This window comes from Rhodoferax sp. GW821-FHT07F03, assembly GCF_059418745.1.
Genome location: NZ_JBWKQM010000002.1, coordinates 226,249 through 281,046 on the forward strand (window position 1 = coordinate 226,249; position 54,798 = coordinate 281,046).

Sequence of the window (54,798 nt, forward strand, 5' to 3'; positions counted from 1 at the left end):
GGGCGTAGACCCTGCCGAGCCCGGAGACGGCGCATGACGCAAGCCGCTGTGCTGCTGGAGCAGGGCCGCATCATCGACGGCACGGGCGCGCCCGCCTGGGTGGGCGACGTGCTGCTGCAGGGCGACCGCATCGCCGCCATGGGCCCCAAGCTCGCCATAGATCTGCCCGGGCTGCAGCGCGTGGACTGCCGCTACCGCGTGATCGCGCCCGGCTTCATCGACGTGCACACCCACGACGACAACCTGGTGCTGCAATCGCCCGGCATGTGGCCCAAGTTGTCGCAGGGTATCACCACGGTGGTGACCGGCAACTGCGGTATTTCGCTCGCGCCCTACCAGGTACAGCAGCCGCTGCCGCCGCTAAATCTGCTGGGCCATGACGCGTTCAAATACCCGGCTTTTGAGGCCTATACCGTGGCGGTCGACCAGGCCCAGCCGGCGGTGAATGTGGCTTCGCTGATCGGCCACACCACCTTGCGCTTTGCCTGCATGGCCGACATGGACCAGCCGGCCAGCGCGGAGGAGCTGGAGCGCATGTGCGCGCTGCTGGCCGACTGCATGGCCCAGGGCGCGACGGGCTTGTCGTCCGGCCTGTTCTACGAGCCGGCGTTTGCCGCGCCCATGGAGGAGGTGGTCCGCCTGGCCCAAGTGGTGGCGCAGTTCGACGGCGTCTACGCCACCCACTTGCGCAGCGAGATGGCGGCCATCATCGAGGCCTTGCATGAGGCCGGCGACACCGCCCACATCGCCGGCGTGCCGCTGATCATCTCGCACCACAAATGCGCGGGCCCGGCCAACTGGGGCCGTACCTTGCAGACCCTGCCGCTGATCGAGAAGCTGGCCGAACGGCAGAGCGTGGCCATGGACGTCTACCCCTACCTGGCCGGCTCCACCGTGCTGCGCGAGGACCTGGTGGACGGCGTGATCGACGTGCTGCTCAGCTGGTCGACCCCGCACCCGGAGATGGTGGGCCGCCTGCTGGCCGACATCGCGGCCGAGTGGGGCGTAGACCAGCAAACCGCCTGCCAGCGCCTGCAGCCCGGCGGCGCCTGCTACTTCCAGATGCACGAGGACGATGTCAAGCGCGTGCTGGCCCATCCCTTGAGCATGATCGGCTCGGACGGCCTGCCGCACGACCAGCATCCGCATCCGCGCCTGTGGGGCGCGTTCCCGCGCGTGCTGGGCCGCTATGCGCGCGACGAGCAGCTGTTCACACTGGAGCAGGCGGTCTACAAGATGACGGGGCTGTCGGCGCGCAACTTCCGCCTGCAGCAGCGCGGCCAGCTGCAACCCGGCTGGTTTGCCGATGTGGTGGTGTTCGACCCGGCACGGGTGCAGGACATGGCCAGCTACGCGAGTCCGCTGGAGCGCTCCATCGGCATCGAACAGGTGTTCGTCAACGGCCAGCTGGCCTGCGAAGCCGGTGCCGACGGCGTGCTGCAGCGGGCTGGGCGCATGCTCACGCGTCAGTCGAAGTGATCTACCGTATCCGGGTCCGGCGCATCGCCTATGGCTTTGCGGGTCGCCAGGGCCTGTAGCTGCAGCCAAGCGCAGAAGGCCTTGATTTCGGGCCGGTCTGCGCTGCGCGGGCCGACCACCATCCAGTAGGCCACGGGTGAGTCCAGCCGCATATGCGGCAGTATTTCCACTAGATCACCACTGGCCAGGCTGTCGGCAATCAGCGGCATGCGCGCCAGCGCGATGCCTTGCCCGGTGAGCGCGGCCTGGGCGATTTGATGGGCGTAGTTGAAGAACATCCAGCGTTTGGGTTCTATATGCTCCAGCTGGTGCACCTCAAACCAGCGCCGCCAGGACAGCCATTCCAGGTGGTTCGCACGGTGTGCGTCACCAGCCTCGATCAGTGCGAAATGCGCCAGATCTTCGCCGCGCACCAGGGGCTGGCCGGTTTTCAGTAGCCAGGGGCTGGCCACGGCGGTCAGCTGTTCGCCAAACATGCGTACCGCGCCTGGCGGCACCATGTCGGCCTTGGCGTAGCGCAGGGCCAGGTCCACATCGGCGGTTTCCAGGTCGATCAGGTTGTCGGTGGCGTCGATGCGGATGTCGATGTCCGGGAATTCGTTCTGGAAGGCCTCCAGCCGGGTGATCAGCCACATGGACGCAAACGAGGCCCAGGTGCTGACGGCCACGCTTTTGCGCCCCGCGCTGCGGCGGATCATGCGCACCGTGCTGTCCAATTGCTCCAGCGCGTGCGTCACGCTGCGCATCAATTGGGAGCCCGCGCCGGTCAGCTCGACAGCCCGGGTGTGGCGCAGGAACAGCGGTACGCCGACTTCTTCCTCCAACGCCTGGATCTGTCGGCTGACGGCCGATTGGGTGAGTGCCAGCTCTTCGGAGGCGGCGCGGAAGTTCAGGTGCCGGGCCACGGCGGTGAAAGCGCGCAGCTGGCCCACGCTGATGGGGCGGGTACGTAAATGGGTTTGCGGTTGGAGCATGGGGGGAGTGTGCCATTCATGCGGTTTGGGAATCAATAACCCGGTCCGATTTCATTGGACCCCGTGAACGACAAGAACGATGATTCATTCCCAAAACGACATTATCTGGAGTACACCATGTCTACCACCCTTGCATTGCAATCCACTCTTTCTGCGGCCGCTCTGACGGAATGCTGGAAGCTGGATGCGGGGCACGCTACCACGTTGCAACCGCGTCAGCCTGGCGTGTTCCGTGTGGCGCAGGGGAAGATTTGGGCCACCATGGACGGCCCGCACACCGGCCACACCATGGTGCTAGGCGATCACATCCTCCATGCCGGCGATAGCCTGACGCTTCAAGCAGGCCAGCGCCTGGTGGTTGAATCCTGGTACCTGGGTGCCCAGGCTAGTCAGGCGGAGGCTGCCTACTTCAGCTGGGAGCCACAGACCGAGGCGGTCTGGGACGGCCGTCAGGAAGCCGCCAGTGCCGGTGCCCAATGGCGCGGCGGTGTGGTCCAGCCGGGCCGCGACCTGGCATTGGCCCTGCGTTCCGCCGCCGCGGCTGTCGGGCGTTTGGCCATGGGCCTGGTCGGCCTGGGCGACACCCTGGTGGCCGGGCGTGGCCGCACTGCCTGAGCTGGGTTGCTATTAAATATGTAGCTACTTGCGCAGGTATTTCCTGCGCTAGGGGCCGATTTCTTATAAATCCACCCTATGGGGCGCTGCCGTGATGCAGCGCCCTTTTTTATTTGGCGTAGGCCTTGCGCGAGCCGTCTTCAAACACCTCGTCGTCGTGCAAGAGCTTGCCGTCGTCGTCCCAGTCGCGTTCGCGGCTGATGCGGCCACGGCTGTCGTAAATGGCTTCGCCCACCAGCTTGCCTTGGGCGTTGAAGGACTGGTGGGTGCCTATAGGGGTCTGGTTGTAGCGGTCGGTCTGGATGTAGCGCCCGGTGCGAGATGGCTTGCCGCTGTCATAGAAGTCGGTTTCGTCCACGTAATTAGTGTTGCCGTCGCGGCTATACAGCATGCGGCTCTTGGGCTGACCGTTCAGGTAGAAGCTGGCGTCGCTCACCGCGCGGCGCTCGGCCCATTTCTGCTCGCGCACTAGGCTGCCTCTTTCAGAGAATTCGCGCTCCAGCGTCTTGCTGGAGGTTTTGCCGTCCAGCTGCCACAGGGTTTCGCGGCGCAGCACGCCGTCTTCGGCAAAGCGGCGCTCGGAGCGGTTGCCGTCCTTGGTTTCTTCCACGCGCTCCGGCTTGCCGCTGGGGTACAGGTCCTCCAGCCGCTGGCGCTGGCCGTTGGCATAGCTGGCGCGCATCTGCAGCACGCCGGTATCGTTGAACATCTCTACCTGGGCGGGTTTGCCGCCGAAGCCGCAGAGCTTGGCGTCGTCCACCAGCGGCGCCAGCAGCGGTTTGTCGCCGCAGCGCAGGGCGCGCAGCTGGCCGCGCGGCGTCAGTTCGGCATAGGCCAGTTCGCCCTGGTTACCGGTGCCGTAGTAGGTGGCGCGCATCAGAGTGCCCGTCGGGTGGTTGCGGCGCACCAGGCCGACTTCGCTGCCGTTGTCGTAGGTGGACTCGCGCAGCAGCGTGCCGTCGGGGGCGAATTCGCGCACCAGGCCGTGGTTGTTGCCGCGTTCGTTGACATGGCGTTCGCGCAGCAGCTTGCCGTTTTGGTAGAAGCGGTCCAGGCCGATGGAGCGGCCGTTCTGCAGCTCTTCTTCGCGGGTCAGCTGGCCGGTGTCGCGGTCCTTGCAGCGCATGATGCCGGTCTTGCCGGCGGTGGTGCTACCGTTGTCGGGGTTGACGGATTGGCCGTTGAGTTCGCAGTCCTGGATGGCGTGGGCCGCGCTGGCGCAGAGCAGGGCCGCGCACAGGGCGGTGAGGGAGGGGAAATGCATTTTGCTATTGAATATGTAGCTGCTTGCGCAGGTTGTATCTGCGCTAGCAGCCTGTTTAAGCCTTGGTGTCGAAGCGGAAGCTGGAGGCGGTGACGCCGCCGTACATGGCATCCTCGTGGTAGACGCAGGTGGCCGGGTCGTTGAAGGCGGCGCCCACAGCCACCATCAGCGGGATCAGATGCTCTTCGCGCGGGTGCGCCAGGCGGGCCGAAGGCGCGCCGGCCCAGGCCAGCAGGCGGGCCTCGCGCTCGGCCGGGGCGGCGGCCACGGTGTCCTGCAGCCAGTCGTCAAAAGCCTTGGACGGCGCTCTGGCCGCCGGGCCGAACATGCGCAGATTGTGGTAGCTCAGGCCGCTGCCAACGATCAGCACGCTCTCGTCGCGCAGCGGCGCCAGGGCCCGGCCCAGCGCCAGGTGGATGGCTGGGTCCAGCCCGGTCTTCAGCGACAGCTGCAGCACCGGCACATCGGCCTGCGGGTACATCACCACCAGGGGCGAAAACGTGCCGTGGTCAAAGCCGCGATGCGGGTCGAGACGCGCGGGCAGGCCGGCGGCGGCAACCAGGTCCACCACGCGCTGGGCCAGTTCCGGCGCGCCGGGCGCGGGGTAGACCACCTTATAGGTGTGGGGTGGAAAACCGCCGTAGTCGTACAACATGGGCGGCTGGGGGCTGGACATGGCGGTGAAGGCGCTTTCCTCCCAGTGGGCCGAAATGCACAGCACGGCCTTGGGGGTGACACCGATCTGCCGTGGCATGTCGGCCAGCGACTCGGCCAGCACGCGCATCATGGGGCGCATCTCTTCCATGTAGGGCCAGGGGCCACCGCCATGGGAGATGAAATAGGTGGGCAGGGTGGTGGTCATGGGGCGGGAGCTTTCTGTGGGCGAAAGGCGTTTTATAGCGCAGCTGCTCACTAATTGCAGGAAAGCCCCACGGAGGGGGCTTTCAGATTTGTGGTTGCTATTTTATTGATAGCTGATGGTGCAGGTAATACCTGCGCTGGAGGCCTCTTTGGCTTGCATCAGCCTGCCGGTGGTTCGGCCAGTACCCGCAGCGCCGGCAGGCTGGGGAACATCGTGTACAGCGTGCCGCGTGTCGTGACGAACGGTGTGAAGCCGGTCAGTGGCTTGTTGACGCCGCCGCCCATGGGAATGTCGTACTGGCCGCCGTCGCCTTCGTGGTTGCCGATCAGTGGGTCTTTGGCTGTGCCCTGGATGCCGGTGCCAAACGGGTTCTTGTTGCCCCACTCGGACACCAGGTGCTCGAACTGGTCCTCCAGGCTGGCGCAGAAGAACAGGCCTAGCAGGCCACGGTCGCTGTCGGCCCCACCACCTGCCGGGCCGTAGGGAATGCCACGGCGTAGCAGTGGACGTCGGCGGAACGGCACGACCGGATCGGCACGCGGGTTCATGCGCCGGATGTGCGCGCCGAAGGGGCAGCCCAGGCCTTGCTTGTCGGTCGAGAAGTCGAAGTCGTTCAGCTCGGCGTTTGTCTGCGGCGTGTGGTCTGGTCCGGGCTGGTTGGGTGAGCTTTCGTCTAGTACCCGGCCGTCGTGCCAGCGGCCCAGCAGCTTGGCGCGCACATAGTCGGCCGAGGGGGCATCGCCGGCTGCCTTGTCCACAAAGGACTCGAACGCCGCGGTGTCTTGCGCCATCTTGCGGAACACCGAGAAGCTGCCGTTGGCAAAGAACTGGCGCACCGGCTCGTCTTCGCTGCTGAGCAGCCAGCGGTTATAGCCCTCGTCGTTTTCATGGCCCAGCAGGAACTCGCCGGGGGCGTGGAATTGGGGCGGAATCTTCAGCTCGGCATAGTGGGCGGCATGCGGGTGCAGGCCGTTGACCAGCGGGTTGGTGATGCCGTCCAGATAGCCGAAGTGGATGCGGCGTTTTTTGCGGTCGTGGTTCAGGTGGCCGCCCTGGAAGGCGGCGGTCCAGCCTTCGGGCGCGAACGCGTCGTCGGCCAACTGCTGCAGCGTGGCCTGCGCTTGGTCCAGCTCGGCCACGGCGTCGGCATGCAGGGTTAGGAACAGGTGCGCGGTGTTGGGGCGGAAGCCGTCCTCCCACAGCTCGGCGGCGCTGGGGCCGGTGTCGGCCAGGCGGTGCGCTGCGCGCTGGTAGGCACCCTCGGCAAAGGCCGGCGCACGGTCCTGGAAGGCGCGCAGATACACCGAGGGCAGCTGCAGCTGCTGCAGGCCTTTGAAAGTGAAGCCTATGCCGACCGGGCAGCGCTGCAGGGCCTTCAGCCGCGCGGCAGTGGCACGCGAGGCGGTGGCCGAAACGACCCAGCCGCCGTCCAGCAGCGCGCGCAGAAACTGCCGCGCCGTATCGACCTGGATGATGCTCAGCACAAAGTAGCGGCTGTGGTGGAAGTCGTAGCCATTGGCCACGATGTTCTGGATGTGGGCTTTCTCAAGCCGGGCGGTGTGCGGCATTTAGCGGACCTCCGGGCTGGCGTTGATGTCGGCCACGGTGCGCATCGGGTAGGCGCTGTAGAAATAACGCCCGGCGGGCTGCTTGTTGTGCAGGCGTATCGCGTCGATGAATTCCTTGGGGAATTCGGCCACCGGCAATGGCGGAGCGTTTTCGATGTGCTCGAACAGCAGGTCAAACAGCGGCCCGATCTGCAGCGCGAAGTGTTCGATGTAGGCGTCGAAGTCGCCGTCAAAGATGGTGTGCAGCACCAGCTTGCTGTCGTTTTCCAGAAATTCGAAGAACGCGAAGTGCACATGGCGCGCCTGCTGCAGCCGCAGCTCGATGCGTGGCGCGCCGTAGACGATGATTTGCTTTAGCGCCTCGGCGTGCACGGCCAGGGGCTTCTTGAGCTCCATCACCACGTTTAGCGACTGCTGGATGACGCGCTTGTCCACGGTGAACTGCAGTGGGAAGCTGCTGCAGTTGAAACCCCAGTGCTTTTGCAGCCGGTTCGGTTCACCGGTGGTCGGGTCCAGCGTTTGCGCCAGGCCGGGTAGCAGCAGCACCTGCTGCACCACCTGAGCTACCAGTGGCATCGCGATGTACTTGCCCAGGCATTGGTGCAGGTGGTCGCCGGGGTCACCGCCGAAGATCAGCGGATCGTCCTTAGTGGCCGTGGCGCGGAACTCGTGCGGATGGGGCTGGCCGTCGTTGCGGGTGGCAGCGCCCACCGCCAGGATAACGAGGGAGCCGGCCGGGACGCGCACGCCGTCCGTGTCGCCAAATGGGTTGTCCTTCAGCACGCGGCGCGGCAAAAATGGCGCGGGTGGCTGCAGGCGCAGCGCTTCCAAAATCAGCGCGCTGAGCGCACCCGCATCGGCTGGATTTTTTGCTGCGCGCAACGCGGCGGCCTGGGCCAGTGGCATTTGGCCGAGCGTGAAGAACTGGCTGATGGCGATGCTGACGCTGGCCTGCACATTGCCGATGATGCCGGCGATGGAGCCGACCACGATGGCCGCCAGCTCGGTGCCCGAGTACTGTGCCGCCGTGCGCGCCAGCCGTGGCAGCACGGGCTCGAAATCCTTCAGCAGCAGCGCGCCCTGGGGCGGGAAGGCAAAGGTTTGCAGGTCTTTCAGCTCCTGCTGCAGGGACGCGACTTCATCCTGCTCTTTTTTGCCGATAGCTTTCTGGTACTGGTCGATCAGCTGGCCGACGCGTACCAGCAGCATGCCCATCGCGCCCGAGGCCTGGGGCACGGCGAAAGGGTTGGCGACGAAGTGGCGGGCAAACATCTGGTAGCTCATGCCGTTGTAGGCCAGGCGCATGGTCTGCTCCAGCAGGCCTATGTCGGACTGGGCAAAGCCGAACAGGAAGCCGACAAAGCGCAGCGCGGCTTGCTCGCTCAGATAGGCCAGGTCGAACTCCCGGGTTTTCAGCGGCAGTACGGCGGCGGCCTGGTAGGCCAGCGCCGATAGCGCGGCGATGGTGCGGCCGTCGTACTTGAAGGCGCTCATCGCAAACTGGCGCTGGGCCTTGTGCTCGTCGGTTGCGGGTGTGGGCTGGTCCTTGTCCAGGCCCAGCATGAAGGTACCACTGCCCAGCGCCAGGTAGGGCGAGTTGCTGAAGCATTCGGTGTTGGTCAGCGCCTGTTCGATGTGCGTGCGTTGCGACAGCAGGTAGACCTGCTGGTGGTAGACCGAGTCGCCAGCGTCGCTGGCGTGGATCTTGGTGTCGGCGCAACTGGTGAACTGCAGCACGCGCGGGGTTTGTAGTAATTCCTGGTACAGCGCGGCACGCTGTTGATCGTCATTGAGCCAGGAGAAAAGCAGGCGGTTTTGTTGGAAAGCCGAGATCTGCGCGTCGTCAAAGGCGGCGAGTAGTGGGGTCATGGGGGCTCCGTTGGTGACTGGTTGCCCATTCACCAACTGCGAGCTTCAGGCGGTGGCGAGGGGGTCGTATTCGGCTGGCAACAAAGGCTCCAGCAAAGCCCCGGCAACCTGCACGTCGCGAGTGTAGAAACCTTCCGATACGGCGTCATACTCACTTTTGAGTACGATTTTTGCCTCTGATGAGCGGCCTTGTGCTACCTGTAGTTGCGACAGGCTGGTGGCACAGCGCAGGGCTGCGGCCCGATGTTGGCGATTACGGGCAAAGTCCAGCGCGCCTTGCAGCCATTGTTCAGCTTCCTGTTGTCGGTCTTGTCCGTGCAAGGCGGCGGATTGCAGCAGCAACTCGCCCGTGAGCCGGCGGATTTCGGCCTCGTGGTAATGCTCCTGGTACTGGCAGACGATTTCGAACGCTTGGTACAGCAGGGCCAGGCCTTCATCGGGTTTGCCGGCCAGCGCTAGGCCTTCGGCCTGCATGGCAAGGTACAGCGGACGGGTGACGACGGCGCCGGTGGATACCCACATGCGGTAGGCTTGCTGCATTTCTGCTACGCCAGCCTCGGGTTCGCCCAGCTCGGCCAGCAGGCGTCCATGCAGCAAGGTGGAATACGCGAGCCAGACGGCAAATCCGCCTTCCTGGCAGATGCTTTTGGCCTGCTTGGCGCAGTGCATGGCTTCGGTGATCTCGCCCCGGAATAGGTGTATGGACGCACAAAAAGCAAATGCTTCGCCCATGCTGAATTTGTGGCCGAGTTGTTCGGCCAGGGCCACAGCCTGCCTTGCCCGCTCCAGGGCCTGGTCGGCCAGGCCGAGTTCCCACACGGCCCAGGCGGAATAGCACAGGCTCATGATGCCGGGGTCTTGCACCACGCTGGGATGGTGCTGCAGTTGTCGGTAGTCGGTGAGGCAGGCGTCCAGGTGCGCGAGGGAGGCCACAAAATCACCCTTGTGGAACAGGATGTTGCCTGCCGCCCATTGCACCTGGATTTTGCGCATGGGGTCGGCAGCCTCGCCGATCAGATTGGCAGCCTGTTGGGCAATCTCATGCGCGCGGTCAAAGTCGGCGCGCATGAAGTGGTAGCCCTCCAGCCCGAGCAGGGTTTTCATTTGCGCGGTTTCGTCGCCTACGCGCTGGCAAAGTTCAGCCGCACGCTCATAGGCGTGCCCTACCTGGTCGGCGCCGTAGCCGTGGGTGGCGATGAGCTGGCCGGCTAGTAGCAGCTGCAGCCGCAGTTCGGCGCGGTCACGCTCGGATACCGGCGGCAACCGCAGTAAAACGGCCAGACCGCTGCGCAGGTGGTTGATGGCTTCCAGATGGGCGGAGCGGGTGGCGGCTCTGCGGGCGGCCCGTTCCCAGTATTCCAGTGCCTGTGCATCGTTGCCTGACTGCGCGAAGTGGTGGGCTAACAACTCGGGCTGGCTTTGTGCCAGGTCCTGGAACTGCTCGCGTACGACGTTGGCGATGGTGCGGTGCAGGCGTTTGCGGTCGCGTTCCCAGAGGGATTCATAGGCCGCATCGCGCACCAGCGCATGCTTGAAGTAATAGTGGGTGCCCGCAGCGTCGGTGGTCTCAATCACCAACCCGGAGCGCACCAGCGCTGCAAGGCGTGCGGGCAGATCATGCAGCCCGATGGGTGAGGTTTCGTGTGCCACGATGGCCTGCAGCAGCGGCAGGGAGAACTCGCGTCCTATGGTGGCGCCCACCTGCGCAACTTGTTTGGCGGTGGCCAGGCGGTCCAGCCGCGCCATCAGCAGGTCATGGATGGTGGCTGGCACGGTGAAGCGCGCCGCCATGGCCGCATCGTGGCTGTGGGCTTGCACCCCCAGGTCCATTACCATGCGGGCCGATTCTTCGATGAACAGGGGGACACCATCGGCCTTGGCCGCCAAGAGCTGCACCATTTCGCCCGGCACGGCGGAGGGGCCGCAGGCGCCCAGAATCATGGCCCGGGTGGATTCGGGCGACAAGCCCTTCAGTGGGACTTCGTGCACCACAAAGCCGGTGTCCTGTACCGGGGACTGCTCGGTGCGCAGGGTGAGCAGTACCATCAGGGGGCGCTGTTTCGCCTCGGCCATGGCGCGATGCAGAAATTCACGTGTTGAAGGGTCAACCCATTGCAGGTCTTCCATCAGCAGGCAGACCGGGCCACGCTGCGTGGCATGCAGCAGCCAGGCCACCAGCACGTCCAGCGTGCGTTCGCGTTGTTTTTCCTTGGTATAGGACAGGGCTGCCAGTCTGCCGTCCATCGGAATCGACAGCAGGGCTGCGACCAGTGCCTGGGCATCGGTCTGTAACAGGTCTTCGGGCAGCTGCGCCTGGATCTTGCGAAGCTTGCTGTCGGGTGATTCCTCATCCACGATACGCAGCTGTCGGCGCAGAAAATCGATCAAGGGATGGAATGTGCTGTGCACATGGTCCGGCGTGCAGCGGCATTCCAGCACCGCCAGTTTGCGGGCCTGCAGGGAACGACGGAACTCGCTGGCCAGACGTGATTTGCCGATACCGGCCTCGCCCGACACCAGCACTGCTCGTACACCTTGGGTGCAGACTTCATTCCAGTGCTGTTCCAGCGCGCCGATTTCGGCATTACGGCCTACAAATGGGGTGCGCCGAGGCGCGGACTCCTGCGCAAGCTGGCTGCCATTGGGTACTTCGCTGACCACGCGGTAGGCCGCGGTGGCGGGGGCGAATCCTTTGAGCGGCGGCAAGCTTGTGAGCCGCTCGAAGATGAATTTTTCTTTGACGATTTGCCGCGTGGAATCGCTGGCAACCATGGTGTTGGGTTGGGCGATGGATTGAAGCCGTGCGGCCAGGTGCAAGGAAACGCCAAAAGGTTGTCCGGACCGCACCACCACATTGCCGGTCACTACGCCAAGTCGTACCTGTACTCCCAACTGGGTGACGGTTTGGATGATTTCCAGCCCGGCGCGTAGTGCGCGTGCCACCGAGTCTTCATAGGCCAAAGGCACGCCGAAGTAGCACATGATGCCGTCATCGCCCTGGGGGGTGTCTGAAATGCCACCCCAGCGCGACACCACGCCAGCGCACACTGTGTGGTAGGTGTCCAGCACCTCGCTGTAGCGTTCGGCCCCCCAGGTGTCCAGTAGGTGGGTAGATCCCACCAGGTCGCAGGACACCGCCGTGACCTGTCGCAGGTTGTCGTCCAGGCCTGCGCGTTCCATGGAGGGGTGTAGAACCAATGCAGCATCGCCGTACAGCGCACAGGTCCACGGGAGGGTTTCTGTGGACGTCTGCTGGTGGTGGCGGTTATGCCGTGCATGCTGCACGGCGGCCCCAAGCGTACTGCCCTGGGCCAAGGCCTGGTAGAACGCCCGCATGCCGTCGATATGCAGCGGTGCGTCGTCTACATCCTGGTGTATGAGTACGTTGGCACCATACCGCAGCATGCCAATGTGACTGCTGGCACGGTCGGATATCCAAAGTTGCGCGGCGTTGCTGGTGTCCTGGTGGTCGGGTATTGCGTGAAGGTGGTCGTCAGTGCCTATGCTGTGCACCACGTCGCTGTCGTGCACGAGCTTGAGCAAGCTGGTGGGTTCAACGGTTTGGGTGTGCACCAGCGTGGCTTCCAGGCCCTCGATAAAGAGAATGCTTTCGGCCAGCGTTGCACAGTACGCCTCTTGTGCTGGCGAGCAGTGTGGCTTTCGTAGTAGCAGGACGCGCAGAGATTCCCTGCGTGGCGCTGCGCGGCCAGGGCGTTTGGGGGGGGCGCCTGACAGCACGCGGCGGGTAATCTGGAATTTTTCACCTAAAAACTGGCTGCCATCAAAAGCCATTTCCCATGGAATGGCCAACAAGCTTTCGTCCAGTTGTAAATAGATGGCGCGTGATGCGCTCTGTTGCAAGATGTTGCGTATTCTTGCTGGGAATAATTGTTCGAACAGGAGAGCGCCCTGCGTGAATGGATGGCCCTTCGGGGCCTGCAGGGTCCGCATTTGCTCATCGCTGATGGAACAACTGGCGATATGCCCCATGGCTTGTGCATCTGACAGCGCCATGGACAGTTGTGTACCGTCCACCACAACCGTCAGGGTAAGGGTGGGGGCAGCGTCTGGTACTTGCACGGGTATTCCTGCCGGGGGTATCAGGAGATATATCCGGCCCGCTCTGGCAGTACCAGAGTAACGTCGGAGGTGGGGTAGGCCACGCAGGGCAGGATGTAGCCATCACGCTTTTCTTCCGCACTCAGGCCAGGCCAGGCGATGCGGTACTGGACGCCGCCGCTGGCCAAGTGGCAGATGCAGGTTCTGCAGGTGCCGTTGCGGCAGGAATTTGCCATCAACAAGCCAGCATGTTCGGCCGCGACCAGCAGGGGCAGATCTGGCGGTGCATCGAAACCACTTTCTGCGGGTAGCAATAGGGCACTGAAACAAACGGTATCTTGCTGCATGGTGTGACCAAGTTTAGTCGTAGCTTTCCGTCAAAAGCCTGCTTGGCAGGCTTTTGCGGCGACAATCCCTGTCCCCCGAAATGTTTTCGCTCTCTGGGCTATAGGCCCATTTCTTTCTTTTCGTTCTCTTCCCATGACCAGTTCATACATTTTCGATGTGCGTCCCGCAGTTTTGCGCGAAGCCCAAGACATCGCCAATCTCCACGTTATTGCGACGGCCGCCGCCTACCAGGGTCTGGTGCCTGATGAGCATCTCAACACCATGCCCAGTGCCAAGCGCTTGAATCTGTGGCGTGAGGCCATCGAATACGGAGATCCGCAGGTGCAAGTGGCCCTGGACGGTGAAACCATCGTGGGTTTTGTAGGCTTTGACCGTTCGCGCGACAAGGGCACCAAGAACACCGTGGGTGAAGTTTGGTCCATCTATGTTGCCCCTAGCCACTGGGGCAAGGGTGTGGGCCTGGCTTTGTGGGATGCGGCCCGTGAAGCCTTGGTAGACGAGGGGTGCACCACCGTCACCATCTGGATTCCGTTGCGCAACGAAAGAGCTTTGCGCTTTTTTGACTTGGCGGGCTTCAAGCGGGAACTCAATACCGCCAAGACCGTACCCATGGGCGACATCAAAATCGAGGAAATTCGTCTCAAACGCGCCTTGGATTGATGCTGCGCCGTGTGATGCGCCTTGTGCCAGCAGCAGAGGGGCGCAGCACATGGTTCACCACCGTGCTGGTAGGGCTTGCAAAAGCGTGATCTGGCGCTTGTCTACCCGCACATAGCCACCGGTTTCCAGGTCTTTCAGGATGCGGCTCACCATTTCTCGGCTGCAGCCGGCCCGGCTGGCAATTTCCTGGTGCGTGATGCGTTCGGCAATCAGCAGGGTTCCGTCTGCTTGTGGTGTAGCCAGGCCCTGCAGGCATTGCACCAGGCGCCCATACACATCCACAAAAGCCAGATTGCGCGCACTATTGGTGGCCATGCGGGCTCTGCGTATCACCTTGGATAGCAGGTCCAGTGCGAATTCGGGGCGTGTAGCAATGAAGCTCAACAAGGTTTTTCGCGTCAACAGTGCGCAGGCGGTCGCCTCCATGGTTACCACGCTGGCCGACCGGGCGCCACCATCCAGGGCCATTTCACCGAAGTAGTCGCCTGGGCCTATCACGTCAAACGTGATTTCCTTGTCGTTGTCGTCGGTACAAAAGACTTTGACCCGTCCATCCACCACGACAAACAAGGTGTCGCCGGTGTCGGCCTCATGGATCAGGATGGTCCCTTTTCGATAGCGCCGGACTTCGCCCAGAGGCACCAACTCCCGCACCAACTCTGGCATGGAGTTGTCGTTGCAGAAAGTCTCAGTCAGGGTATCAATTGCGGGTTTCATGGATAGACGGCTGCGTACTGCGTACGCGCCAGTCTATGCCATAGCTATGGTCAGAGTCACATTCGGATACACACTTGTGTATCCGAATGTATCAAAGTTTTCTGGAGTTAATGCTGCAATGCTGTCATGTGGCGCGCCATAGGCGGCAGGATGGATACGGTTTCCACCAGTTGCCGGATGGTATCGCAGCGGGTTTTTACCCGAATGCTACGCAATTGGCTGCGAACGGTAGATATCTGCACACCATGGCGTTCGGCGATTTGCGTGGGGCGCATGCCGCTGCAAACCGAGGCCAGCACATTGCTTTCGGCGCTGGTGAGCCCGCGCTCGCGTGCAAACAGTGCGATGGTGGAGCTGTCGCACAGCTGTTGCTTGGCAAATACCAGCAAGGCAAACGGGCCTGCACCGGGGGCAGTCAGCGGGACCACTGCTACGCTGGTCGTGCAGTCTTCGCCACCCAGGCTGATCAACGCGCGTACGCCGGATTGGGCACGTAGCAGGGCGTGTTCCAGTTGGGCTTCATCGGAGTTGAGCAAGGTAGTCAAGCGACCATCGGTAATGCACAGGCCGCTGCGTGCACTACCGGCGCCTTGCAGGCTGCTATAGGCAAGCCGGTTGGAAAAGCGGATTTGCCGCGTCACCATGTGGACCAGCGCCAGGCCATAGTCCATTTGTTCCAGTACGCATTGCATCAATACCAGTGCGTCTGGTGACGAGGCCGCTGCGCTGGACAGGGGCTCATCTACATAGCTGAGAGTGTCGGTGACGGAATCAGAAAAATCGGTGTGCAGCATGGCGTTATCCCTCAAACCTGTTGTTCCCGCGAAATGCAGGTTGGTGTAGCGTGTTGCAGCGCACAACAGGATTGGGTAGAAGGATAGGCAATCGGCTTGTTTTTAGGTGGGTACTTTGCCCGCCAAATTTTGTGATGCATGCACCAAAACTTGGTGCATGCATTCAGCTTTGGGCTGCCAACTCTCTGAGTAGTTTTGCGTAGCCGGCCAGCCAGCGGACGGCGGCGGAGCGTTGGGCAGGCGTGGTGCTGTTGTGCAAGGCGGCGATGTTCTGGCAGTCTTGCTGGCGCAAAGCTTCTGTGTACGTGCGCTCCGAGGGGGTGTTCGGATGCAGGCTGCGTGCCATCAAGTCATGGATGGCGCTACGTGCATCAGGGGCGCGGGCCGATTGGCGCAGTGTTTGCAGCATATCGGTCTGGCGGCGCAGGCGCTCGGCTTGCGTGCGCTGCGGGTCGAACAACGACTGCTCCGATTGCTGGCGCAGCAATGCTTTCTGTGCTGCATCTATGCGTCCATAGACGGTTTCGGCGCGTTCCAGTACGGTATCGAGGCGCTTGGCCCGCAGCTCGGCCGGCTCCAGAGCCAGCCATTCCTTGCGGTAGTCGGTGTTTTTGTCGGCAAACTTATGCTCCAAATGTTGGAGCTGCGCCGGGCTCAGGCTCTGGGCCAGTGTGGTTGCTGGGCCCTCGGTGCTGAATACCAGAGCCTCTACAAAGCTGCGTAGCTGCTGGCCTGTCGCGCAGACCTGCTCGGGCGTGGTGTCTTGTGCGGCTTGGCCCTGGAGTTGCTGCAGCCAGTCGGCGTAGATGGGCAGTTGCTGCTGTCGCTGGATGTGCTGCAGTGCACGCAGGTCTTCGCGCACCTGTTGCGCCTGGGCCTTGTCCAGATCCACATAGCCGTTCAGCCACCAGACGCCCAGGTGTTCGCCCTGGTTGTAGGCCAGCTTCAGGCTGGTGCAGGCGGACAGCAGAAAGCTGGCCAACAACAGGCTGATAATCCCAATCCATTTACCTTTGAAGAAGCAAGACATGGCAGAAATCGACGTAGTCATCATGGCCGCGGGCAAAGGCACCCGCATGAAAAGCAAGCTGCCCAAAGTGTTGCACTCTTTGGCCGGGCGTGCGTTGCTGGCCCATGTTGTCCACACCGCCAGCAGTCTGCAGCCCCGCAATGTGGTGGTCATTACCGGTCATGGCGCTACAGAAGTTGAAGCGGCCAGCGCAGGATACACAAGCGCTGGTGATACTTTTCCTATAAATTTTGCACGCCAGGAGCCGCAGCTGGGCACGGGCCATGCGGTGCAGCAGGCACTGCCCCAGCTGGCCGATGACGGCGTGGTGGTGATTCTGTCGGGCGACGTGCCCCTGACCCAGGCCGACACCCTGCGCCAGCTGATCGCCGTGGGCGCTGGGAGCAAGCTGGCCCTGCTGACGCTGGAGCTGCCCAACCCCAGTGGTTATGGCCGCATTGTGCGCAATGGAGATGCGGTGCAGGCCATCGTCGAGCACAAGGACGCCACGGACGAACAGCGCGCCATCCGCGAGATCTACAGCGGCATCATGGCGGTGCCCGCAAAGCATCTGCGCACCTGGCTGGGCCGTTTGGACAACCGCAACGCCCAGTCCGAGTATTACCTGACCGACATCGTCAAGATGGCCGTGGTCGATGGCGTACCGGTGGTGGCCCACAAGATCAGCGACGAGCTGCAGGTCGCAGGCGTCAACAGCCCCGTACAGCTGGCCGAACTGGAGCGCGCTTACCAGCGGCAGCAGGCGCTATCACTCATGGAGCAAGGCGTGCGCCTGGCCGACCCTGCGCGGCTGGATGTGCGCGGCAGTTTGCAATGCGGGCAGGACGTATCGATTGACGTGAATTGCGTGTTTGAAGGCCAGGTCAGCCTGGGCGACGGTGTACGCATAGGCGCCAACTGCGTGATCGCCAGCGCCCAGATCGCCGCCGGTGCGGTGATCCACCCGTTCACCCACATCGATGGCGAAAAGCTGGGCGTTTCGGTGGGGCCGGGCTCCTTGATCGGCCCGTTCGCCCGTTTGCGCCCGGGTGCCCAGCTGGGTGCCGAGGTGCATATCGGTAACTTTGTGGAGGTGAAGAACTCCACCCTGGCCAACGGCGCCAAGGCCAACCATCTGGCCTACCTGGGCGACGCCACCGTGGGTGAGCGCGTCAATTACGGCGCTGGCAGCATCACCGCCAACTACGACGGCGCCAACAAGCACCGCACGGTGATTGGTGACGACGTGCATGTGGGCAGCAACTGCGTGCTGGTGGCGCCCATCACCATCGGTGCGGGCGGTACGGTGGGCGGCGGCTCCACGTTGACCAAGGACGCCGCGCCTGGTGCGCTCAGCGTGGCGCGTGCGCGCCAGGTGGCGATTGCCAACTGGAGTCGTCCGAAAAAGGCCAAACCTTGAGCGGAGCCGAAGCCATCATCGCCGATCTGCAGGTCCGCCTGCAGCGCAGCGAAGCGCACAACGCCGCGCTGCAGGCCGAGCTGGAGCGTTTTGCCCACACCGTGTCGCACGACCTGCGGGCACCGCTGCGCCATATCACCGCCTATGCGCCGCTGGTGCGCGAGATGCTGGCCGAGGGCGAAGACCCCGCGCAATGCCTGGATACGCTGGAGCAGGCGGCACGCAACATGGCCCGCATGCTGGACGCCGTGCTGGAGCTGTCACGCCTCTCGCGCGTGGCTTTGCAGCCGGTTGTGTTGCCCATGGCCGCGCTGATAGCTGAAGCCCAGAATGCGCTGGCACCAGCGGCGGCGGGCCGCCAGGTGGAATGGCAACTGCCTGACAACTGGCCCGAGGTGCATGGCGACCCCGCACTCATACGCCAGTTGTGGCAGCAGCTTTTGTCGAACGCACTGAAGTTCACCCGGCCGCGGGCCCAGGCACAGATTGCGCTGGGCTGGGAGCCGCAAGTCGGCGGGGTGGTGTTTTGGGTGCGCGACAACGGCGTGGGTTTCAATCCTGCGGCCAGCGGCTCCATGTTTGACCTGTTCCAGCGGCTGCACACCACGTCGGAGTTCGAGGGCGCTGGCGTGGGCCTGGCCCTGGCGCGCCAGGTCGTATTGCGCCACGGCGGCAGCATCCAGGCTGAAGGCGCGCTGGATGGCGGCTGTACCCTGCGTTTCACCTTGCCTGTGTAGGGCGCGATAATGTTTGGCAGGTCGCTTCGACCCATCCCCTATTTTTCCAACTGAGAACCGACCATGAAAAAAACCATCCTCGCGGTAACTTTGCTTGCTGCAGCTGCTTTGGCGCAGGCGGAAATTAGCCCTGCCAAGCAAGAGTTGATCAACAAGGTGCTACAGCTGCAGCAACCTACGCTGGACCAGATGTCGCGCCAATTGGCCGAAGGGGATGCCTTGCGTTTGATGCAGAACGCCATGTCGGTGATCCAGTTCAAGGCACCGCCTGAAAAGCGCGAAGCCCTGGCCAAGGACGTGCAAGGTGATGTGAAGAAATATGTGGACGATGTACGCCCCATGCTGCGTGACCGCCTGACCAAGCTCGCACCCAGCGCCATTGGCCCGCTGCTGGATGCACGCTTCAGTGAAGACGAGCTGCGCCAACTGATTGCCGTGATTGACTCGCCGGTGTTGCGCAAGTTCTCTCAACTGGGCCCCGACCTGCAGAAGGCGGTGTTCGAAAAGATTTCTGCCGACAGCAAGCCCCAGATAGAAACCAAGCTGCGCGCACTGGATGCCACCATCGTCAAGCGTCTGAACGCCGCGGGCGCCATGGGCACGCCTCCCGCACCTGCTGCCAGTAAATAAGAGTTGGCCATAAAAATAGCCGCTAGCGCAGGAGCTACCTGCGCTAGCGGCTATTTATTTGATAGCACCTCAGGCCAGCGCCATTTCTTTTTTGTTCTCCCGCGCCACCGAGCCGGCATAGGCCAAGCCTGCCGCAACGCTGGAGAATCGGTCGCCCGCCACCAAGCGAGAGTGGGGGAACAAGGCCTGCATGGCCTGCTGCAGCGGTGCCAGGGCGGATGAGCCACCCGTGAGATAGACCACGTCGGGCTGGGCCAGGCCGGCCATATCCACGCAGGCTTGGGCCGTTTGCACCACGCGTGCCAGCTGGGCCTGCAGCGCCTGGGCCAGGCCTTCGGGGGTAAGCAAGGCCGTCAAACCACGCTCTATGCAATCCAGGTCCATGGTCGCCTCCGCCCCGGACAGCGAGCAGGCAATCTTGCTGGCTTCCACATTGGCCAGGATGTGGTGGCCCACGCGTTCCTGCAGCACATGCACGAGCCGCTGGTATAGCGCGCGGTCCGTGTAGTCGTCGCGCAGGTCGGTGGCCTGGGCCAGGCTTTTGCGTGAATACGACTGGTGGATCAGGTGCCAGGTGGACAGGTCAAAAAAGATGCCGGACGGCACTTCGCGCCCGCTGGGTCCGGTATGGCCCAGGCCCAGCAGGGGCATGGCGTGGCGCAGATTCAGCAACTGGTCGAAGTCGGTGCCGCCGATGTGCACGCCGGTGGTGGCCAGGATGTCGTTGGCACGGTCGGCATGCAGCTGGCGGCCTGGGCCGACGCGCACCACGGTGAAGTCCGAGGTGCCGCCGCCAATGTCCACCACCAGCACCGTGGTTTCGGTGCTGACGCGGCGCTCAAAGTCGAATGCCGCGGCGATGGGCTCCAGCTGGAACTGCACGTCTTCAAAGCCCGCCGCACGTGCGGCCTGCTCCAGCGTGGCCTGGGCCAGGGCGTCGCGCTGGGCGTCGTCGTCCACAAAATGCACCGGGCGGCCCAGCATGGCGTGCTGCACGGCGTGGCCCAGGTGGGCTTCGGAGCGCTTTTTTAGTTCCTTGAAGAACAGTACCAGGATCTCGGTGTAGCTGATGAGCTGGCCGTTGACCACGGTTTTCTCTTCCATCAGCCGGCTGCCCAGCAGGCTTTTGATGGAGCGCATCAAACGCCCTTCGGTGCCTGCCAGATAGGCCTGCATGGCGGCGCTGCCATAGCTGGTGTGTTGGTCTTCATAGGAGAAGAACAGGGCCGTGGGCAGGGTGGGCTTACCCGCGTCCAGCGGGATGGTTTCCAGGCTGCCGTCGGCGCGCACCAGGGCCGCTACGGTGTTGGAGGTACCAAAGTCGATTCCCAGCATCATCCCTGTGCCGCTCCCTGAACAGACGGTAGAACAGACTGCAGAAAGCGGCTGATGTCCGCCACCTCCTGGGGGTGCACGCTGTGCGGCATCGGGTAGGTATGCCATTGCACTGGATGGCCTAGCGCGGTCAGCGCCTGGCGCGAGCCTTCGGCGCGGGCCAGTGGCACCACCGGGTCGGCCGTGCCGTGGGCCATGTAGATGGGGGTGTTGAAGTTGGCCGGGTGGCGCTCGGTAGCCAGGGTGTCGGCCAGCGGCAGGTAGCCCGATAAGGCCATGATGCCCGCCAGCCGCGCTGGATGGCGCAGCCCGGTGTGCAAGGCCATGGCGCAGCCCTGAGAGAAGCCCGCCAGCACGATGTGCTTGGCAGCAATGCCACGGGCGACCTCGTGGGCGATCAGGGCTTCGATGGCGCGGGCCGAGGCGTGGATGCCGGCCGCGTCTTCCTGGCGCACCAGGTCCACATTCTTGATGTCGTACCAGGCGGGCATGGGGTAGCCGTTGTTGATGCTTACCGGCATGACGGGCGCGTGCGGAAACACGAAGCGGATGGGCGCGCAGCCGCGCAGGTCCAGCTCGGGCACGATGGCCGCAAAGTCGTCACCGCTGGCACCCAGGCCGTGCATCCAGATCACTGCGGCGGTGGGCTGGGGTGCGCTTTCAATTTCAATGCGTTGCAACAGGGCATTAAACGAGGCGTTAACGGGAGAAGTCATGGGAGTCCATACGGGTAAACCGCGGGTTTGCGGCGTCAGAAGGGGGTCGATTCTAAAGAGGTAGGCCAAAAGACGCCTGCAAGACGGGCAAAATCGCCCGGTGCCTTATCTCCGTATCCTTCTTCTGTTGTCTTTTTGCGCCAATCTGGGCCCGGCCTGGGCGCAGCCGGCAGCTAATCTGCCCGCCACCAGCAAGGACATGCAGATCGTGCAGCGCATAGACGACGTGCTGGTTGGTGTAGATGCGGTGTCGCTGCAGATCGTGGACCGCAGCCATGTCAGCGGCACCTATTTCCTGATCAATCTGCGCCAGCCCAGTCCGCTCGCCGGTAACGCCGACTTTGTGGTGGACTGCCAGGGGCCGCTGCGCATTGCCACGCTGGAATCGACCCTGCCGTCGGGCTCCCTGAAGACCGAGACCCCGCCGTTGCAGCGGCGCAGCGGGCCGCTGGACATGGCGCAGCTGGTGTTTGCGCCCGTGCACATGCTGGACGGCACCTGGCTGGTGGCCGAATTTGCCTGTCGCAGTACCAGCCAGCCGGGCCGGGCGCGCCAGATCGCACGCCAACTCCTGGAGCAGGGCGGGCCGCCCGACACGCGTACCCTGTACTGCGATCTGCGGGCCGACGGCAGCACCCAGGTGCGGCGCGGTGTGGAGCTGCGCTTCAGCGAGCAAGAGGACGCCGTGGCCGTGAACCGGCAGTGGCTCAGCTCGGGCTTTGTGGATGACAAAGAGGTGGTGTTTGGCAGCGGCGCCCAGTGGATCGTGGACCGCCAGGCCAGCCGCGCCCGGCTGGTGGCGCCGGGCGGCGAGCTGCTGTACGCCGGCCGGTGCGATAGCCGACCGCCTGTGCCTTGAGGGTTTAGCTCAGCAGGGCCTGCGCGAATTCGCGGGCGTTGAAGGTTTCCAGGTCTTCCAGCTTTTCGCCCACGCCGATGAAATACACCGGGATCGGCCGTTCCTGGGCGATGGCGGCCAGCACGCCGCCCTTGGCCGTGCCGTCCAGCTTGGTGACGATCAGGCCGGTGAGCTGGATGGCGTCGTCAAAAATCTTCACCTGGCTGACCGCGTTCTGGCCGGTGTTGCCGTCTATCACCAGCAGCACCTCGTGCGGGGCTGTGGGGTCGGCCTTTTGCACCACGCGGCGGATTTTCTTCAGCTCTTCCATCAGATGCAGCTGGGTTGGCAGGCGGCCGGCGGTGTCCACCAGCACCACGTCGCGACCCCGCGCCTTGCCGGCACTGACCGAGTCAAAGGCCACGGCGGCCGGGTCGCCACCGTCCTGGCTGATGATTTCCACCGTATTGCGGTCGGCCCAAACGCCCAGCTGCTCGCGCGCGGCGGCGCGGAAGGTGTCTGCGGCTGCTAGCAAAACACTAGCACCTGATGCAGACAGATGGCGCGTCAGCTTGCCAATCGACGTGGTTTTTCCGGCGCCGTTGACGCCGGTGACCATGACCACGGTGGGCGTGTGCTGGCCGATCACCAGGGCTTTTTCCAGCGGTGCCAGCAGGGCGGTGATGGATTCGACCAGCAGGGACTTCACGGCCTGCGGTTCGGTGGCCTTGGCGGCCTTGACGCGCTGCTTCAGGTCCGCCAGCAGGTGCTGGGTGGCTTTGACGCCGGTGTCGGCCATCAGCAGCGCGTCTTCCAGTTCCTCGTACAGCGCATCGTCGATCTGCGTGCCGGTAAAGACGGTGGTGATGCTGGAGCCGGTCTTGCGCAGGCCTGTCTTCAGCTTGTCCAGCCAGCCTGCGCGGGGGGCGGCGGGCTCTGCGACGGCGGCTGGTGCCGGTGTTTCCACGGGCGCGGGTTTGGCGGTAAACGGGTTGCGTAGCCAGCTGGCCGCAGGGGCTTCGGCGGCGGGGCTGGGGGGCGCCACGGGGGCGGCGGTATCGGGGACGGGAGGTTTTTTCTTGAAAAAGCTGAACATTTGGTGCGTTCTTAGAATCAGCCATTCTATGAAACGTCCTTTACTCCTGTTGTGCTGCGGCCTGAGTGCCCTGGCCCACGCCCAAACTGCAGCGCCCGCGGTCACGCGGTGCGACCTGCCGAATGGCATGGCGGTCATCGTCCAACCCGACCACCGCGCCCCCACGGCCGTGCACATGCTATGGGTGCGCGCCGGCTCCATCGACGAGGTGGACGGCACTTCGGGTGTGGCCCATATCCTGGAGCATATGATGTTCAAGGGCACGCCCAGCCTGCTGCCGGGCGAGTTTTCGCGCCGCGTGGCGGCCCTGGGCGGGCGTGAAAACGCGTTTACCGCCAAGGACCACACCGGCTTTTACCAGCAGATCCCCGCCACCAAACTGGAAGCGGTGATGCAGCTGGAGGCCGACCGCTTCGCCCACAACCAGTGGTCGGACGATGAATTCAAGCGCGAGCTGGAGGTGGTGAAGGAGGAGCGCCGCATGCGCACCGAGGAGTCGCCACGCGCGCTGCTGAACGAGGCCTTGAATGCCACCGTCTTCATGGCCTCGCCCTACCGCCGCCCGGTGGTGGGCTGGATGAGCGACCTGGACGCCATGACGCCCGACGACGCCCGGGCCTTCTACCAGCGCTGGTACACCCCGGCGAATGCCGCCGTGGTGGTGGCCGGTGACGTGGATGTGGCCCAGGTCTGCCAGCTGGCCAGCAAGTACTACGGCAGTATCCCGGCGCGTGCCGTGCCGCCGCGCAAGCCCCGGCTGGAGCCGCTGCAGGTCGGCATCAAGCGCATGGATTTCAAGGCCCCGGCCGAGCAGGCCTATGTGACCCTGGCTTACAAGATGCCCAGCCTGGCCGACGATAACGACGACGCCCTGGCGTTGACCGTGCTGGCCGCCGTGCTGGATGGTTACAGCGGTGCCCGGTTGGACCGCGCGCTGACGCAGGAGCACGGCCAGCCGGGCGGCCCGGTGGCCGACAGCGCTGGCGCCTATAGCGGGCTGGTTGGGCGTGGCCCGCAGCTGTTCATCCTGGAAGGCGTACCGGCCAGTGGCCACACCGCCGAGCAGGTCGAAGCCGCATTGCGTGCCCAGGTCGCCCTGGTGGCACAGCAGGGCGTGACCGAGGCCGAGCTGAACCGTGTCAAGACCCAATGGGTGTCCAGCGAGGTCTACAAGCTGGACTCGGTGATGAACCAGGCGCGCGAGCTGGGCAGCCACTGGGTGCAGGGTCTGCCGCTGGACATCAACCGGCGCTTGATCGAACGTCTGCGCGCCATCACCGGTGCCCAGGTGCAGGCCGTGGCCGCCCGCTATTTTGGCGACGACCTGCTGACCGTGGCGGCACTGTGGCCCCAGCCGCTGGACCCCAACCGTAAAAAGTCCCGTGCCCTGCCCACCGGAGATCTGCGCTGATGAAAACTATTAAAAAGATAGCTGCTGGCGCAGCATTTATCTGTGCTGGAGGCCTTTTTTGTCTGCAAACCGCGCAGGCCGCCATCCCCATACAGCACTGGACGCAAGGCGGCACCCAGGTCTACCTGGTGCCCAGCCCAGGCATCCCCATGCTGGATGTGCAGATCGATTTCGACGCCGGCAGCCGCCGCGACCCCGCAGCCCAGGCTGGCCTGGCCCGCCTGACGGCTGCCACGGCGGGGCGCGGCATACGGGCCAGTGCTGGCGGGCCCGCGCTGGATGAAAATGCCCTGGGCGAGGCGTGGGCCGACCTGGGCGCATCTTTCAGCAGCAGCGCCAGTGCCGACCGCATGGGCTTTTCGCTGCGCACCCTGACCTATCCGGACCTGCTGGACAAGGCCGTGGTCCTGGCCGCCCGCCAGCTGGCCGAGCCGGCCTTTCCGGAGGCGCTATGGGAACGCGAGCGCCCACGCATCCTGGCTTCGCTGAAAGAGGCGAACACCCGGCCGGCGACGATCTCCGGCCGCGCCTTTGCCACCGCCGTGTACGGCGACCACCCCTATGGCCGCGAGTTGACGCCCGAGACCCTGGCCCGTATTGGCGTGGCCGATATGCGCAAGCTGTACGCTAGCAGCATCCTGCCCTGCTATGCCACGGTCAGCCTGGTGGGGGCAGTGGATCGCGTTCAGGCGGAGCAACTGGTGTCGCGTCTGCTGCAGCGCCTGCCCCAGGCGCAGACTTGCGCCGAGCTACCGGCCGTACCGGAGGTGGCGCCCCTGCACCAGGCCAGCGAGCAGCACATCGCCTTTGCTGCGGCCCAGGCCCAGGTGCTGCTGGGCCAGCCCGGCTATGCGCGCGCCGACCCAGACTTCTTCCCGTTGCTGGTGGGTAACCACATCCTGGGCGGTGGGGGCTTTGGCTCGCGCCTGACCACCGAGGTGCGGGAGAAGCGCGGCCTGAGCTATAGCGTCTACAGCGCTTTTGCGCCCGGACGGCATGCCGGTGCCTTCAGCATCGGCCTGCAGACCCGGCCTGACCAGGCTGTGCAGGCGCTGCAGGTGGCCAAGGATGTGCTGGCCCGCTTCGTGGCCGATGGCCCGACCGCAGCCGAGCTGCAGGCCGCCAAGGACAATCTGGAGGGCGGATTCGCCCTGCGCCTGGACAGCAACCGCAAATTGCTGGACAACGTGGCTAACATCGCCTGGAACCATCTGCCACTGGACTACCTGGACCACTGGACCGAACAGATTGAACGTGTGACCCAGGCCGATATCAAGGCCGCGTTCGCCCGCGTACTGCAACCCGAAAAAATGGCCACCGTGGTGGTTGGAGAAAGCCCATGAGCACCCTGCAGCGCCCGGCCAAAGCCCCGGCCAAGAAGACCAAACCCCGCCCCTCGGACCCGCACCCGGTCGGCGGCAAGCCCGGCGAGGTGCGCATCATCGGCGGCCAGTGGAAACGCACCCGCCTGGCGGTGGCATCCAAGCCCGGCCTGCGCCCCACACCGGACCGGGTGCGCGAGACCCTGTTCAACTGGCTAGGCCAGGACCTGGGGGGATGGCGCTGCGTGGACGCGTTTGCCGGCACTGGCGCGCTGGGCTTCGAGGCCGCGTCGCGCGGTGCGGCCAGCGTCCATTTCTACGAGCAGGACCCGGCGCTGGTAGCACAGCTCAAGGCCACCCAGATCAAGCTGCAGGCCAGTGCCACCCAGATCCAGCGTGGCGACGGCGTGGCGGCTCTGCGCCAGCTGGCCCCGGCCAGCGTGGACCTGGTGCTGCTGGACCCGCCGTTCGAGTCCGACTTGTATGCCGGTGCCCTGACGGCAGCGGCGCGGGCAGTACAGGCCCAGGGCTTTGTGTATCTGGAGGCCCCCGCCAAGTGGACCGACGAGTTGCTGCAACCGCATGGCTTGCGCACCCACCGCTACCTCAAGGCGGGAGCGGTGCACGCCCATTTGCTGCAGCTGCTGGCGGCCGGAGAGCCGTCATGAATCCGCCTATCGTTGCCGTCTACCCAGGCACCTTCGACCCCATGACCCTGGGCCACGAGGACGTGGTGCGGCGCGCCACCCAGCTGTTTGGCAGCGTCATCGTGGCCGTGGCGGCTGGCCATCACAAGAAGACCTTGTTCAGCCTGGAACAGCGCATGGAGATGGTGCGCGAAACGGTCAAGGTCTACCCCCAGGTGCAAGTGGAAAGCTTTTCCGGCCTGCTACGCGACTTCGTGGTGGCGCGTGGCGGCAAGGCCATGGTGCGCGGCCTGCGCGCGGTGACCGACTTTGACTACGAATTCCAGCTGGCCGGCATGAACCGTACCCTGATGCCGGATGTGGAAACCGTGTTCCTGACCCCCAGCGACGGCTTTCAGTTCGTCTCCAGCACCTTTGTGCGCGAGATCGCATTGCTGGGCGGCGAGGTGCATAAATTCGTCTCGCCGTTCGTGCAGCAACAGCTGGATGCGAAGGTGCGCAGCCTGGCAGCACCCTGAGTTTTTATGTTTTGCGTGGCGCCTGCGGCGCTGGTGTGATCACCAGGCGGTTCAGCCAGTCCAGCAGCAGGCAGTTTACCGTGGCGGGTTGCTCCAGCGTCAACATATGGCCGCACCGGGGAAGTAGATGCAGCTCCGCGGCCGGTACCAGGGCGGCGATTTCGCGGGACAGTTCGGGTGGCGTCATCAGGTCGTCAGCTCCGCACAGCACCAGCGTCGGGCAGCGGACTTGGCGCATGTGCAGGCGAGCGTCGGGGCGTTCCATCAGGGCCTGGTTCTGCCGTATCCACTGTGTCGTGTCGGCGCGCAAGACCAGCTCTTTGTAGCGCGCCGCCAGCACTTTGTTGCCGGCTTGTTCACGGGAGAAGGCCATGGTGCCGCTGGCGCGCACGAACTCTGCCACCCGCCCGTCTTTGAACATCTGGATGGCGTTTCCCCGCTGCCGCCGGTGGGCCTCGGTTTCCGGTCGCGCGCTGGTACCCAGCAGGGCCAGCCCCAGGATGCGTTCGGGTGCCTGGCGCGCGGCCTCCATGGCCACCATTCCGCCCATGGAGGCGCCGCACAGCAGTAGTTGGCCGCTATGTTCTTGCAGCAACGCCTGGGCCATGGCTTCGATCCGGGCGTGGCGGGTATGTACATCGGTCACCAGGGTACGCCAGTGCGGGGGCAGCGCGGCCAACTGGTCGCGCCATATTTCAGCGTCTGTGACCAGTCCGGGAATCAATATCAATGCGGGCATGCGGGAATCTTTTGGCTGCGGGGTGGCGTTGAAGGCGGATTTGGGCCTATGCTGGACTTTTCAAAGTTCGAGAGGATAAGCCATGAAAATTTTGTTGCCCCTGGATGGCTCCGACGTGTCTTTGCAGGCTGTGCGGCAGGTGATCAGCCTGGTGCGCCAGGGATTGCAGGCCAGCGTGGTGCTGGCCAATGTGCAAGAGCCTGCGCAGTTGTACGAGATGGTCATGGTCGCCGACCCTTTGCTGATTGAGCGGGCGAGTGCCCAGGCGGGTGCCCATGCGCTCAAGGCGGGTGAGGCTTTGCTGCGGGAGGCCCATATTCCATTTGAATGCGAGGTGGCCAGTGGCGATCCGGCGCATACCCTGATCGACATTTTGGAGCGCTATGGCTGCGATATGGTGGTGATGGGCGCGCGTGACAAAGGCAGCCTGCGCAGCGCTTTGCTGGGATCGGTATCGCATGAAGTCTTGCATGCGGCCAAGGTGCCGGTCATGGTGATCAAACCACAGGAGGACGCCTGATGCCCTTCAGACCCTGGGCCGGCAGCCTTAGGTCGTTGCTTGCGTTCACGCAATGCGGGGCGGTGCTGGCGGTCACATTTTTGGCGCTGTCGGCCCAGGCGGCCGGCTTTCCCAGCAAAACCATTAGCATCATCGTGCCGTTTTCGGCCGGAGGCCCCACCGATCGGGTGGCGCGTGATTTGGCCGAGGCCTTGCGTAAGCCACTGGGCGGCATCAGCATCGTGGTGGATAACGTCGCTGGTGCCGGTAGCTCGATTGGTTCGGCCAAGGCCGCACGCGCTACGCCAGACGGCTATACCTTGCTACTGAACCATATCGGCATGGCCACCATGCCCACCCTGGTGCGCAACCTGCCGTTCAAGGTGGAAACAGATTTTGAATACCTGGGCCTGGTGGATGAGGTGCCCATGACACTGGTGAGCAAGCCCAGCATGCCTGCTAACAACTACAAAGAGTTGGCGACCTGGATTGAACAGAACAAGGGCCGTATCAACCTGGGCAATGCCGGCGTGGGCTCGGCCTCGCACCTGTGCGGTCTGTTGTTTCAGAGTGCGCTGCAGGCTGATATGACCACCGTGCCCTATAAGGGGGCTGCACCGGCGATCACCGACCTGATTGGTGGCCAGATCGACCTGATGTGCGACCAGACCACCAACACCACCAACCAGATCGAGGCCAAAAAGGTCAAGGCTTTCGCGGTGACGACGGCCAAGCGTTTGAGCACGCCGTTGTTGAAGGATCTGCCGACCTTGCAGGAGCTTGGTCTGAAGGGTTTTGAAGTCACCATCTGGCATGGCCTATACGCCCCCAAGGGCACGCCGGCAGCCGTGTTGGCCAGGCTGCATGCGGCGTTGAAGGCTGCACTGAAAGACCCGGATTTCATCCGCAAGCAGGCCGACCAGGGGGCCGTCGTAGTGACGGACAAGCGCCTGGAGCCGGCCGAGCATAAGAGGTTCGTGGCCGCCGAGATCGCCAAATGGAGCCCCATCATCAAGGCCGCAGGCGTGTACGCCGATTGAGTTTGGCTCAGCCGTTAGAAGCTACCAGGTCACGTCGGCGTCTTCCTTGGCACAGCGGTGCAGCATGGCGATAAAGGGCATGGCACGTTGTTGTAAAGACACCGTGTCGGCCAGATGGGCCTTGGCTTCGGCGGTGGCTTCCTTGCGTTCCTGGATGTCTTTGGCGATGGCAGCGTTCAGCGCGGCCTCGGCCGCCGCAAACTCGCTGACCAGGATGATGCCGTGGGCACCTGGCGTCTTGCCGATGATTTCCAGTACCTGGCGTCCATTCGCTTCGTGCATGATGAGATCGCCGTCTGCTTTGGATTTGAATTTGTACAGCATGGAAAACCTTTTCAAAGAGGTGTCACTATTGTGCCCTTCTTGGGCGCAATAGACTGGCATCATCCGGCCTTGTATCCGGTTTGGAACGGATGTTTTCAGTCCTTTTTTCAGGAGTATCTTGGTGAGCGATATCCATATGCAGCGTGAACACACTTTGGGCTTGTTGAACGCCCGCAAACTGGTTGGCGAGTGGATCGAGCAGGCCGAAACCCGGCTGGGTATGAGCTGCAGCTACCAGCAAGGTGAGTCGAGCGACGAGATCAGCTTCCAGCGCCCGGGCGTGACCGGCTCGGTGCAAATTACCGAGGACCGCTTTGTGCTGGATGCGGAGCTGGGATTTCTGCTGAGTGCCTTCAAGGACAAGATTGAGTCCGAGGTGGCCCGGCGCATGGACAAGATGCTGGCGCAGGCGGTTTAGGCCGCCGTTTTATGGTGCTGGCTAGAGCTACGCCTCTAGCCGCTTAGGATCGCGTCTCTACATCTTGTGCGTGGCCCTGCGTACAGTGATGCCATCGTTTTTGAGATCGTTCATCTCTATTTTTGAGGATTTTCCATGGCCACGAAACAGCCCGGCGACAGCGGCACCACCCCGGAGGGCGGCTCTTCCGCCCATCCATCTGTCAAGGATTCGGCCCAGCAGATCTGGCTGGCGGGTTTGGGCGCATTCGCCAAGGCACAGGAAGAGGGCGGCAAGGTGTTTGAAGCTTTGGTCAAAGAGGGGCTGGGCATGCAGCGCAAGTCGCAGGTCATGGCCGAAGAAAAAATCACCGAAGCCGCCAGCAAGATGACCAACCTGGCCCAGGGTATTTCCGAGCGCGCCACCGGCCAGTGGGATAAGCTGGAGAACATCTTTGAAGACCGGGTTGCCAAGGCCTTGAAGAAGCTGGGTGTGCCCTCGGCCCGCGATGTGGATTTGCTGCTGGAGCGGGTGGACGCTTTGACCCAGGCGGTGGAAGCACTCTCCGCCCGCGTCGAGGGTGGCAAGCCTGCGGTCAAGCGGGCGACCGGGCGCAAAGCTGCAGCTGACGGCAGCTCTGTGGAATGAACCAGGAGCCCAGTGCTCCAAGACTGAAAAAGGGTGCTGTGGCACCCTTTTTTGTGGTCTGCGCACTGATGACCCTACTAGCGCCATCCCTAGTTTTATCGCCGCATGGCCTGGGGTAGAGTGGGGCATTCATCACAGGGAAGACATCCATGGCGAAAAAAGCGCCGCGCCGTACTGCAGAACGCATTCTGGAGGTTTCGCTGGATTTGTTTAACCGGTTTGGAGAGCCGAACGTCTCCACCACGCTGATCTCCGCCGAGCTGTCCATCAGCCCCGGCAACCTCTACTACCACTACCCGGCCAAAGAGGAACTGATCAACGCATTGTTCGACCGCTATGAGCGCGGGTTGACCGAATTGCTCAATGCCAGCGACGGCGTGCGCGATGTGGAAGACGCCTGGTTCTTCATGCACAGCTTGTTCGAGCTGATATGGGAATACCGATTTCTGTACCGCGACCTGAATGATTTGCTGAGCAACAACCGCCACCTGGAAACCCATTTCCAGTGGGTGTTGAAGAACAAGACCCGGGCCTTGCGGGCCTTGCTGGATAGCATGGCCCAGGCCGGTGCCCTGCAGATTGATGCCCGTGAGACCGAAGCTACCGCTACCAGCATGGTGGTGGTGCTGACGTACTGGCTGAGTTTTGAATACGTGCGGGACCCGCGCCACGCCATGGAGCCGGAAAGTGCGCAACTGGCGCCATTGCGCGGTGCCCACCATGTGCTCAATGTGCTGTTGCCTTATCTGGAAATGGGGCAGCGCATGCATCTGCTGAAACTGGTTTCTGCCTATAGTGATGGAGCTGCCAACGTAGCGGCCTGATTCCCCCAGCGAGCAACGCTGCCAACCCAGGAGACATGCCATGACCCAGTGGACGACTTTTCCTTATCCGGGCGCTTTTGCTTTTGATACGGCCAGCCTGGCCAAGAGCTGGCAGCGCCTGCACCAGCTGGATGTGGAGCCACCGCCAGGCGATACCCGTTTGCTGGAGGCCTGGGCGCTGTTCCACAACGGTGAATTCCAGCAAGCCACCGAAGCCGGCCTGGCGCTGGGGAATGCGGGTCTGAACGTGGCCAACAAGGCCTGCAGCATGTATGCAACCTATCTGGAGCCGCGCGAGAAGGCGCGGTTGGACCTGTTCATGGACGTGGCCAAGCGAGCACAAGCCCAGGTCGAGTCGGATCCGAGTAACGCCAATGCCTGGTACTGGCATGCCTATGCGCTGGGGCGTTACAGCCAGTGCATCAACGTGGCCAAGGCGCTGGCCCTGGGTTTGGGCAGCAAGGTCAAAGATTCTTTGGAGCGCACGATCCGCTTGCAACCGCACCACGTGGCGGCCCATGTGGCCCTGGGGGCCTTTCATGCGGAAGTGATTGACAAGGTCGGCCCCTTGATTGGCAGCATGACCTATGGCGTCAGCAAAGAGGAAAGCCTGCGCCTGCTGCGTGAGGCGCTGCGCATGTACCCTAACTCGGCGATTGCCTTGGTCGAATATGCGAATGCCTTGGTAATGCTGAACGGCGAGGCGGCCATACCCGAGGCCACGCGTTTGTACGAGCAGGCCTCGGCTGTAGAGCCGCTTGACGCTTCTGAGCGGCTCACCGCAGACCTCGCCCGCGCCGAACTAGAAACTTAGCTCGCGGTTTCCAGCAACCGGACTTCGCCGCGCAGCGAGAAGGACATGGCCTCGGTGATGGTGACATCCACCATCTGGCCGATCAGGCGTTCAGGACCCTGGAAGTTGACGGCCCGATTGCATTCCGTGCGGCCCATCAGCTCCAGACCATGGGCGCCGGGGCGGCGTGAAGGCCCTTCCACCAAGATCCGCTGAACGGTACCCACCCGCTGGGCAGCGATGGAACGCACGCTGTCGTTCAGCACGGTTTGCAGATGCTGCAGGCGCGCCAGTTTGACCTCGTGCGGCGTGTCGTCTGCCAGGTTGGCCGCCGGCGTGCCGGGGCGGGGGCTGAAGATGAAGCTGAAGCTGTTGTCGTAGCCCACGTCATGTACCAACTTCATCATCTTTTGGAAGTCTTCCTCGGTCTCGCCGGGGAAACCGACGATGAAATCGCTGCTCATGGCCATGTCCGGGCGGATGGCCCGCAGCTTGCGCACCGTGCTCTTGTATTCCATGGCGGTGTAGCCGCGCTTCATGGCCATCAGGATACGGTCGGAGCCGTGCTGCACCGGCAGGTGCAAATGGCTGACTAGCTTGGGCAGCTTGTCGTAGGCGTCGATCAGCCGCTGGGTGAATTCATTCGGGTGGCTGGTGGTGTAGCGGATGCGCTCGATGCCGGGAATCTCGGACACGTATTCCAGTAGCAGCGCGAAGTCGGCGATCTCGGCCGTGTCACCCATGCTGCCCCGGTAGGCGTTGACGTTCTGGCCCAGCAGCGTCACTTCCTTCACACCCTGGTCGGCCAGGCCGGCGACTTCCACCAGCACGTCGTCGAAGGGGCGTGAAACCTCTTCACCGCGTGTGTACGGCACCACGCAGTAGCTGCAGTATTTGGAGCAGCCTTCCATGATGCTGACAAAGGCAGATGCGCCTTCTACGCGCGCCGGTGGCAAGTGGTCGAACTTCTCGATTTCCGGGAAGCTGATGTCCACCTGCGGCCGGCTTTGCAGCGCGCGCTGGTTCAGCATCTCGGGCAGGCGGTGCAGAGTCTGCGGGCCAAACACCACGTCTACATAGGGCGCGCGGGCAATGATGGCCGCACCTTCCTGGCTGGCAACACAGCCGCCTACGCCGATCTGTACGCCTTTCTTTTTCAGGTGCTTGATGCGGCCCAGGTCGCTGAAAACCTTCTCCTGCGCCTTCTCACGCACCGAGCAGGTGTTGAACAGGATCAGGTCGGCCTCGTCCACGTTTTGCGTGGTCTCGTAGCCTTGCGCGGCATGCAGCACGTCCACCATCTTGTCCGAGTCGTACTCGTTCATCTGGCAGCCAAAGGTTTTGATAAAGACTTTTTTACTCATGGGGTACTTTCTGGGCGCGCGGTGTTAGCTCAAGGCCGCATGCCATTGCAATGCTTGGAATCGTGCTGCCGCCTGGGCTGGCGCCAGGTATCAGAAAAAGAAGAAGCGTTTGGGTTTGGCGCCGTTGCGTTCCAGGGCCGCCTCGGCCTCGGTCAGTATCCATATCTCGGACAGCAAGCCGCTGGTGTCCCGGGTGTAGTTCACCCACATGGTTTGTCCGACCAGGCTGCCGGATAGCACCAACAGATTGTTTGTGCCATGGATGCGCGCGCCGGGTGAGAGCTGGTCGGCTTTGCCGTCCATTTCTACCTGGGGTGGCAATGTGACTTGCAGCGATCCGCGCAATGCGCTGGCCGGGAAGTCGCGGGTCTGCGCCGCAGCATTTAAAGAAAAAATGGCGCTAGCGCAGAAGATGACTGCGCTGATGGCTATCAAAAATATAGCGGATAGGGAGCGTGATGGTGTAGGCATGCAGCGGTTCGTGGTGTACATCCAGAGGCTGGGTGGCCGCGATTTTACCGCGCGGCCTCGGCCGCCACCATGTGCGTGGTGCGCTGCGTAAAGATGGCTCGGATATTGCTAAATGTCATGGAATAGTCGCGGAATGGTCATAAACCGTCACTAGGATTGCGCAAGCAAAGGGGGGGCGCTAGTATGCAATCGAGGGTTTTGTTGTAATTGTTTAGTAATTCTTCAGACTCTTTGCCTCCAGCCTGGGCTGGGTGTTTGCAGTCGCCGTTGCCGTGGTGCGCGGGCCTGCAAGAACCCTGATCTTTCACTGTCAACTGTCTCTCTGCTAGATAACGAAAAGGAAGTGATATGCCTCGTCAAATGTTCAAGCTCCTCGCTGTGTCGGCTGCCGCTGCTGTGGCACTGGGTAGCGCCCAGAATGCCTCGGCCCAATCGGCCCAGCTCGTCGCAGCTGCCAAGGCAGAGGGCGAGTTGACCGTGATCGCGCTGGCGCGATCCTGGTGTGGCTACGGCAAGATGATTGATGCCTTCAAGGCCAAGTACGGCATCAAGGTCAACGAACTCAACCCTGACGCGGGTTCTGGCGATGAACTGGAGGCCATCAAGGCCAACAAGGATAACAAGGGTCCTCAAGCACCCGACACCATCGACGTGGGCTTGTCCTTTGGCCCGCAAGCCAAGGCCGCTGGCCTACTGCAACCCTACAAGGTCGCCAACTGGGCGTCTATTCCGAACGACTCCAAGGATGCCGATGGCTTCTGGTATGGCGATTACTACGGTGTGCTGGCCTTCGAGGTGAACACCGACCTGATCAGCAAGGTGCCCACCGACTGGAGCGACCTGCTGAAGCCCGAATACAAAAACGCTGTGGCTCTGGCGGGTGACCCGCGCGCTGCAAACCAGGCCATCCAGGGCATCTACGCCGCAGGTATCTCCAAGGAACCCAACGATCCTGCCAAGGCGGCTGTTGCGGGCCTGACATTTTTCCGCGATCTGAACAAGGCTGGTAATTTTGTTCCCGTGATTGGTAAAGCTGCATCACTGGCACAAGGTACTACGCCCATCATCATCCGCTGGGATTACAACGCTCTGGCCGACCGTGATTCTTTGAAGGGCAATCCCAATGTCCAGGTGGTGGTGCCAAAGTCTGGTGTTGTTGCGGGCGTTTACGCACAAGCCATTAGCGCGTATGCACCGCATCCGAACGCAGCCAAGCTGTGGATGGAGTATTTGTATTCCGACGAAGGCCAAGCGGCTTGGCTGGACGGCTACTGCCACCCCATCCGGTTTGCCGATCTGATGGCTAAGAAAAAGTTGCCTAAGGCCAGTTTGGATAAGTTGCCACCAGCAGCCGGGTATGCCAAGGCGGTTTTCCCCACGCTGGAACAGCAAGGCGTTGCCAAAGAAACCATTACCAAACAATGGGACACCCTCGTCGGTGCCGCTGTGAAGTAATCCAAAGCATTTGGACAGTGCTGGCCTGACCGGTGTCGGTCATGCCAGCTTCTTTTTGGCTTTCTCGCTTGCCTGAGGGCGCTGCTTTAAGTGGCTCATCGTGACTAATTCTTCAAGTATGGCGCCCTCTGCTGCGCTGCCCAAACCGGGGGGCAGACTCAGCTGGAACTGGCTGGGTGTTGCACCCTTCCTGGTCTTTGCCGCCGTGTTCCTGGTGCTTCCGACCAGCTATTTGATGGTCGGGGCGTTCCAGGACCCGGCCGGCCACTTCACGCTGAACAATTTGCGCGGCCTGTTTGACGACAACGTCATCAACGCCTACTGGATCAGCTTCCGTATCAGTGCCGCGTCGGCCATCGGTGGCGGTGTGATTGGCTTCTTGCTGGCCTGGGCTGCTGTGCAAGGCCAGTTGCCCGCCTGGATACGGCCTACGCTGATGACGTTTTCCGGCGTGGCCTCCAACTTTGCGGGTGTGCCTCTGGCTTTCGCGTTTTTGGCGACGCTGGGGCGCGTGGGCCTGGTGACCACGCTGATGCGCAAGTACCTGGGTTTTGACCTGTATTCCACCGGTTTCAGCATCCTCAGCTTTACCGGTTTGACCCTGACCTATCTGTACTTCCAGATTCCCCTGATGGTGCTGATCGTGTCGCCCGCGCTGGAAGGGTTGAAGCGCGAATGGCGCGAAGCCTGCGACTGCCTGGGTGGTTCTTCCTTCCACTACTGGCGCTACATCGCCTTGCCGGTCTTGTGGCCCAGCATCATGGGCGCGATGCTGCTGCTGTTTGCGAACGCATTTGGTGCGGTGGCGACCGCCTATGCGCTGACCGGCAGTTCGCTGAACATTGTGCCCATCCTGTTGTACGCGCAGATCCGTGGTGATGTGCTGCACAACCCCAATCTGGGCTATGCCCTGGCCCTGGGCATGGTGGTGATTACTGGCCTGTCCAATGCAGGCTACATCTGGCTGCGTAGCAAGTCCGAAAAGGGGCGCACATGAAACCCGCATCCCAATCCACATCGCGATTAGGTGCCTGGATCGCCATCGGCGTTGGCGCCAGCTATTTCCTGATTCCGCTGCTGGCCACGTTTGAATTCAGCCTGCGCATGCTGCGCGGTGAGTACAGCTTTGAAGCCTATCGCGTCGTGTTTACCGACCCACTGTTCCAGGCCACGTTTGGCTACTCCATCATGATGGCGGTTATCACCATCATCGTGGGTGTGTTGCTGGTGGTGCCCACGGCCTACTGGGTGCAGCTGCGCCTGCCTAAGCTGCGGCCGCTGGTGGAGTTCATCACCTTGCTGCCGCTGGTGATTCCGGCCATCGTGATCGTGTTTGGTTACCTGCGGATTTTCAACAGCAGTTCCTGGATTCCTTTGACGGGCAACGAGCGGGCCACAGACTTCTTGCTGGTCTGTAGCTACGTGACTTTGTCGCTGCCGTATATGTACCGATCCATCGATACCGGCTTGCGTGCCATCGATGTGCGCACGCTGACGGAGGCTGCCGAGGTGTTGGGCGCCAACACCTTCACCATTCTGTTCAAGGTGATCTTTCCCAATGTGCGATCGGCGATTTTGTCGGGTGCCTTTCTGACCTTCGCGGTGGTGATCGGCGAGTTCACCATGGCCAGCCTGTTGAGCCGCCCGGCCTTTGGCCCCTATCTGCAACTGGTGGGCGCCAACAAGGCCTACGAACCCTCCGCGCTGGCGGTCATGGCCTTTATGTTGACCTGGGCCTCAATGGGCCTGATCCAGGTGTTTGGGCGCAATGCCAAGAACGCGACCAAACCCTGAACCCGTATTTCCACGTCCACCCACTGTCTACCCACCACACGCGATGGCTTTCCTCGAAATATCCCACCTGAAAAAAACCTTCGGCAACCAGACCGCGGTGCATGACTTCACGATGGACATCGCGCGCGGCGAGTTCATTACCTTCCTGGGCCCGTCCGGTTGCGGCAAGACCACTATTCTGCGCATGCTTGCCGGTTTTGAGGGGCCATCGGGCGGAACCATCAAGTTCGATGGGCGTGATGTGACCCATGTGCCCACTAGCCAACGCAAGATCGGCATGGTGTTCCAGTCGTATGCACTGTTCCCGAACATGACCGTGGCCGAGAACATAGGCTTTGGCCTCAAGGTCGCCAAGATGCCGGTGGAGCAAATCCATGCCCGCGTGGAAGAGATGCTCAAGCTGATCGGCCTAGGGCACCTGGGGGGGCGTTATCCCTGGCAGATGTCGGGCGGCCAGCAGCAGCGCGTGGCGCTGGCGCGGGCCCTGGCCGGCAAGCCCCAGGTACTGCTGCTGGACGAACCCCTGTCGGCGCTGGACGCGAAGATCCGCGTCTCGCTACGCGAAGAAATCCGTGCGGTGCAGCGCGAGCTGGGTATTACCTCCATTTTCGTCACACACGACCAGGAAGAGGCCTTGTCCATCTCCGACCGCATCGTGGTGTTGAACGAAGGCCGAGTGGAGCAGATCGGTACTTCGTCCGAGGTTTACAACTTTCCGCGTACGCGGTTTGTGGCGTCTTTCGTGGGCACGCTGAACCTGTTGTCCGGAGTGGTTATGGATGCGGCTTCTGGTCAGTTGCAGGTGTGTGGCCAGACGTTGACCACCGCCAACCCCATGCCTGGCGCTGTGGCGGGTCAAAACCGTGCACTGGCGATACGGCCCGAGGCCATTTCGCTGGAAGCACCCGTGTCCGGTCGCAATTCGCTGGCCGCGACGGTGGAGGATGTGCACTTCCTGGGCGCCGTGGTGCGCATACGCGCGCGCGTCGATACCGTGGTGATTTCTTTGGATGTATTCAACAACCCTAGCCATGCCCTGCCGGAGCGTGGCGCGCCTGTGCACCTGGGCTTTTCCTTCGACAACCTGTTGGTACTCGAAGAGGCGGCCTGAGCATGGTTGCGGACAATGCCATGACCGGCTGGTCGCCCGCGAATCGGCGCGCCCTAGACCGGGTGTTGAGCACCCTGGGGCAGAGTGCTGCCGGCTATAACCCGGACAAGAAGCCGTATGCCGTATTCGACTGGGACAACACCTGCATCATGAACGATGCGGAAGAAGCTTTGCTGCTGTACCAGGCCGAGCAGCTGCGCTTCAAGCTGACGCCCGTCGAGTTTGCCCACGTGCTGCGCCTGGGTGTGCCCGAGGGCCTGTTCCATGCGGATTGCAGCAATGTGCAAGGTCAGCCGGTGGACATGCAAGACCTGACGGCCGATATTGGTGAGGCTTACAGCTGGCTGTACGCCCGCTGCGCGACCCTGGGCGGCACAACGCCGCTGGCTGAGTTGGTGGAGACCCCGCAGTACCAGAACTTCTGCGCCAAGTTCTACTTCATGTACGGGGCGCTGTGCGACAGCTACCCCATGGAGGTGGGCTACAAGTGGATCATCTATTTTTATAGCAACTTCAGCACAGCCGAGCTGCAGTCCATGGTGCTGGACGCGGTAGCCCACAATTTGGCGTTGCCGCTGCAACAGGCGGCCATCACCAGCAGTGCAGAGCTGCCGGGTCGGGCCGGGCAGCTTGCTCCCGTGCACTTCTACGGCATGCGCGTGCATGGCGAGATGGCGGAGTTGATGCGTGATTTGCGCGCCCATGGTTTTGATGTGTTGGTGTCCACTGCTTCGCTGGACGACGTGGTGCGTGCGTATGCAGGCCACCCTGGCCTGGGCTACGACGTGCCACCGGAAAATGTGCTGGGCCTGAAGTTGGAGATGCTGGACGGCAAGTACACACCGGTGTACCGCAAAGATTGGCATTTCAACTGGGGCCCGGGCAAGACACTGGGCATACAAAAGCACTGGGTGGCCACCAAGGGCTATGGGCCAGCCCTGGTGTTTGGCGATAGTGATGGCGACGCCTGGATGATGAAAGACTTTGCCGACACCCAGTTGGGGGTGATCATCAACCGCCTGCACCCTGGTCAAATTGGCCTGAACAGCCAGCAAGCTGCCGCCACGCTGGGCCAGCCGAACGCACGCTTTGTGTTGCAAGGCCGGGACGAAGCCCGGGGCTGTTTCAACGGCCAGGAACAGACGCTGAAATACGGGCGCAGCGCCCCGCAGTTACTGGTTTGATGTAACGGCCGCGCTGCGGTGCGTGCCGCGCAGCGTGGTGTAGGCCAGCCCAAAGGCGACCATGGCCGAGCCGGCAATGCCCACCACCATGGGCCGTGCGCTGCCATCCACAAACAGGCCGACCAAGGCCATCACCAAGGCGCCTGCCGCGAACTGCAGCGTGCCCATCAGTGCCGATGCGGTGCCGGCGATATTGCCGTGCTTTTCCAGCGCCAGTACGCCGGTCAGCGGCATCATCAGCCCCAGAAAGCCGTAGCCCACGAACAGCATGCCGATGAATACATCCAGCCGGTCCATGCCTGTCAGGTTGAGCAACAACAGTAGAACCATGGTGGCGGCATAACCCGCACCGGCGGTCTTCACCAACGGCGCCAGGCCGTAGCGCGCGCCCAGCTTGCCGGTGAACTGGGCGGCACCGATAAAGGCCGCCGCATTCAGCGAGAAGGCCAGGCTGTACTGGCGTGGCGTCAGGCCGTAATGGTCGATCAGCACAAAAGAGGAGTTCGCCAAATAGGCAAAAAAACTGGAGATGCCGAAAGCGCCTATGCCCACCAACCCCAGGTAGTGGCGGTCGCGCAGCAGCAGGCCGTAGGCGGCCACGGCGCTGCGCACATTGCTGCCTGCGCGCTGGTCGCTCGAACGGGTTTCAGGCAGGCTGGTGGCCAACAGCACCAGGCCCAGGCCGGCGGCCACAGTCACGGCCCAGAACACGCTGCGCCAGCCGGCCCATTCGATCAGGAAGCTACCCGCCAGCGGTGCCAGGATGGGCGACACGCTGAAGACCAGCATCAGCAAGGACATCAGCCGCGCTGCATCGGGGCCGGTGTGCAGGTCGCGCACCACGGCATTGGGTACCACCATGCCGGCACACGCGCCCAGGCCCTGCACAAAGCGCAGTACGACCAGGGTGTGGATATCGGGTGCCAGCGCGCAGCCCACGCTGCCCACGGCGAACAGGCTGAGGCCGAAATACAGCGGCGCCTTGCGCCCCAGCATGTCCGACGCTGGGCCGTACAGAATTTGCCCAATGCCCAGCGCCACAAAGAAGGCCATCAGACTGGCCTGCACGGCGGTCATGCTGGCGCCCAGTGTCTGGCCGATGGAGGGCAGGGCGGGCAGGTACATGTCGATGGCAAACGGGCCAATGGCTGACAGCAGGCCCAGCACCAGCGCGGTTCGGAAGAAATGCGATTTCATGGAGTTCCTTGGTGTCGTTGCCGCCGAATGTATGTGGGTAGCCTGCTGGAACGAAAAAACCCGCAGAACGATTGCTCTGCGGGTTTTAATATTTTTGGTGGTGATAGGTGGATTTGAACCACCGACATCAGCATTATGAATGCTGCGCTCTAACCAACTGAGCTATATCACCAACAGCCCAAGAGTATAGCCCACTTTTTTCGCTTGTTTTGAGATTGACCCTAAATTTTAGACAAGTACCCAGGTTCTTCCGGGCCGGATATTCACGCTGCAGCCTGCTGTCAGGGCTTATTTGTGCGTAAACACGGCCTTGCGTTTGTTGACGAACGCGTCCATGCCTTCCTTCTGATCGGCGGTGGCAAACAGGCTGTGGAACAGGCGGCGCTCGAACAACATGCCGTCGTTCAGGCTGCTTTCGAACGCGCGGTTCACCGACTCCTTGGCGGCCATGACCGCCAGCTGGCCGTACTCGCAGATCATCAGCGCGGCGCCCAGGGCCTCAAGCATCAGCTGGTCTATCGGCACGACGCGGCTGACCAGGCCGGCGCGCTCGGCCTCGGCGGCGTCCATCATGCGGCCGGTCAGCGCCATGTCCATGGCCTTGGACTTGCCTACGGCGCGCGGCAGGCGCTGCGTGCCACCCGCGCCGGGGATAATGCCCAGCTTGATCTCGGGCTGGCCGAACTTGGCGTTGTCGGCTGCGATGATGAAGTCGCACATCATCGCCAGCTCGCAGCCGCCGCCCAGGGCAAAGCCGCTCACCGCGGCAATCACCGGCTTGCGCACGGTCCGCAGGGTTTCCCAGTTGCGGGTGATGAAGTCGGCCTTGAAGGCATCGGCATAGCTGTAGCCGGCCATGGCGGTGATGTCGGCGCCGGCGGCAAAAGCTTTCTCGCTGCCGGTGATGACCATACAGCCGATGGCCGCGTCGGCGTCAAACAGCTTCAGCGCGTGGCCCAGCTCGTCCATCAACTGGTCATTCAAGGCGTTCAGCTGCTTGGGGCGGTTCAGCGTGATGATGCCGACCTTGTCGGCCTCGGTGCGTACGGTGATCAGTTGGTAGTCCATGCCATGCTCCTGGTGGGTAGAGAAATGTTTGCTATCCAAAAAATAGCTGCTTGCGCAGGTATTACCTGCGCTAGAGGCATATTTCTTATAAATTCTTCAACATCAGCTTTTGGCCGGTTCCAGCCAGGCACTAACCGCGCGCGGGTTCTCGGCGGCGAGACGCCAGGTGCTGGTGCTGGCCACGGATGGCAGGTTCAGCGTCAGGCGCAGCAGCCGCTTATCGCGGGCGACCAGGGCGGTGACCTGGCGTTGCTGGCCGGCATACAGCAGCAGGTCGTCCAGCTTGGACATGCGCCAGCCGCTGGTCTGTTGGCCCTGCGCCACTTCCACGCCCAGCCATTCGTCGCCGGCGGCGAAGCCGGCCAGCTCGGCCGCGCCACCGCGCAGCACCACCTTGACTTGCAGGCCCTGGCTTTCGGCCACGCGCAGGCCCAGGCGCTGGGCCAGTTGGGCCGGGTCTTCATGCACGGTGACGCCGTGGCCGGCCAGCAGGTCTTTCAGTGGCAGCTCGCCGGTGCCATGCACCCAGGCCTGGATTTCGGCATGAAAAGAGCGGCCGCCCAGCTTGGCCAGCACGGCAGCGAAGTCGGCTTCCGCCATGGGCCCGCCCTGGCAGCGCAGCCACAGGGCGCGCATCACGTCGTCCAACGTGGTTTGGCCCTCGCCGCGCAAGGTCAGGTCGAAGCACAGGGCGACCAGCGCGCCCTTGGTGTAGTAGCTGACGGTGGCGTTGGGTGTGTTTTCATCCTGCCGGTAGTACTTGACCCAGGCGTCCATGCTGGCGTCGGCCACCGACTGCACCAGCCGGCCCGGGGTTTGCTGCACCTGGTTGATGGTCTTGTTCAGCAGCTTGAGGTAGGCCGTGTTGTCCAGTAGGCCGGCGCGGCGCAGCAGCAGGTCGTCGTAGTAGCTGGTGAAGCCCTCAAAAAACCACAGCAACCGGGTGTACTGCTCGGCGTCAAATTGGTAGCGCGCGAATTCGACCGGGCGCAGGCGCTTGACGTTCCAGGTATGGAAGTACTCGTGGCTGATCAGGCCCAGCAGGGTGGTGTAGCCCTCGCTGCGTTTGGTGGGTGTGGTGGCCTTGGCTGGCTTTTTGGCATCTGCATCGCCCAGGCGCGGCAGATCGCGGCGGTTGCAGATCAGTACCGTGGAGTTGCGGTGCTCCAGCCCGCCGTAGCCGTCGTCCACTGCATTCAGCATGAACAGGTAGCTGGCGTACGGCGGCTTGCCGGCCTGTTTGTTGGCGTGCCAGAAGCGGATCTCGGTTTCGCAGATGGCCTTGGTGTCGGCCAGCAGGCGGGCGCCGTCGAAGGCGGGCGGCACGCCGGCCACCACAAAGCGGTGGGGTACGCCGCCGGCCTTGAATTCGCCGCTCCAGAACGTGCCCATTTCCACCGGGCAGTCCACCAGCTCGTCATAGCTGGCCGCGCGGTAGTGGCCGAAGCCGGCAGCGTCTACCGCCACGGCCTGCAAGCCGGTGGCTACGCTCCAGGATGTAGTGGCCGGACTGGTGGCCAGTTCCAGGCTGTGGGGAGCGTCTTCCTGGCCGTGCACGCGCAGGAACAGGCTGGTGCCGTTGAAGAAGCCGCGCGTGGCGTCCAGCCAGGCAGTGCGCACGGAGGCGTCGTTGGCATAGACCTCGCAGCTCAGCACCAAGGGCTTGGCGGGCGTGGCTGTGGCTTCCCAGGTGTTCTTGTCCAGTTGCAGCAGTGGCACGGCGCGTTTGCCCTGGCGGGCCTGCAGCAGTTGCAGGTTTTTGGAAAACTCCCGCACCAGATAGCTGCCTGGAATCCAGACCGGCAGCGACACCCGCTGCGTGGCGGCGGGCTGGGCGATGGTCAGCGTGACGCGGAACAGGTGGGCGTGGAGGTCGGCCACCTCCACGCGGTAAGAGACGGCGCTGAGTGCGCGGGATGCGGGTTGGGGCGTAGGCATGGAGTGAAGAATACCCCAGCCGCGGGCCGACCCGGGTTCAAGTCCCCGCAGCGCCCATCAAGCAGCTCAGCACGGCTGCGATGGTGGTGTGCAGGCGCAGCGGCAGCCAAGCGGCCAGGCCGGCTTCGGGCCAGGTTTTGTGGTCCACCACGCACCACACGGCCAGCAGTAGGCCCAGCAGCGGCAGGCCGGCGTAGGCGGGCATGATGATGGCGATCCAGCTCAAAAATGCGGGAATAGTGGCCAGTGCAATGTTCTTGCGCGGCGTGGGGGAGTCCATGTGCAGGCCGATGCCTCCGTGGATGCCGCCCAAAAAGGTGGCATGGGTGGCGGCCAGGCCGACCAGGGAGATGGCAATAAACGGGTGCAGGTTGTCTGGCACCAGCCAGATCAGGAGTGCGAGCAGCACATAGACCGCCATGCCAACGTAGGCGACGCGATGGACCAGAATTTCAGTGGAGTTTTTTTGCATGGGCGCGATTTTCCGGGCTTTGGCAGCCCTGCGCGCCAGCGAATGGCCCACTGTGTGTAAAACACCACGCCGCTGGTGGCGGCGGGTTTTGAGTTCCTGGTTTAGTTCTTGATTTTGGCCAGCTGGGCTTCGACCTGCTCGGACGGGATGGCGCCTGGGATGCGCGAGCCGTCAGCAAACAGCAGGGTGGGCGTGCCGGTGATGTGGTACTTTTTGCCGAACTCCACATTGCGCGCCAAGCCTGGGGCGTCGCAATTGGCCGGCGCAGCGGGCGGCAGCTGGCTGCGCACCATCCAGTCGGTCCAGGCTTTGCCCTTGTCCTTGGCGCACCAGATGTTGCGGGCCTTGTCGGTGGAGTCGGGGCTCAATATGGGGAACAGGTAGAGCGAGATGGTGACGTTATCCACCTTCTGCAGGTCTTTCTCGAAGCGTTTGCAGTAACCGCAGTTCGGGTCTTCAAACACGGCGATCTTGCGCTTGCCGTTGCCGCGCACGATGGTGAAAGCGTCCTTGCTGGGCAGGTCGTCAAAGTTCACCGCGCTGAGCTTTTCAATGCGCTCTTCGGTCAGGTTGCGGCGCAGCTTGGTGTCGATCAAATTGCCCTGGATCAGGAAGTTGCCGTCGGCATCGGTGTACATGATCTCGCTGCCGCCTACGCGCAGCTCGTACAGGCCGGGCATGGGGCTTTTGATGACCTCGTCGATCTTGGGCATCTGCGGAATGCGCTCGGCCAGATTTTTACGGATGGCGGCCTCCTGGGCCTGTGCGCCCAGGCAAGCGAGAGTGGCTGCCGTGGCGACTGCGAGTGTCAAAAATCTCATGGATATCTACCTAAACCGTAAAAAATGAACAGAGCGAGATGCTCTAGCCTTCCAAACCCATGGCCTGCCGCGCGACCCAGCTCTTCACCCAGCCGCTGCGTTCAAAGCCCTTCATCCCCCAGTTGCGCAGGCCCTGCCATGTCGCATCGTCGCGTGCAAACAGCTGCTGCAGCCCGTCCGTCGCACCGCCTACCGTCAGCAGCGCGGTCTTGCGTGCGCGCTCGTATTGGCGCAGAAGCTTGCTGTCGTCCACGCTACGCCAGTAGTCGCGGCCGTGCAGAATACGCGCCAGTTCGGCCACATCTCCCAGGCCCAGGTTCAAGCCTTGGCCAGCCAGGGGGTGCACCGTGTGCGCCGCGTCACCTGCTAATACCCATGCGCGCTGCTCCTTCTGCCCTACCCAGCGTGCCGCTTGCGCCTTGTGCAGCGGCCACGCGTTGCGCGGGCCATCCAGCGCGAGTGATCCCAGCGTGCCGTGGCTGGCGGCTTCCAGTGCCTGGGCAAACGCCTCGGGCGGCAAAGCCAGCAGTTCGGCTGCGCGTTCCTCTTGCACAGACCACACCACGGCCACAGAGTTCCCTGCATCGCCCTGCATCGGCAAAAAAGCCAGTATTTCACCCTGTACAAACCATTGGCGGGCGGTGCCACCGTGCGGTTTCTCACATACCAGGCGGGTGGCGATGGCGTGCTGTTGGTAGGCCATGCTGTCGAATGCCACGCCCAGTTCGGCCCGGGTTGCGCTGGCCTTGCCCTCGCAGACCACGGTCAGCTTGGCCTCGACCGGGTTGCCGACGACCTCGATCATGGGCTGGTAGCGCACGGCGTCAAACAGGCGGGCCTCCAGGGCCGGCACGTCCACGATCCAGGCCAGGGCGGGTACGCCTTGCTGCTCGGCGCTGAAGTGCACTTCGCCACCCTTGTCGCCCCAGACCTGCATGTTCTGCACGGCGGTGGCGTGCTGCGGCTCGGGCCAGCTGCGCAGGGATTCCAGCAGCCCGCGCGAGGCCGTGTTCAGCGCGTAGGCCCGCACGTCCTGGCTGGCAGTGGGGGCGACCGGTTCGGCCACCAGGGCCACGCGCAGGCGGTCGCGCGCCAGCAGCAGCGCCAAAGTGCGGCCAACGATGCCTGCGCCGCGGATACATATGTCGAAGGATTGGGCCATATCTGATAAGTCGGTACGGACGGGTCGCCCGGCGGGCAACAAGTCCAGTGCCGGGATTGTAGGAGGCGGGCACAATGCCTGGATTTGCCCAAGGAATTGCCCCATGGATGTGCAAGCCACCATCGCCCGCCTGTTTGTGTACCCGGTCAAATCCTGCGCTGGCGTGGAGTTGCCCGAGGCCACGCTGACCGAAACCGGCCTGGAATTCGACCGCGCTTGGATGGTAGTGGACGAGCAAGGCATTTTTGTGACCCAGCGCGAGCTGCCGCGCATGGCGCTGATTCAGCCCGAGCTGAAAAACTTAGAGATGGTTTTGCGTGCCCCCGGCATGCTGGCTCTGCACATTGCGCTAGATAAAGTAGAGCAGCCAACGCAGGTGACGGTGTGGAGCGACAGCGTGGCCGCCTTCGATATGGGCGATGTGGCCGCCCAGTGGTTCAGCGACTTTTTGAACACCGATGCCACAGGCCAGCGCGTGGCTGTGCCGCGCAAGCTGCGGCTGGTGCGCTTTGATCCCGAGCATCGTCGCTTGTCCAGCCTGAAATGGACCGGTGGCACCGAGGCGCTGAACCAGTTTTGCGACGGCTTTGCGGTGCTGGTCATCAGCGAGGCCGCGCTGGATGGCCTGAACCAGCGCCTGCTGGCCGCTGGCGAAGCTGCGGTGGGCATGCAGCGCTTTCGCCCGAACATCGTGCTGGCCGGCGTGGAGGCCCATGACGAAGATAGCCTGGACGAGCTGCACATCAGCACCTTCCAGGGCCTGGCCCGTTTGCGCATGGTCAAGCCCTGCCCGCGCTGCCCGATCCCGAACATCGACCCGGCCACCGCCACCAGCACCCCTGTAGTGGGCGACATGCTGCAAACCTACCGCCGCAACGAGGTGGTTGGCGGCGCCGTGGCCTTCGGCATGAACGCCATCGTGGTGGACGGCGTGGACATGGCGCTGCGCGTGGGGCAGAGCGCCACAGCTGACTACAAGTTTGAGTGATCTGCTTTTGCCATAGAAGCGGAGGTTCATAAGGATTGGACCGGCTGAGCCCTTGGGCGGCAGCCCGCGCTCGCCATTTAGCGGGTCATTACAATTGGCGGCTTCCCGCGTGACAAAACCAGCACAAAATTTTGCCGATTGGCGTGGTTTTGGTTGCGTCGCCAACCCTCTTTCGGCCCCTTCGTCTTGATGTGGGCCTGGCACCTCGAGATGCTCCACATGGGCCTTGAAGTGCTTGATTCCTAAGGATATTTCATGAGTTTGAAGTGCGGCATTGTGGGCCTGCCCAACGTCGGTAAATCGACCCTGTTCAACGCGTTGACCAAGGCGGGCATCGCCGCGGAAAACTATCCCTTCTGCACCATCGAGCCCAATGTGGGCGTGGTGGAAGTGCCTGATCCGCGCCTGCAGCAGCTGGCCGAGATCATCACGCCAGAGCGCATCGTGCCGGCGATTGTCGAGTTTGTGGACATCGCCGGCTTGGTGGCCGGTGCCAGCACCGGTGAAGGCCTGGGTAACAAATTCCTGGCGCACATCCGCGAAACCGACGCCATCGTCAACGTGGTGCGCTGCTTTGAAGACGACAACGTGATCCACGTGGCCGGCAAGGTCGACCCGATTGCCGATATTGAAGTGATCCAGACCGAGCTGTGCCTGGCCGACTTGACTGCGGTCGAGAAGGCACTGCACCGCGTGACCAAGACTGCACGTTCGGGCGACAAGGAGTCGATCAAGCTGGTGGCCATTCTGGAGAAGTGCCAGGCGGCGCTGGACCAGGGCAAGCCCGTGCGTACCATCGATTTCAGCAAGGAAGAGTTGCCCCTGCTGAAGCAGTTCTTCTTCATCACCGCCAAGCCTGCGATGTTCGTTGGCAACGTCAGCGAAGACGGTTTCGAGAACAACCCGTTTCTGGACCGCCTGAAGGCCTATGCTGCGACGCAGAACGCGCCTGTGGTGGCCATTTGCGCCAAGATTGAAGCCGAGTTGTCCGAGATGGACGATGCGGACCGCCTGGAGTTTTTGAAGGAACTGGGCCAGGACGAGCCGGGCTTGAACCGCCTGATCCGCTCCGCCTACTCGCTGCTGGGCCTGCAAACTTATTTCACCGCTGGTGTGAAGGAAGTGCGCGCCTGGACCATCCACGTGGGCGACACCGGCCCGCAGGCGGCTGGCGTGATCCACACCGATTTCGAGAAGGGTTACATCCGCGCCCAGACCATTGCGTTTGACGACTTCATCGTCAACAAGGGTGAGCAGGGCGCCAAGGATGCGGGCAAGATGCGCGCCGAAGGCAAGGACTACGTCGTCAAGGATGGCGACGTGATGAACTTCTTGTTCTCATCGTAATTCCATAAGCCTTTTAGCCTGCTTGCGCAGATAAACCCTGCGCAAGCAGCTATAAAAACGATAGTGTCTATGACCGAACCGGTTCGTCTTGCCAAACGCCTTGCCGAGCAGCTTGGCTGCTCTCGCCGCGAGGCAGAGCAGTACATCGAAGGCGGCTGGGTGCGTGTGGACGGGCAACTGGTGGAAGAGCCGATGTTCCGCGTGGCCGACCAGAAGATCGAGGTGGACCCGGATGCCAGCCTGCTAGCGCCTCCGAGTGTCACGCTGATCTTGCACAAGCCGGTGGGCTTCACTGCCGGTCTGGATGCCGGCCCTGGCCCCAAGGCACAGGCCGCACTGACTCTGTTAACCCGCGAGAGCCATGCACCCGATGACCGCTCCGGTATCCGTGTGCTTAAAAAACACTTTGCCCAATTGCGCCTGGCCTCCCCTATGGACAGCCGGGCCAGCGGTCTGGTGGTCTACACCCAGGATGGCCGTGTCTTGCGCAAGCTGGAGGAAGATGCGGACCTGATCGAGCACGAGTTGATTGTTGAAGTGGCCGGTGCCGTCACGCCCGGCATGCTGCGTACGATGTCTGAGCCGGTGCAGTACCACGAGCGACTGTTGACCCCCGCCAAGGTCAGCGTCAGCAGCAATACCGAAACCGAAACCCGGTTGCGTTTCGCGCTCAAGGGCGAGCGCCCGGGGCAGGTTGACTACCTGTGTGAAAGTGCCGGGCTGCGCATACTCAGCGTCAAGCGTATGCGTGTGGGTCGTGTGGCCATGACAGCGCTGGCTCCTGGCCAATGGCGCTACCTGGCGGCAGACGAGCGTTTCTGAGCGCTACCAGCTTAGGTGGGGAAACGCCCACACTACCGATCCTGTCATCACCAGATAGCGTAAAAACTTGCCCACTGCCATATAGCCCAGGCAAGGCCAGAACGGCAGTTTGAGCCAGCCGGCCACCGCACACAGCGGGTCACCCACCAGCGGCAGCCAGGCCAGCAGGCAGGCCTTGGGACCCAGACGTTCCAGCCAGCCCAGCACGCGAACGTGGTAGGCCGAATGCTGGTATTTGTCTGCCACTTTATGGGCGCCATAGCCCATCCACCAATCCACGGCACCGCCCAAGGTGTTGCCCAGCGTGGCGGTGAAAACCGCAGGCCAGAACAGGCCGGGGTTGAGGGAAACCAGTCCGATCACTGCCGGCTCGGAGCCCAGGGGCAGTAGCGTGGCGGAAATGAAGGACACCACAAACAGGGTGCTCAGGCCGAATTGCGGCAGTGCCAACAGGGTCAGCAGGTGTTCTATCCAGGCTTGCATGGAGCCAGTATAGGGTTGCGATGCAGGGTGCCCTGCGCAGATGGGATACGTATTTCACAATGTGATATTCGTCCACCGCTGCGCGAAACGACGTGCTGCTGCAGTGCAGCATTTATTTTCGGTCAGCGGTTTTTTGTTTCGCATTGCAAAAATCCATCGTAAGTCATTGATTTTTATGGTGTAAATATTTACTCTTATATAAGACATAAGAGTATCAAAAGTCTTGTAGAAGACTTAGAATTTTCCCACCGGCACCGCAGAACCCGCCGCTGGTGCAGACCCTGTTTCAATCAACCTCTGGAGTCTTTATGCCGCAATCCATCACCGAACAACTCAGCCGTGAACAACAAGCCGCCGCTCTGCAAAAAGACTGGGACACCAATCCCCGTTGGAAGGGCATCAAACGTGGCTACACCGCGGCCGAAGTCGTGCGTCTGCGCGGCTCCTTCCCCATCGAGCACACCCTGGCCCGCCGTGGCGCTGAAAAGCTCTGGGACTTGCTGCACACCGAAGCCTATGTGAACTGCCTGGGCGCGCTGACCGGTGGCCAGGCCATGCAGCAGGTGAAGGCCGGCGTGAAGGCCATCTACCTGTCCGGCTGGCAAGTGGCAGCCGACAACAACGGCTACGCCGCCATGTACCCTGACCAGTCGCTGTACCCCGTGGACTCGGTGCCGAAAGTGGTCGAGCGCATCAACAACACCTTCCGCCGTGCCGACGAGATCCAGCACTCCAAGGGCATTGATGCGGGCGACGCCGGCTACATCGACAACTTCGCGCCCATCGTGGCCGATGCCGAAGCCGGTTTCGGCGGCGTGCTGAACGCCTTCGAACTGATGAAGGCCATGATCAATTCCGGCGCGGCCGGCGTGCACTGGGAAGACCAGCTGGCATCCGTCAAGAAATGCGGCCACATGGGCGGCAAGGTGCTGGTGCCGACTGCCGAAGCCGTGCAAAAGCTGATCGCCGCCCGCATGGCCGCCGACGTCTGCGGCGTGCCGACCCTGGTGATTGCCCGCACCGATGCCGAAGCCGCCGACCTGCTGACCAGCGACTACGACGAGAACGACAAGCCCTTCATCACCGGTGAGCGCACCTCTGAAGGGTTCTACAAGACCAACAAGGGCATTGACCAGGCCATCAGCCGCGCGATCGCCTACGCCCACTACGCCGATCTGGTGTGGTGCGAAACCGGCACGCCCGACCTGGCCTTCGCCAAGAAGTTTGCCGACGCCGTTCACAAGGTGCACCCCGGCAAGATGCTGGCCTACAACTGCTCGCCGTCCTTCAACTGGAAGAAGAACCTGGACGATGCGACCATCGCCAAGTTCCAGCGTGAACTCGGCGCCATGGGCTACAAGTACCAGTTCATCACGCTGGCCGGCATCCACTCGATGTGGTTCAACATGTTCGACCTGGCACAAGACTATGTGAAGCGCGGCATGTCGGCCTATGTGGAAAAGGTGCAAGAGCCCGAGTTCGCTGCCCGCGACCGCGGCTACACCTTTGTGTCGCACCAGCAAGAGGTGGGCACCGGTTACTTCGACGAAGTCACCACCGTGATCCAGGGCGGCAAGTCCAGCGTGACGGCGCTGACCGGCTCTACCGAAGAAGAGCAGTTCCACTAATTCCTTGAAGGATGGAACGAAAAAGCCCGCAGCTGCGGGCTTTTTTCATGGGCAGGCCATTAGTCCCATAGTGGTGCCAGCCCGTCCGGGTTGGCCAGGCGCTCACCGCGATCGAGGCGGGCGATGGCGGCCATATCGTCGTCGCCCAGGCGCAGTGCCGCAGCGGCCAGATTGCTCTGCAGGTTATTCCGTTGTGTGGACGAAGGAATGACTCCCAGCCCGCGCTGCAAAGCCCAGGCCAGCACCACCTGCGCGGGTGTGGCGTTCAGGCGCTGCGCGATGGACAGCACGACCGGGTCAGCCAGTACCTTGCCGTAGGCCAGTGTCATGTACGAGGTCACGGCTATGCCCTGGCTTTGGGTGAAGTTCACCAGCCTGCCGTTTTGCAGATAAGGGTGGACTTCCACCTGGTTGGTGGCAATTGCGTCCGCGCCCACCGCAGCAATGGCCTGCTGCAGCAAGGCGATGTTGAAATTGGACACGCCGATCTGGCGCGTCAGGCCCTGGGCCTGGGCTTGCTGCAAGGCCTGCAGCGACTCCGCCACCGGCACCACACCGCCGGGTGAGGGCCAGTGGATCAGCGTCAGGTTCACATAGTCCAGGCGCAACTTGGTCAAGCTTTCTTGCAGACTGGGGATGAGCTTGGAGCCTGCCAGGTGGTCCGTCCAGATCTTGGTGGTGACGAACAGCTCGTGGCGCGGCACGCCGCTGTCCGCAATCACCTGGCCTACGGCGGCCTCGTTGCCATAGATCTGGGCGGTATCGATATGGCGGTAGCCCAGTTCCAGCGCAGTGCGCACCGAGGCGGTGGCGGTGTCGCCTTGCAGGCGGAAGGTGCCCACGCCGATCGGAGGGATAGTGTGTGTAGACATGGTTTTTCTTTCAAAACAGGGTTGCAGTGGGGGATCAATGCCCGCCAGCGATGGCGGCTCGGCGGGTTCTGGCAGGCGCGGGGTTGTGCTGGTCCAGTCGGCCGCTCCAGGCCGTCAGGCCCCAGGCCAGCAGAACGACTAAGGCGCCTATCCAGGGCGTGTGCATCAGGCCGATGCTGTCCACGATGCGGCCGCCACCCCATGCGCCGCCGGCAATGCCGAGGTTAAAGGCGGCGATGTTCAGGCCGGAGGCCACGTCTACGGCCCGGGGCGCAAAGCGTTCGGCCTGTTGCACCACATAGACCTGCAAGCCAGCCACATTGCCAAAAGCCACGGCACCCCAGGCCAGCACGGTCAGCACCATCAGGCTTTTGTGCGGGGCCGTCCAACTCAGCACCAGCAGCACTGCCGCCAGCAGCGCAAAAATCAGTTTCAATGCGCCCACCGGGCCCCGCTGGTCGGCCAGCTTGCCGCCCCAGATATTGCCTACCGCCACCGACACGCCGTAGGCCAGCATCACCAGGCCGACCGCGTTGGCTTCAAAGCCCGATACCTGCTGCAGCATGGGCGCCAGATAGGTGAAGGCAATGAACGAACCGCCATAGCCCACGGCCGTCATGGCGTAGACCAACAGCAGGCGCGGCTGGCGCAGCACGGTCAACTGTTGTAGCAAGGACGCGGGCTGGCTGCGCTGCAGCTTGGCTGGCAAAAAGGCCAGGCTGCCGATAAAAGCCACTACGCCGAGCGCGGCTACTGCCAGAAAGGTGGCCCGCCAACCAAAGTGCTGGCCGATGAAGGTGCCCAGCGGCACCCCCGTCACCAGGGCCACGGTGAGGCCGCTGAACATGGTGGCGATGGCGCTTGCGGCCTTCTCTTTGGGCACCAGGCTGGTGGCGATGGTGGAGGCGATAGAGAAAAACACTCCGTGCGCCAGGCCGGTGACCAGGCGCGCGAAGACCAGGCTGGTGTAACCCGGTGCCTGCCAGGCCAGCAAATTGCCCAGGGTGAACAGCAGCATCAGCGCCAGCACCAGGGTTTTGCGCGGCAGCTTGCCGGTTAGCGCAGTGAGCACCGGGGCGCCCACGGCGACCCCCAGCGCATACAGGCTGACCAGCAGGCCGGCGGATGGCAGGTTGACGCCCAGGTCGGCGGCCACCGTGGGGATCAGTCCCACGATGACGAACTCGGTCGTTCCGATGGCAAAGGCGCTGAGGGTCAGCGCAAGCAGGGCAAGAGGCATTAAATCCACTCCAAATGAGTCACAAGGCCTGCAGTGTCTGGTTTTTATTCTTGGAGAAAAAGCCGGTATCCAGCACAATATTCTTGATATAAAGTCAACAATGAAGACAAGTCTGGACGAACTACTGGCCTTTACCACCGTGGTGGACAGCCACTCCATCACCGCCGCAGCCGCGCAACTGGCGCAGACCACGTCGGGCATCAGCCGGGCGCTGGGTCGCCTGGAGCAGAAGCTGGGCACCACCTTGCTGCGCCGCACCACGCGCAAGCTGGAGTTGACGGAAGAGGGCCAGGTATTTCTGGCGCATGCGCGCGAGATCCTGGCGGCGGTGGACGCGGCTGAGGAGCAAATGCAGGCCCGCCGGCTGCAGCCCGCTGGCCTGCTGCGGGTGAATGCCGCCGCGCCGTTTGTTCTGCACGGCATCGTGCCCCTGGTGGCGGCTTTTCGCGCGCAATACCCGGACATCGCGCTGGAGTTGCACAGCAGCGACAACATCATCGACCTGCTGGAGCAGCGTACCGACGTGGCCATTCGCATCGGCACGCTGCGCGACTCCAGCCTGCATGCCCGGCCCCTGGCGCAGTACCCGTTGCGCGTGCTGGCCAGCCCGGCTTACCTGAAAGCCCAGGGCCGGCCGAAAACCGTGGACGATCTGCGCCGACACAGCCTGCTGGGCTTCACCCAGCCCGAGAGCCTGAACCTCTGGCCGCTACGCCACGCCGACGGCGATGGTTTTGCCGTGCAGCCGGTGGTCAAGGCATCCAGCGGCGAGACCCTGCGGCACCTGGCGCTGGCCGGTGCCGGCATCGTCTGCCTGTCGGACTTCATGACGTCGCAGGACCGGGCCCGGGGGGACTTGGTGCAGGTGCTGCCGCGCGACACCTTGGAAGTGCGTCAGCCCATCCACGCTGTGTACTACCGCAATACCGCGCTGGCTTCGCGCATTCGCTGTTTTGTGGACTTCATGGCCGAGCGCATGGCCGCCGTTTAACCTGGCAGGCGCAGACCGGTGCCCGGGCCGTCCTCGGGCGTGCGCTGCAACACGCGCTCCACTAGCACCTCGGCCGTGCCCAGGGCCAGCAGGCCTATTTCCGCGGCAGCGGCTTGGCTCAGGTCGATGACCCGGTGGGTCAGGATGTGCGGCCCCCGGTCATTGATGCGCACCACCACGCTTTTACCGGTGCGCAGCAGCGTCACCCGGGCGTAGCTGAACAGGGGCAGGGTGCGGT

55 protein-coding genes and 1 tRNA gene (2 of these 56 cut by a window edge) are annotated in these 54,798 nt (G+C 62.9%); 28 read left to right on the forward strand and 28 right to left on the reverse strand.

Annotated features, from left to right (window positions below; translation table 11 throughout):
- Both AC07R0_RS03670 and AC07R0_RS03675 read left to right on the forward strand, forming a co-directional pair.
- On the forward strand, positions 1–37 hold the 3' end of the coding sequence (locus tag AC07R0_RS03670; RefSeq protein ID WP_495103833.1) for a MurR/RpiR family transcriptional regulator. 872 nt of this gene lie to the left of the window's left edge; the window shows 37 of its 909 coding nt (coding positions 873–909); its start codon lies beyond the left edge, outside the window; its stop codon occupies positions 35–37.
- Positions 34–1,479, forward strand: a complete 1,446-nt coding sequence (locus AC07R0_RS03675; protein WP_495103834.1) for an N-acyl-D-amino-acid deacylase family protein — start codon at positions 34–36, stop codon at positions 1,477–1,479. The genes AC07R0_RS03670 and AC07R0_RS03675 overlap by 4 nt, the downstream gene beginning before the upstream one ends.
- On the opposite strand, the gene AC07R0_RS03680 is transcribed toward AC07R0_RS03675, so the two are convergent.
- Positions 1,467–2,453: a LysR substrate-binding domain-containing protein gene (locus AC07R0_RS03680; protein ID WP_495103835.1), complete on the reverse strand. Its 987-nt coding sequence runs from the start codon at positions 2,451–2,453 to the stop codon at positions 1,467–1,469. The genes AC07R0_RS03675 and AC07R0_RS03680 overlap by 13 nt on opposite strands.
- Before the next feature lie 117 nt (positions 2,454–2,570).
- Between AC07R0_RS03680 and AC07R0_RS03685 the strand changes: the two genes are divergently transcribed.
- On the forward strand, positions 2,571–3,068 hold the full coding sequence (locus tag AC07R0_RS03685; RefSeq protein WP_495103836.1) for a DUF2917 domain-containing protein: 498 nt from the start codon (positions 2,571–2,573) through the stop codon (positions 3,066–3,068).
- Between the two features lie 109 nt (positions 3,069–3,177).
- Here the strand turns inward: AC07R0_RS03685 and AC07R0_RS03690 are convergent, their stop codons facing one another.
- From AC07R0_RS03690 to AC07R0_RS03715, 6 genes are all read right to left on the reverse strand, one after another.
- The gene (locus AC07R0_RS03690; RefSeq protein ID WP_495103837.1) at positions 3,178–4,332 is read right to left on the reverse strand and encodes a toxin-antitoxin system YwqK family antitoxin; all 1,155 of its coding nucleotides are present in this window, start codon (positions 4,330–4,332) and stop codon (positions 3,178–3,180) included.
- A 55-nt stretch (positions 4,333–4,387) separates the two neighbouring features.
- The gene (locus tag AC07R0_RS03695) at positions 4,388–5,194 is read right to left on the reverse strand and encodes a DODA-type extradiol aromatic ring-opening family dioxygenase (RefSeq protein WP_495103838.1); all 807 of its coding nucleotides are present in this window, start codon (positions 5,192–5,194) and stop codon (positions 4,388–4,390) included.
- Between the two features lie 158 nt (positions 5,195–5,352).
- Positions 5,353–6,762 (reverse strand): hypothetical protein, encoded by a 1,410-nt coding sequence (locus AC07R0_RS03700; protein ID WP_495103839.1) that lies wholly within the window; start codon positions 6,760–6,762, stop codon positions 5,353–5,355.
- Positions 6,763–8,631: a cytochrome P450 gene (locus tag AC07R0_RS03705; protein WP_495103840.1), complete on the reverse strand. Its 1,869-nt coding sequence runs from the start codon at positions 8,629–8,631 to the stop codon at positions 6,763–6,765.
- A 45-nt stretch (positions 8,632–8,676) separates the two neighbouring features.
- Positions 8,677–12,711: an ATP-binding protein gene (locus AC07R0_RS03710; RefSeq protein WP_495103841.1), complete on the reverse strand. Its 4,035-nt coding sequence runs from the start codon at positions 12,709–12,711 to the stop codon at positions 8,677–8,679.
- Between the two features lie 20 nt (positions 12,712–12,731).
- A complete protein-coding gene (locus AC07R0_RS03715) occupies positions 12,732–13,037 on the reverse strand; it encodes a 2Fe-2S iron-sulfur cluster-binding protein (protein ID WP_495097032.1) in 306 nt (101 codons plus the stop codon).
- Positions 13,038–13,170: 133 nt separating this feature from the next.
- Here AC07R0_RS03715 and AC07R0_RS03720 point away from each other — a divergent pair, with 133 nt between their 5' ends.
- On the forward strand, positions 13,171–13,698 hold the full coding sequence (locus tag AC07R0_RS03720) for a GNAT family N-acetyltransferase (protein ID WP_495097033.1): 528 nt from the start codon (positions 13,171–13,173) through the stop codon (positions 13,696–13,698).
- A gap of 54 nt (positions 13,699–13,752) precedes the next feature.
- On the opposite strand, the gene AC07R0_RS03725 is transcribed toward AC07R0_RS03720, so the two are convergent.
- The 3 genes from AC07R0_RS03725 to AC07R0_RS03735 form a co-directional block, all read right to left on the reverse strand.
- Entirely contained in the window at positions 13,753–14,415 is a 663-nt protein-coding gene (locus AC07R0_RS03725; RefSeq protein ID WP_495097034.1) for a Crp/Fnr family transcriptional regulator, read from the reverse strand.
- 107 nt (positions 14,416–14,522) lie between these two features.
- Positions 14,523–15,209 carry a helix-turn-helix transcriptional regulator gene (locus AC07R0_RS03730; RefSeq protein WP_495073851.1) on the reverse strand — a complete coding sequence of 229 codons (687 nt, stop codon included), beginning with the start codon at positions 15,207–15,209 and terminating at the stop codon, positions 14,523–14,525.
- A gap of 163 nt (positions 15,210–15,372) precedes the next feature.
- Positions 15,373–16,239, reverse strand: a complete 867-nt coding sequence (locus AC07R0_RS03735) for a DUF6279 family lipoprotein (protein WP_495103842.1) — start codon at positions 16,237–16,239, stop codon at positions 15,373–15,375.
- On the opposite strand from AC07R0_RS03735, the gene glmU reads away from it, so the two are divergent.
- The 3 genes from glmU to AC07R0_RS03750 all read left to right on the forward strand — a co-directional run bounded on the left by glmU (position 16,238) and on the right by AC07R0_RS03750 (position 19,005).
- On the forward strand, positions 16,238–17,638 hold the full coding sequence (glmU, locus tag AC07R0_RS03740; protein WP_495103843.1) for a bifunctional UDP-N-acetylglucosamine diphosphorylase/glucosamine-1-phosphate N-acetyltransferase GlmU: 1,401 nt from the start codon (positions 16,238–16,240) through the stop codon (positions 17,636–17,638). The genes AC07R0_RS03735 and glmU overlap by 2 nt on opposite strands.
- Entirely contained in the window at positions 17,635–18,375 is a 741-nt protein-coding gene (locus AC07R0_RS03745) for a sensor histidine kinase (RefSeq protein WP_495103844.1), read from the forward strand. The genes glmU and AC07R0_RS03745 overlap by 4 nt, the downstream gene beginning before the upstream one ends.
- Positions 18,376–18,438: 63 nt before the next feature.
- Complete coding sequence (locus AC07R0_RS03750) at positions 18,439–19,005, forward strand: DUF2059 domain-containing protein (protein ID WP_495073847.1); 567 nt, start codon at positions 18,439–18,441, stop codon at positions 19,003–19,005.
- A 69-nt stretch (positions 19,006–19,074) separates the two neighbouring features.
- Here AC07R0_RS03750 and AC07R0_RS03755 read toward each other — a convergent pair whose 3' ends face one another.
- Positions 19,075–20,340: an Hsp70 family protein gene (locus AC07R0_RS03755; protein ID WP_495103845.1), complete on the reverse strand. Its 1,266-nt coding sequence runs from the start codon at positions 20,338–20,340 to the stop codon at positions 19,075–19,077.
- Entirely contained in the window at positions 20,340–21,056 is a 717-nt protein-coding gene (locus AC07R0_RS03760) for an alpha/beta hydrolase (RefSeq protein ID WP_495097039.1), read from the reverse strand. Before AC07R0_RS03760 ends, AC07R0_RS03755 begins: the two co-directional genes overlap by 1 nt.
- A 100-nt stretch (positions 21,057–21,156) precedes the next feature.
- Here AC07R0_RS03760 and AC07R0_RS03765 point away from each other — a divergent pair, with 100 nt between their 5' ends.
- Positions 21,157–21,915 (forward strand): hypothetical protein, encoded by a 759-nt coding sequence (locus tag AC07R0_RS03765; protein ID WP_495103846.1) that lies wholly within the window; start codon positions 21,157–21,159, stop codon positions 21,913–21,915.
- Positions 21,916–21,919: 4 nt separating this feature from the next.
- On the opposite strand, the gene ftsY is transcribed toward AC07R0_RS03765, so the two are convergent.
- On the reverse strand, positions 21,920–22,990 hold the full coding sequence (gene ftsY / locus AC07R0_RS03770; protein WP_495103847.1) for a signal recognition particle-docking protein FtsY: 1,071 nt from the start codon (positions 22,988–22,990) through the stop codon (positions 21,920–21,922).
- A 28-nt stretch (positions 22,991–23,018) separates the two neighbouring features.
- Between ftsY and AC07R0_RS03775 the strand changes: the two genes are divergently transcribed.
- The 4 genes from AC07R0_RS03775 to coaD are packed head-to-tail and all read left to right on the forward strand — an operon-like array spanning position 23,019 to position 26,888.
- Positions 23,019–24,401, forward strand: a complete 1,383-nt coding sequence (locus AC07R0_RS03775) for a M16 family metallopeptidase (RefSeq protein ID WP_495103848.1) — start codon at positions 23,019–23,021, stop codon at positions 24,399–24,401.
- Complete coding sequence (locus AC07R0_RS03780; protein WP_495103849.1) at positions 24,401–25,744, forward strand: M16 family metallopeptidase; 1,344 nt, start codon at positions 24,401–24,403, stop codon at positions 25,742–25,744. The genes AC07R0_RS03775 and AC07R0_RS03780 overlap by 1 nt, the downstream gene beginning before the upstream one ends.
- A complete protein-coding gene (gene rsmD / locus AC07R0_RS03785) occupies positions 25,741–26,391 on the forward strand; it encodes a 16S rRNA (guanine(966)-N(2))-methyltransferase RsmD (RefSeq protein ID WP_495103850.1) in 651 nt (216 codons plus the stop codon). Before AC07R0_RS03780 ends, rsmD begins: the two co-directional genes overlap by 4 nt.
- Positions 26,388–26,888 carry a pantetheine-phosphate adenylyltransferase gene (gene coaD, locus AC07R0_RS03790; RefSeq protein WP_495103851.1) on the forward strand — a complete coding sequence of 167 codons (501 nt, stop codon included), beginning with the start codon at positions 26,388–26,390 and terminating at the stop codon, positions 26,886–26,888. Before rsmD ends, coaD begins: the two co-directional genes overlap by 4 nt.
- A gap of 4 nt (positions 26,889–26,892) precedes the next feature.
- Here the strand turns inward: coaD and AC07R0_RS03795 are convergent, their stop codons facing one another.
- Positions 26,893–27,627: an alpha/beta fold hydrolase gene (locus AC07R0_RS03795; RefSeq protein WP_495103852.1), complete on the reverse strand. Its 735-nt coding sequence runs from the start codon at positions 27,625–27,627 to the stop codon at positions 26,893–26,895.
- An 82-nt stretch (positions 27,628–27,709) separates the two neighbouring features.
- Here AC07R0_RS03795 and AC07R0_RS03800 point away from each other — a divergent pair, with 82 nt between their 5' ends.
- Positions 27,710–28,147, forward strand: a complete 438-nt coding sequence (locus AC07R0_RS03800; RefSeq protein ID WP_495103853.1) for a universal stress protein — start codon at positions 27,710–27,712, stop codon at positions 28,145–28,147.
- The gene (locus tag AC07R0_RS03805; protein WP_495103854.1) at positions 28,147–29,166 is read left to right on the forward strand and encodes a tripartite tricarboxylate transporter substrate-binding protein; all 1,020 of its coding nucleotides are present in this window, start codon (positions 28,147–28,149) and stop codon (positions 29,164–29,166) included. Before AC07R0_RS03800 ends, AC07R0_RS03805 begins: the two co-directional genes overlap by 1 nt.
- A gap of 21 nt (positions 29,167–29,187) precedes the next feature.
- Here AC07R0_RS03805 and AC07R0_RS03810 read toward each other — a convergent pair whose 3' ends face one another.
- On the reverse strand, positions 29,188–29,490 hold the full coding sequence (locus AC07R0_RS03810) for a DUF1840 domain-containing protein (RefSeq protein ID WP_495103855.1): 303 nt from the start codon (positions 29,488–29,490) through the stop codon (positions 29,188–29,190).
- Between the two features lie 121 nt (positions 29,491–29,611).
- On the opposite strand from AC07R0_RS03810, the gene AC07R0_RS03815 reads away from it, so the two are divergent.
- The 4 genes from AC07R0_RS03815 to AC07R0_RS03830 all read left to right on the forward strand — a co-directional run bounded on the left by AC07R0_RS03815 (position 29,612) and on the right by AC07R0_RS03830 (position 32,173).
- Complete coding sequence (locus AC07R0_RS03815) at positions 29,612–29,908, forward strand: polyhydroxyalkanoic acid system family protein (protein ID WP_495103856.1); 297 nt, start codon at positions 29,612–29,614, stop codon at positions 29,906–29,908.
- Positions 29,909–30,043: 135 nt separating this feature from the next.
- Positions 30,044–30,535 carry a phasin family protein gene (locus tag AC07R0_RS03820; RefSeq protein WP_495103857.1) on the forward strand — a complete coding sequence of 164 codons (492 nt, stop codon included), beginning with the start codon at positions 30,044–30,046 and terminating at the stop codon, positions 30,533–30,535.
- Positions 30,536–30,684: 149 nt separating this feature from the next.
- Positions 30,685–31,359: a TetR/AcrR family transcriptional regulator gene (locus tag AC07R0_RS03825; protein ID WP_495073831.1), complete on the forward strand. Its 675-nt coding sequence runs from the start codon at positions 30,685–30,687 to the stop codon at positions 31,357–31,359.
- Positions 31,360–31,399: 40 nt separating this feature from the next.
- The gene (locus tag AC07R0_RS03830; RefSeq protein ID WP_495103858.1) at positions 31,400–32,173 is read left to right on the forward strand and encodes a hypothetical protein; all 774 of its coding nucleotides are present in this window, start codon (positions 31,400–31,402) and stop codon (positions 32,171–32,173) included.
- Here AC07R0_RS03830 and miaB read toward each other — a convergent pair.
- Both miaB and AC07R0_RS03840 read right to left on the reverse strand, forming a co-directional pair.
- Entirely contained in the window at positions 32,170–33,516 is a 1,347-nt protein-coding gene (gene miaB / locus AC07R0_RS03835; RefSeq protein ID WP_495073829.1) for a tRNA (N6-isopentenyl adenosine(37)-C2)-methylthiotransferase MiaB, read from the reverse strand. The two genes, AC07R0_RS03830 and miaB, sit on opposite strands and share 4 nt — an antisense overlap.
- Before the next feature lie 90 nt (positions 33,517–33,606).
- On the reverse strand, positions 33,607–33,987 hold the full coding sequence (locus AC07R0_RS03840) for a hypothetical protein (RefSeq protein ID WP_495073828.1): 381 nt from the start codon (positions 33,985–33,987) through the stop codon (positions 33,607–33,609).
- 360 nt (positions 33,988–34,347) lie between these two features.
- On the opposite strand from AC07R0_RS03840, the gene AC07R0_RS03845 reads away from it, so the two are divergent.
- The 5 genes from AC07R0_RS03845 (at position 34,348) to AC07R0_RS03865 (ending at position 39,531) form a co-directional block, all read left to right on the forward strand.
- Complete coding sequence (locus AC07R0_RS03845; protein WP_495074216.1) at positions 34,348–35,442, forward strand: ABC transporter substrate-binding protein; 1,095 nt, start codon at positions 34,348–34,350, stop codon at positions 35,440–35,442.
- 118 nt (positions 35,443–35,560) lie between these two features.
- On the forward strand, positions 35,561–36,439 hold the full coding sequence (locus tag AC07R0_RS03850; protein WP_495103960.1) for an ABC transporter permease: 879 nt from the start codon (positions 35,561–35,563) through the stop codon (positions 36,437–36,439).
- A complete protein-coding gene (locus tag AC07R0_RS03855; protein WP_495073827.1) occupies positions 36,436–37,236 on the forward strand; it encodes an ABC transporter permease in 801 nt (266 codons plus the stop codon). Before AC07R0_RS03850 ends, AC07R0_RS03855 begins: the two co-directional genes overlap by 4 nt.
- A 43-nt stretch (positions 37,237–37,279) precedes the next feature.
- Positions 37,280–38,347, forward strand: coding sequence for an ABC transporter ATP-binding protein (locus AC07R0_RS03860; protein WP_495097055.1), 1,068 nt, complete (start codon positions 37,280–37,282; stop codon positions 38,345–38,347).
- A 2-nt stretch (positions 38,348–38,349) separates the two neighbouring features.
- Positions 38,350–39,531, forward strand: a complete 1,182-nt coding sequence (locus tag AC07R0_RS03865) for a haloacid dehalogenase-like hydrolase (protein ID WP_495103859.1) — start codon at positions 38,350–38,352, stop codon at positions 39,529–39,531.
- Here AC07R0_RS03865 and AC07R0_RS03870 read toward each other — a convergent pair.
- The 7 genes from AC07R0_RS03870 to AC07R0_RS03900 form a co-directional block, all read right to left on the reverse strand.
- Complete coding sequence (locus tag AC07R0_RS03870) at positions 39,520–40,728, reverse strand: multidrug effflux MFS transporter (protein ID WP_495103860.1); 1,209 nt, start codon at positions 40,726–40,728, stop codon at positions 39,520–39,522. The genes AC07R0_RS03865 and AC07R0_RS03870 overlap by 12 nt on opposite strands.
- Positions 40,729–40,823: 95 nt before the next feature.
- A tRNA-Met gene (locus AC07R0_RS03875) sits at positions 40,824–40,900 on the reverse strand.
- 116 nt (positions 40,901–41,016) lie between these two features.
- Complete coding sequence (locus AC07R0_RS03880) at positions 41,017–41,796, reverse strand: enoyl-CoA hydratase (RefSeq protein ID WP_495073823.1); 780 nt, start codon at positions 41,794–41,796, stop codon at positions 41,017–41,019.
- A 102-nt stretch (positions 41,797–41,898) separates the two neighbouring features.
- Positions 41,899–43,734 (reverse strand): M61 family metallopeptidase, encoded by a 1,836-nt coding sequence (locus AC07R0_RS03885; RefSeq protein ID WP_495103861.1) that lies wholly within the window; start codon positions 43,732–43,734, stop codon positions 41,899–41,901.
- 37 nt (positions 43,735–43,771) lie between these two features.
- The gene (locus AC07R0_RS03890) at positions 43,772–44,206 is read right to left on the reverse strand and encodes a DUF3429 family protein (RefSeq protein WP_495073821.1); all 435 of its coding nucleotides are present in this window, start codon (positions 44,204–44,206) and stop codon (positions 43,772–43,774) included.
- Between the two features lie 101 nt (positions 44,207–44,307).
- On the reverse strand, positions 44,308–45,027 hold the full coding sequence (locus AC07R0_RS03895; protein WP_495073820.1) for a DsbC family protein: 720 nt from the start codon (positions 45,025–45,027) through the stop codon (positions 44,308–44,310).
- A 43-nt stretch (positions 45,028–45,070) separates the two neighbouring features.
- Entirely contained in the window at positions 45,071–46,189 is a 1,119-nt protein-coding gene (locus AC07R0_RS03900) for an FAD-dependent monooxygenase (RefSeq protein ID WP_495103862.1), read from the reverse strand.
- A 103-nt stretch (positions 46,190–46,292) separates the two neighbouring features.
- Between AC07R0_RS03900 and AC07R0_RS03905 the strand changes: the two genes are divergently transcribed.
- The 3 genes from AC07R0_RS03905 to AC07R0_RS03915 all read left to right on the forward strand — a co-directional run bounded on the left by AC07R0_RS03905 (position 46,293) and on the right by AC07R0_RS03915 (position 49,346).
- Positions 46,293–47,177, forward strand: coding sequence for an MOSC domain-containing protein (locus AC07R0_RS03905; protein ID WP_495103863.1), 885 nt, complete (start codon positions 46,293–46,295; stop codon positions 47,175–47,177).
- A gap of 255 nt (positions 47,178–47,432) precedes the next feature.
- Positions 47,433–48,524 carry a redox-regulated ATPase YchF gene (gene ychF / locus AC07R0_RS03910; protein ID WP_495103864.1) on the forward strand — a complete coding sequence of 364 codons (1,092 nt, stop codon included), beginning with the start codon at positions 47,433–47,435 and terminating at the stop codon, positions 48,522–48,524.
- Between the two features lie 69 nt (positions 48,525–48,593).
- Positions 48,594–49,346: an RNA pseudouridine synthase gene (locus AC07R0_RS03915; RefSeq protein WP_495103865.1), complete on the forward strand. Its 753-nt coding sequence runs from the start codon at positions 48,594–48,596 to the stop codon at positions 49,344–49,346.
- A gap of 3 nt (positions 49,347–49,349) precedes the next feature.
- Here the strand turns inward: AC07R0_RS03915 and AC07R0_RS03920 are convergent, their stop codons facing one another.
- Positions 49,350–49,829, reverse strand: a complete 480-nt coding sequence (locus tag AC07R0_RS03920; protein ID WP_495073815.1) for a YqaA family protein — start codon at positions 49,827–49,829, stop codon at positions 49,350–49,352.
- 308 nt (positions 49,830–50,137) lie between these two features.
- On the opposite strand from AC07R0_RS03920, the gene aceA reads away from it, so the two are divergent.
- Complete coding sequence (aceA, locus tag AC07R0_RS03925; RefSeq protein WP_495073814.1) at positions 50,138–51,457, forward strand: isocitrate lyase; 1,320 nt, start codon at positions 50,138–50,140, stop codon at positions 51,455–51,457.
- A gap of 59 nt (positions 51,458–51,516) precedes the next feature.
- Here aceA and dkgB read toward each other — a convergent pair whose 3' ends face one another.
- Both dkgB and AC07R0_RS03935 read right to left on the reverse strand, forming a co-directional pair.
- A complete protein-coding gene (gene dkgB, locus AC07R0_RS03930) occupies positions 51,517–52,329 on the reverse strand; it encodes a 2,5-didehydrogluconate reductase DkgB (RefSeq protein WP_495103866.1) in 813 nt (270 codons plus the stop codon).
- Between the two features lie 34 nt (positions 52,330–52,363).
- A complete protein-coding gene (locus AC07R0_RS03935; protein WP_495103867.1) occupies positions 52,364–53,569 on the reverse strand; it encodes an MFS transporter in 1,206 nt (401 codons plus the stop codon).
- Positions 53,570–53,669: 100 nt separating this feature from the next.
- Between AC07R0_RS03935 and AC07R0_RS03940 the strand changes: the two genes are divergently transcribed.
- On the forward strand, positions 53,670–54,560 hold the full coding sequence (locus AC07R0_RS03940) for a LysR substrate-binding domain-containing protein (protein ID WP_495103868.1): 891 nt from the start codon (positions 53,670–53,672) through the stop codon (positions 54,558–54,560).
- Here the strand turns inward: AC07R0_RS03940 and AC07R0_RS03945 are convergent.
- On the reverse strand, positions 54,557–54,798 hold the 3' end of the coding sequence (locus tag AC07R0_RS03945; RefSeq protein ID WP_495103869.1) for a septal ring lytic transglycosylase RlpA family protein. It continues 274 nt past the right edge of the window; 242 of the gene's 516 nt are visible here — the last part of the coding sequence; its start codon lies beyond the right edge, outside the window; its stop codon occupies positions 54,557–54,559. The two genes, AC07R0_RS03940 and AC07R0_RS03945, sit on opposite strands and share 4 nt — an antisense overlap.

Excerpts from the sequence above, each read along its gene's own strand:
- AC07R0_RS03675 (WP_495103834.1), top strand. The coding sequence starts at position 34 with ATGACGCAAGCCGCTGTGCTGCTGGAGCAGGGCCGCATCATCGACGGC.
- AC07R0_RS03680 (WP_495103835.1), bottom strand. The coding sequence starts at position 2,453 with ATGCTCCAACCGCAAACCCATTTACGTACCCGCCCCATCAGCGTGGGC.
- AC07R0_RS03685 (WP_495103836.1), top strand. The coding sequence starts at position 2,571 with ATGTCTACCACCCTTGCATTGCAATCCACTCTTTCTGCGGCCGCTCTG.
- AC07R0_RS03690 (WP_495103837.1), bottom strand. The coding sequence starts at position 4,332 with ATGCATTTCCCCTCCCTCACCGCCCTGTGCGCGGCCCTGCTCTGCGCC.
- AC07R0_RS03695 (WP_495103838.1), bottom strand. The coding sequence starts at position 5,194 with ATGACCACCACCCTGCCCACCTATTTCATCTCCCATGGCGGTGGCCCC.
- AC07R0_RS03700 (WP_495103839.1), bottom strand. The coding sequence starts at position 6,762 with ATGCCGCACACCGCCCGGCTTGAGAAAGCCCACATCCAGAACATCGTG.
- AC07R0_RS03705 (WP_495103840.1), bottom strand. The coding sequence starts at position 8,631 with ATGACCCCACTACTCGCCGCCTTTGACGACGCGCAGATCTCGGCTTTC.
- AC07R0_RS03715 (WP_495097032.1), bottom strand. The coding sequence starts at position 13,037 with ATGCAGCAAGATACCGTTTGTTTCAGTGCCCTATTGCTACCCGCAGAA.
- AC07R0_RS03720 (WP_495097033.1), top strand. The coding sequence starts at position 13,171 with ATGACCAGTTCATACATTTTCGATGTGCGTCCCGCAGTTTTGCGCGAA.
- AC07R0_RS03725 (WP_495097034.1), bottom strand. The coding sequence starts at position 14,415 with ATGAAACCCGCAATTGATACCCTGACTGAGACTTTCTGCAACGACAAC.
- AC07R0_RS03730 (WP_495073851.1), bottom strand. The coding sequence starts at position 15,209 with ATGCTGCACACCGATTTTTCTGATTCCGTCACCGACACTCTCAGCTAT.
- glmU (WP_495103843.1), top strand. The coding sequence starts at position 16,238 with ATGGCAGAAATCGACGTAGTCATCATGGCCGCGGGCAAAGGCACCCGC.
- AC07R0_RS03735 (WP_495103842.1), bottom strand. The coding sequence starts at position 16,239 with ATGTCTTGCTTCTTCAAAGGTAAATGGATTGGGATTATCAGCCTGTTG.
- AC07R0_RS03750 (WP_495073847.1), top strand. The coding sequence starts at position 18,439 with ATGAAAAAAACCATCCTCGCGGTAACTTTGCTTGCTGCAGCTGCTTTG.
- AC07R0_RS03755 (WP_495103845.1), bottom strand. The coding sequence starts at position 20,340 with ATGCTGGGAATCGACTTTGGTACCTCCAACACCGTAGCGGCCCTGGTG.
- AC07R0_RS03760 (WP_495097039.1), bottom strand. The coding sequence starts at position 21,056 with ATGACTTCTCCCGTTAACGCCTCGTTTAATGCCCTGTTGCAACGCATT.
- ftsY (WP_495103847.1), bottom strand. The coding sequence starts at position 22,990 with ATGTTCAGCTTTTTCAAGAAAAAACCTCCCGTCCCCGATACCGCCGCC.
- AC07R0_RS03775 (WP_495103848.1), top strand. The coding sequence starts at position 23,019 with ATGAAACGTCCTTTACTCCTGTTGTGCTGCGGCCTGAGTGCCCTGGCC.
- AC07R0_RS03780 (WP_495103849.1), top strand. The coding sequence starts at position 24,401 with ATGAAAACTATTAAAAAGATAGCTGCTGGCGCAGCATTTATCTGTGCT.
- rsmD (WP_495103850.1), top strand. The coding sequence starts at position 25,741 with ATGAGCACCCTGCAGCGCCCGGCCAAAGCCCCGGCCAAGAAGACCAAA.
- coaD (WP_495103851.1), top strand. The coding sequence starts at position 26,388 with ATGAATCCGCCTATCGTTGCCGTCTACCCAGGCACCTTCGACCCCATG.
- AC07R0_RS03795 (WP_495103852.1), bottom strand. The coding sequence starts at position 27,627 with ATGCCCGCATTGATATTGATTCCCGGACTGGTCACAGACGCTGAAATA.
- AC07R0_RS03800 (WP_495103853.1), top strand. The coding sequence starts at position 27,710 with ATGAAAATTTTGTTGCCCCTGGATGGCTCCGACGTGTCTTTGCAGGCT.
- AC07R0_RS03805 (WP_495103854.1), top strand. The coding sequence starts at position 28,147 with ATGCCCTTCAGACCCTGGGCCGGCAGCCTTAGGTCGTTGCTTGCGTTC.
- AC07R0_RS03810 (WP_495103855.1), bottom strand. The coding sequence starts at position 29,490 with ATGCTGTACAAATTCAAATCCAAAGCAGACGGCGATCTCATCATGCAC.
- AC07R0_RS03820 (WP_495103857.1), top strand. The coding sequence starts at position 30,044 with ATGGCCACGAAACAGCCCGGCGACAGCGGCACCACCCCGGAGGGCGGC.
- AC07R0_RS03825 (WP_495073831.1), top strand. The coding sequence starts at position 30,685 with ATGGCGAAAAAAGCGCCGCGCCGTACTGCAGAACGCATTCTGGAGGTT.
- AC07R0_RS03830 (WP_495103858.1), top strand. The coding sequence starts at position 31,400 with ATGACCCAGTGGACGACTTTTCCTTATCCGGGCGCTTTTGCTTTTGAT.
- miaB (WP_495073829.1), bottom strand. The coding sequence starts at position 33,516 with ATGAGTAAAAAAGTCTTTATCAAAACCTTTGGCTGCCAGATGAACGAG.
- AC07R0_RS03840 (WP_495073828.1), bottom strand. The coding sequence starts at position 33,987 with ATGCCTACACCATCACGCTCCCTATCCGCTATATTTTTGATAGCCATC.
- AC07R0_RS03845 (WP_495074216.1), top strand. The coding sequence starts at position 34,348 with ATGTTCAAGCTCCTCGCTGTGTCGGCTGCCGCTGCTGTGGCACTGGGT.
- AC07R0_RS03850 (WP_495103960.1), top strand. The coding sequence starts at position 35,561 with ATGGCGCCCTCTGCTGCGCTGCCCAAACCGGGGGGCAGACTCAGCTGG.
- AC07R0_RS03855 (WP_495073827.1), top strand. The coding sequence starts at position 36,436 with ATGAAACCCGCATCCCAATCCACATCGCGATTAGGTGCCTGGATCGCC.
- AC07R0_RS03860 (WP_495097055.1), top strand. The coding sequence starts at position 37,280 with ATGGCTTTCCTCGAAATATCCCACCTGAAAAAAACCTTCGGCAACCAG.
- AC07R0_RS03865 (WP_495103859.1), top strand. The coding sequence starts at position 38,350 with ATGGTTGCGGACAATGCCATGACCGGCTGGTCGCCCGCGAATCGGCGC.
- AC07R0_RS03870 (WP_495103860.1), bottom strand. The coding sequence starts at position 40,728 with ATGAAATCGCATTTCTTCCGAACCGCGCTGGTGCTGGGCCTGCTGTCA.
- AC07R0_RS03880 (WP_495073823.1), bottom strand. The coding sequence starts at position 41,796 with ATGGACTACCAACTGATCACCGTACGCACCGAGGCCGACAAGGTCGGC.
- AC07R0_RS03885 (WP_495103861.1), bottom strand. The coding sequence starts at position 43,734 with ATGCCTACGCCCCAACCCGCATCCCGCGCACTCAGCGCCGTCTCTTAC.
- AC07R0_RS03890 (WP_495073821.1), bottom strand. The coding sequence starts at position 44,206 with ATGCAAAAAAACTCCACTGAAATTCTGGTCCATCGCGTCGCCTACGTT.
- AC07R0_RS03895 (WP_495073820.1), bottom strand. The coding sequence starts at position 45,027 with ATGAGATTTTTGACACTCGCAGTCGCCACGGCAGCCACTCTCGCTTGC.
- AC07R0_RS03900 (WP_495103862.1), bottom strand. The coding sequence starts at position 46,189 with ATGGCCCAATCCTTCGACATATGTATCCGCGGCGCAGGCATCGTTGGC.
- AC07R0_RS03905 (WP_495103863.1), top strand. The coding sequence starts at position 46,293 with ATGGATGTGCAAGCCACCATCGCCCGCCTGTTTGTGTACCCGGTCAAA.
- ychF (WP_495103864.1), top strand. The coding sequence starts at position 47,433 with ATGAGTTTGAAGTGCGGCATTGTGGGCCTGCCCAACGTCGGTAAATCG.
- AC07R0_RS03915 (WP_495103865.1), top strand. The coding sequence starts at position 48,594 with ATGACCGAACCGGTTCGTCTTGCCAAACGCCTTGCCGAGCAGCTTGGC.
- AC07R0_RS03920 (WP_495073815.1), bottom strand. The coding sequence starts at position 49,829 with ATGCAAGCCTGGATAGAACACCTGCTGACCCTGTTGGCACTGCCGCAA.
- aceA (WP_495073814.1), top strand. The coding sequence starts at position 50,138 with ATGCCGCAATCCATCACCGAACAACTCAGCCGTGAACAACAAGCCGCC.
- dkgB (WP_495103866.1), bottom strand. The coding sequence starts at position 52,329 with ATGTCTACACACACTATCCCTCCGATCGGCGTGGGCACCTTCCGCCTG.
- AC07R0_RS03935 (WP_495103867.1), bottom strand. The coding sequence starts at position 53,569 with ATGCCTCTTGCCCTGCTTGCGCTGACCCTCAGCGCCTTTGCCATCGGA.
- AC07R0_RS03940 (WP_495103868.1), top strand. The coding sequence starts at position 53,670 with ATGAAGACAAGTCTGGACGAACTACTGGCCTTTACCACCGTGGTGGAC.